Annotated in this window: 37 protein-coding genes; 10 read left to right on the forward strand and 27 right to left on the reverse strand. The window is 42.0% G+C overall.

Annotated features, from left to right (window positions below):
* Window positions 1-961 precede the first annotated feature (961 nt).
* Complete coding sequence (locus tag AC5JM2_RS32250) at window positions 962-3025, forward strand: caspase family protein (RefSeq protein ID WP_495839685.1); 2064 nt, start codon at window positions 962-964, stop codon at window positions 3023-3025.
* 76 nt (window positions 3026-3101) lie between these two features.
* On the opposite strand, the gene AC5JM2_RS32255 is transcribed toward AC5JM2_RS32250, so the two are convergent.
* Entirely contained in the window at window positions 3102-3992 is an 891-nt protein-coding gene (locus AC5JM2_RS32255) for a c-type heme family protein (RefSeq protein WP_495839687.1), read from the reverse strand.
* A 395-nt stretch (window positions 3993-4387) separates the two neighbouring features.
* Here AC5JM2_RS32255 and AC5JM2_RS32260 point away from each other — a divergent pair, with 395 nt between their 5' ends.
* The gene (locus tag AC5JM2_RS32260; protein WP_495839689.1) at window positions 4388-5245 is read left to right on the forward strand and encodes a phosphate/phosphite/phosphonate ABC transporter substrate-binding protein; all 858 of its coding nucleotides are present in this window, start codon (window positions 4388-4390) and stop codon (window positions 5243-5245) included.
* A gap of 98 nt (window positions 5246-5343) precedes the next feature.
* Here AC5JM2_RS32260 and AC5JM2_RS32265 read toward each other — a convergent pair whose 3' ends face one another.
* The 12 genes from AC5JM2_RS32265 to AC5JM2_RS32320 form a co-directional block, all read right to left on the reverse strand.
* Window positions 5344-6978 (reverse strand): MFS transporter, encoded by a 1635-nt coding sequence (locus tag AC5JM2_RS32265; protein WP_495839691.1) that lies wholly within the window; start codon window positions 6976-6978, stop codon window positions 5344-5346.
* 55 nt (window positions 6979-7033) lie between these two features.
* Entirely contained in the window at window positions 7034-7387 is a 354-nt protein-coding gene (locus AC5JM2_RS32270; RefSeq protein WP_495839693.1) for a RidA family protein, read from the reverse strand.
* A 282-nt stretch (window positions 7388-7669) separates the two neighbouring features.
* A complete protein-coding gene (locus tag AC5JM2_RS32275) occupies window positions 7670-8194 on the reverse strand; it encodes a styrene oxide isomerase (RefSeq protein WP_495839695.1) in 525 nt (174 codons plus the stop codon).
* Between the two features lie 96 nt (window positions 8195-8290).
* The gene (locus tag AC5JM2_RS32280; RefSeq protein ID WP_495839697.1) at window positions 8291-8515 is read right to left on the reverse strand and encodes a peptidoglycan-binding domain-containing protein; all 225 of its coding nucleotides are present in this window, start codon (window positions 8513-8515) and stop codon (window positions 8291-8293) included.
* 156 nt (window positions 8516-8671) lie between these two features.
* Window positions 8672-8896 carry a peptidoglycan-binding domain-containing protein gene (locus AC5JM2_RS32285; protein ID WP_495839699.1) on the reverse strand — a complete coding sequence of 75 codons (225 nt, stop codon included), beginning with the start codon at window positions 8894-8896 and terminating at the stop codon, window positions 8672-8674.
* Between the two features lie 156 nt (window positions 8897-9052).
* Complete coding sequence (locus AC5JM2_RS32290; protein WP_495839701.1) at window positions 9053-9280, reverse strand: peptidoglycan-binding domain-containing protein; 228 nt, start codon at window positions 9278-9280, stop codon at window positions 9053-9055.
* Window positions 9281-9421: 141 nt separating this feature from the next.
* Window positions 9422-10678: a cytochrome P450 gene (locus AC5JM2_RS32295; protein ID WP_495839703.1), complete on the reverse strand. Its 1257-nt coding sequence runs from the start codon at window positions 10676-10678 to the stop codon at window positions 9422-9424.
* Window positions 10679-10727: 49 nt separating this feature from the next.
* The gene (locus AC5JM2_RS32300; RefSeq protein ID WP_495839705.1) at window positions 10728-11102 is read right to left on the reverse strand and encodes a VOC family protein; all 375 of its coding nucleotides are present in this window, start codon (window positions 11100-11102) and stop codon (window positions 10728-10730) included.
* A 211-nt stretch (window positions 11103-11313) separates the two neighbouring features.
* The gene (locus AC5JM2_RS32305) at window positions 11314-12567 is read right to left on the reverse strand and encodes a cytochrome P450 (RefSeq protein ID WP_495839707.1); all 1254 of its coding nucleotides are present in this window, start codon (window positions 12565-12567) and stop codon (window positions 11314-11316) included.
* Between the two features lie 138 nt (window positions 12568-12705).
* Window positions 12706-13380: a glutathione S-transferase family protein gene (locus tag AC5JM2_RS32310; RefSeq protein WP_495839709.1), complete on the reverse strand. Its 675-nt coding sequence runs from the start codon at window positions 13378-13380 to the stop codon at window positions 12706-12708.
* 193 nt (window positions 13381-13573) lie between these two features.
* On the reverse strand, window positions 13574-16933 hold the full coding sequence (locus tag AC5JM2_RS32315) for a ferritin-like domain-containing protein (RefSeq protein WP_495839711.1): 3360 nt from the start codon (window positions 16931-16933) through the stop codon (window positions 13574-13576).
* A gap of 777 nt (window positions 16934-17710) precedes the next feature.
* Complete coding sequence (locus AC5JM2_RS32320) at window positions 17711-19264, reverse strand: flavin monoamine oxidase family protein (RefSeq protein WP_495839713.1); 1554 nt, start codon at window positions 19262-19264, stop codon at window positions 17711-17713.
* Between the two features lie 219 nt (window positions 19265-19483).
* Here AC5JM2_RS32320 and AC5JM2_RS32325 point away from each other — a divergent pair, with 219 nt between their 5' ends.
* Window positions 19484-19684 (forward strand): hypothetical protein, encoded by a 201-nt coding sequence (locus AC5JM2_RS32325; protein WP_495839715.1) that lies wholly within the window; start codon window positions 19484-19486, stop codon window positions 19682-19684.
* A 506-nt stretch (window positions 19685-20190) separates the two neighbouring features.
* Window positions 20191-21417 carry an MFS transporter gene (locus tag AC5JM2_RS32330; RefSeq protein WP_495839716.1) on the forward strand — a complete coding sequence of 409 codons (1227 nt, stop codon included), beginning with the start codon at window positions 20191-20193 and terminating at the stop codon, window positions 21415-21417.
* A 161-nt stretch (window positions 21418-21578) separates the two neighbouring features.
* Here the strand turns inward: AC5JM2_RS32330 and AC5JM2_RS32335 are convergent, their stop codons facing one another.
* Window positions 21579-23312, reverse strand: coding sequence for an iron uptake porin (locus tag AC5JM2_RS32335; protein WP_495839717.1), 1734 nt, complete (start codon window positions 23310-23312; stop codon window positions 21579-21581).
* Window positions 23313-24192: 880 nt separating this feature from the next.
* Window positions 24193-25869 (reverse strand): FAD-dependent monooxygenase, encoded by a 1677-nt coding sequence (locus AC5JM2_RS32340; RefSeq protein WP_495839719.1) that lies wholly within the window; start codon window positions 25867-25869, stop codon window positions 24193-24195.
* 671 nt (window positions 25870-26540) lie between these two features.
* On the opposite strand from AC5JM2_RS32340, the gene AC5JM2_RS32345 reads away from it, so the two are divergent.
* Entirely contained in the window at window positions 26541-26672 is a 132-nt protein-coding gene (locus AC5JM2_RS32345) for a hypothetical protein (protein ID WP_495839721.1), read from the forward strand.
* Window positions 26673-26827: 155 nt separating this feature from the next.
* Window positions 26828-27622, forward strand: coding sequence for an HpcH/HpaI aldolase family protein (locus tag AC5JM2_RS32350; RefSeq protein ID WP_495839723.1), 795 nt, complete (start codon window positions 26828-26830; stop codon window positions 27620-27622).
* A 102-nt stretch (window positions 27623-27724) separates the two neighbouring features.
* Here the strand turns inward: AC5JM2_RS32350 and trpB are convergent, their stop codons facing one another.
* The 5 genes from trpB to aroF all read right to left on the reverse strand — a co-directional run bounded on the left by trpB (window position 27725) and on the right by aroF (window position 34784).
* Window positions 27725-28951 (reverse strand): tryptophan synthase subunit beta, encoded by a 1227-nt coding sequence (gene trpB, locus AC5JM2_RS32355; RefSeq protein WP_495839725.1) that lies wholly within the window; start codon window positions 28949-28951, stop codon window positions 27725-27727.
* A gap of 195 nt (window positions 28952-29146) precedes the next feature.
* Complete coding sequence (trpA, locus tag AC5JM2_RS32360; protein WP_495839727.1) at window positions 29147-29962, reverse strand: tryptophan synthase subunit alpha; 816 nt, start codon at window positions 29960-29962, stop codon at window positions 29147-29149.
* A gap of 81 nt (window positions 29963-30043) precedes the next feature.
* Window positions 30044-30892 carry an indole-3-glycerol phosphate synthase TrpC gene (gene trpC / locus AC5JM2_RS32365; RefSeq protein ID WP_495839729.1) on the reverse strand — a complete coding sequence of 283 codons (849 nt, stop codon included), beginning with the start codon at window positions 30890-30892 and terminating at the stop codon, window positions 30044-30046.
* 78 nt (window positions 30893-30970) lie between these two features.
* Complete coding sequence (locus AC5JM2_RS32370; protein WP_495839731.1) at window positions 30971-33166, reverse strand: anthranilate synthase; 2196 nt, start codon at window positions 33164-33166, stop codon at window positions 30971-30973.
* A 523-nt stretch (window positions 33167-33689) separates the two neighbouring features.
* Window positions 33690-34784 (reverse strand): 3-deoxy-7-phosphoheptulonate synthase, encoded by a 1095-nt coding sequence (gene aroF / locus AC5JM2_RS32375; protein ID WP_495839733.1) that lies wholly within the window; start codon window positions 34782-34784, stop codon window positions 33690-33692.
* 955 nt (window positions 34785-35739) lie between these two features.
* On the opposite strand from aroF, the gene AC5JM2_RS32380 reads away from it, so the two are divergent.
* Window positions 35740-37908 carry a caspase family protein gene (locus AC5JM2_RS32380; RefSeq protein WP_495839735.1) on the forward strand — a complete coding sequence of 723 codons (2169 nt, stop codon included), beginning with the start codon at window positions 35740-35742 and terminating at the stop codon, window positions 37906-37908.
* Window positions 37909-38044: 136 nt separating this feature from the next.
* Here the strand turns inward: AC5JM2_RS32380 and msrA are convergent, their stop codons facing one another.
* Both msrA and AC5JM2_RS32390 read right to left on the reverse strand, forming a co-directional pair.
* Window positions 38045-38707 (reverse strand): peptide-methionine (S)-S-oxide reductase MsrA, encoded by a 663-nt coding sequence (gene msrA / locus AC5JM2_RS32385; protein WP_495839737.1) that lies wholly within the window; start codon window positions 38705-38707, stop codon window positions 38045-38047.
* Between the two features lie 315 nt (window positions 38708-39022).
* Entirely contained in the window at window positions 39023-41266 is a 2244-nt protein-coding gene (locus tag AC5JM2_RS32390) for a recombinase family protein (protein ID WP_495839739.1), read from the reverse strand.
* Window positions 41267-41353: 87 nt separating this feature from the next.
* Here AC5JM2_RS32390 and AC5JM2_RS32395 point away from each other — a divergent pair, with 87 nt between their 5' ends.
* From AC5JM2_RS32395 to AC5JM2_RS32405, 3 genes are all read left to right on the forward strand, one after another.
* Window positions 41354-42679 carry a proton extrusion protein PcxA gene (locus AC5JM2_RS32395; protein WP_495839741.1) on the forward strand — a complete coding sequence of 442 codons (1326 nt, stop codon included), beginning with the start codon at window positions 41354-41356 and terminating at the stop codon, window positions 42677-42679.
* Window positions 42680-42901: 222 nt separating this feature from the next.
* Window positions 42902-44302: a murein transglycosylase A gene (mltA, locus tag AC5JM2_RS32400; protein WP_495839743.1), complete on the forward strand. Its 1401-nt coding sequence runs from the start codon at window positions 42902-42904 to the stop codon at window positions 44300-44302.
* A gap of 934 nt (window positions 44303-45236) precedes the next feature.
* Window positions 45237-45689 carry a PIN domain-containing protein gene (locus AC5JM2_RS32405; protein WP_495839745.1) on the forward strand — a complete coding sequence of 151 codons (453 nt, stop codon included), beginning with the start codon at window positions 45237-45239 and terminating at the stop codon, window positions 45687-45689.
* Window positions 45690-46049: 360 nt separating this feature from the next.
* Here the strand turns inward: AC5JM2_RS32405 and AC5JM2_RS32410 are convergent, their stop codons facing one another.
* From AC5JM2_RS32410 to AC5JM2_RS32430, 5 genes are all read right to left on the reverse strand, one after another.
* A complete protein-coding gene (locus AC5JM2_RS32410; RefSeq protein WP_495839747.1) occupies window positions 46050-46793 on the reverse strand; it encodes a hypothetical protein in 744 nt (247 codons plus the stop codon).
* Between the two features lie 171 nt (window positions 46794-46964).
* Entirely contained in the window at window positions 46965-47339 is a 375-nt protein-coding gene (locus AC5JM2_RS32415) for a hypothetical protein (protein WP_495839749.1), read from the reverse strand.
* 16 nt (window positions 47340-47355) lie between these two features.
* Window positions 47356-47730 carry a hypothetical protein gene (locus AC5JM2_RS32420; protein ID WP_495839751.1) on the reverse strand — a complete coding sequence of 125 codons (375 nt, stop codon included), beginning with the start codon at window positions 47728-47730 and terminating at the stop codon, window positions 47356-47358.
* Between the two features lie 307 nt (window positions 47731-48037).
* Entirely contained in the window at window positions 48038-48373 is a 336-nt protein-coding gene (locus tag AC5JM2_RS32425) for a hypothetical protein (RefSeq protein WP_495839753.1), read from the reverse strand.
* A 113-nt stretch (window positions 48374-48486) separates the two neighbouring features.
* Window positions 48487-48873 (reverse strand): hypothetical protein, encoded by a 387-nt coding sequence (locus AC5JM2_RS32430; protein WP_495839755.1) that lies wholly within the window; start codon window positions 48871-48873, stop codon window positions 48487-48489.
* Window positions 48874-48960: the final 87 nt, after the last annotated feature.

Below are 48960 nucleotides of genomic sequence, written 5' to 3' on the forward strand. Positions count from 1 at the left end.
GGTTAGCTTATGTACGGACTGGTTACCGTTATTCAGCTAACAACGAATCGCACGACATAAATATATAGTGGTGCGACAAATACGCTTATGCAGTTTCTGGGGGTGCGACAACACTTAGAGCCTGTGTTTTGCCCTTAAGGTATCATACTTAAATAATTTTTGCATTTGAAAAGGCTAAAAGCATTGGTGTGGAATTCTGTGAGTTTTTCAAGCCTGATACCATTTCAGGAAATTCCTGATACAAATCGATTGGTTTCTAATTCTTTCCCCCTGCTCCGGTGCTCCGGTGCTCCGGTGCTCCCCATTTGTATCAACCTCAAAGTGAAACGGTATGAGTCATCGTGCTATAGCAATCCTAAATCATAAGCTTTACGGGCACGCACTCCCGTATGCCTACGGCACGCTACGCTAAGGTGAAGAACAAGACTCCCGACTTCTCCAACAAGTCAAGAATCTGAACAAATAGATTTTTACAAATCAAACCGGATTGCTATAACAGTCCGTTTTTTCCTTTTGTTATAACAGTTAATAATAACTTTTCTGTTTTCGTTATTCTCGTTATTAACTTTTGTAAACATTGGCGTAATTTATCAAAATAAAAGTGACTAAATATATAAGTAGAACTATTTGATTTTCAGAGGAAAAGCGTATTGAATATTAAAGGCGATCCAAAAAGTAAATTTTTTTAAGATTATTTATTAGTTACTGTATAAAATATTATAAGTGCTGATCTCAGCTATCTGAATCTGTACAAAGCTTGTGAATGTTATGACGCTCAAGTGCCCTAATTAGCAAAGGAGTGCAAAATAAACTTTCCTTTCAGTGCTTTAACGCAATCAATTTGCTAGATTAGACGAAAGGGAAAACAATTTCCTCAAGCTAAAAATTCAAGTTCATAAGGATTTAGCTAAATAGACTTATAGGAAATCATCGTAGTTATTTTTAGGATTAAGTAGTAATTATGTGCCCCCTCGGTATTGGTTCTAGTGACTCAACTACTATATTGAAAACAGGAGAAGCCAAGCTTTGGATTCTTTTGGTAGGCGTTAACGAATACCAAGATCAAAACTTGCCTTCTTTGCGCTACCCAGCGTTAGATTGCCAAGGGTTAGGAGAAGCGCTCAGTAAAGCCACCCAGGGATTTCCTAATAAAGAAGTGATTGTTCATCACGATTTTGCAGCACAATCTCCTACCTTGCAAATGATTCGTGGGAGCCTGCAAAAAATTGTTTCACAATCGAAATCCCAGGACACCATCCTGTTATATTTCTCAGGGCATGGAATGTTAGAGCCGAATACTCAGCAGTCTGTCTTATGCTTGGCAGATACCCACAAAGATAACTTGCTGGGTACAGGTTTAGGTATGCAGAATCTGTTGCACATGTTAGGGGCTAGTTCCGCCAATCAACAGTTACTTTGTTTAGATACCTGTCATAGTGGTGACTTGAGGTTGTTGGGGGGAAACCGTGGTGGTAGCGCCAGAGATGGAGATGTCCCTGATACTTCATTCACTCCTACAACACAAGTAATGATGGATGCCTTGAGACAACGTGCTGCTCAAAGTAAGGGGTTTTGTGCTTTACTATCTTGTGATCAAGGACAAAAGTCTTGGGAGTTTCCAGAATTAGGACATGGAGTTTTCACTTACTATTTAATGCAGGGAATTTTGGGTGAAGCAGCTGATTCATATGGACTGATTGAAGCAGATGGACTTTATAAATATGTTTACCGCCAGACGCGCCAATATATAGATAAATTAAATCAGCAACTCCGTCTGATTAATCAACAAAAGGTCAACCGTGGAGATCGTCAATTATATTCAGAATATCCCCAGCAAACACCTAAACGAATTGTAGAAGGAGTAGGAGAATTAATTGTTGGATTCAAGCCGACAAAAGTTGAATCTCACAAGCAGCGACGTGCAGTTGTCATTGATGGACTTTCAAATAGCAAAACGACTATTGAATTGAGTCGATTATTCGCTGGTGCTGGCGGTTTTGAGGTGGAGTATCTTTCGGGACAAGGCAAAAGTTTGTCAGAGATACGGGCAACAATTCAAGAATTGACTCGTTGGCAGAATCATTCAGAAATCAAATCTTTATCACCATCCAGAATCGTCAGAAATATACCAACATGCTTATTATATTTGCGCGGGCGCATCGAAGAAATCGAACACGAAGAAGCCTGGTTAGTTTTGGGTGATGGAACGCGCTTGAGTCGTTCTTCCTTACGACAAGAGTTACGCCGTGCTCAAAAAACTCAACAAATAATTATCTTAGATGTCATTTTCTCAGATTCTTCTGAGGCTATTTCGCTGGAGAATTGGATAGAAGATTTGCAATGTGACACAGAGTATGGACAATGTTTAATAGCTGCTGCAACACCAGCAGAAGAACCAGAATTATTTTCTCAAACGCTTCTAGAAACCCTTGTTGCTGCAAATTCACAAGCTGGGTTATCAATTGCTAAATGGATTACTCAATTACAAAGCTTTTTCCAAGCTAAAGGTATTAACCTGCATGTCTGGCTATCAGGTACACAAGCAGTTATTGATATTTTACCTGGTAATATTGTCACGGTTTTTCAAGATATCCAAAAGTCAAAAGTAACTGCAGATGAGAGAAACAAACAGGAAGACGATGCTTGCGTGTTGCTGAACAAGCCTGACTTCAAATGGCAACACAACGAAAATATATTCTCCAATCCACCTTCTCGAATTCCTCCGTTTTCTTCACCACAGCATTCACAAAAGCAGGAGTCTTTTTCTCGTTCTAGTCCTGATGTCCGTGTTTCCGCAACCAAACAATCCCAGTTAAATGTACTCCCCGGTATTGATGCCAATTTTATTACTAAATGCGAGCGTGAGTTGGCTTATTCAATTGGTCCGATTGCGAAATTTGTCGTTAAAGATATTCTACAATCTCAGCCGCAGATTTCCTTAGCTGAATTTATTAGTAAATTAGCGAAGAACATTCCTGAAAGCAAACAAGCTCTAGAGTTTGAGCGACGCATGCTAAGTCAATAGACTTCAGTAAAAAATAGCAGAAGCAAATCAGGTAAAGAAGATTTTTTTGTGTACTAATGAACACAGTTTTTCAGGGCTATTCACGATTTTTATTTAACATATTGATAGCCATTTCTAAACTGTACTTCATTCGATTGAAAGCTTCTGCTAAATCTCCGACTTCATCTTTAGATTGTTTATCAAAATTGGCATTCATATCACCGACGCTAACTTGTTCTGCCACGTTAGCAATTTTTTTAATACGCAGTAGCACGGTCTTTTTCAACAACTGATTTACGACAATAAGGATGACTGTAAAAATAATCCCTACAACTCCCATCATCAGAACCCATGATCTCTGAGCATTGCTCAAAATACTTGAAGCTGGAACATAAATTATTTGCGCTCCCATAATTTTATTGAGCTGCCATCCAAAACCATGCTCTTTTCCGTAAGTTGCTATTTGACTTTTTGGAGCTTCTTCGGGAGTGTTATGACAGTGCAAACAAGTCTGTTGTTCTATTTTAAAAGATCGGGCAATATAAAATTGTTTTTCTCCAGATATCGTTCGGTAATCATGTTTAGGTTCTGAATTTGGCTTTTGAATAAATTGTTCAACGATTTTAGTTTCAAAATCGTCAGCTTTATCTCGCAAATTTGTTGGATTTAGTGTAGCGTCTTTGTAGATAAATTTTTCAAATTCTTTGTTTTTACGGAAAAGTTCAAATACCTCTCTAACGGAAAAAGATGGTATGGATTCTGGGATGAACTGTTGTTTAGTGTCTAACTGCGGTAATAGTAAAGGTTGTACACGATCATTGGTATACTTCCTAACCGAGTTGGCAATTTGCATGAGAATCTCAGCTTGAGAAGTAACCTCATTTTCTGCTTTTTTTTCAAGTACATTTGATAAAACTATTCCACTACAAAAAATACCGATAATAAAAACTATTATTAAGATGAGATTAACTTTACTTTGTATTTTCATGGTTTTTCTTGCTGAATACAGTTTTTTTTGTATCAAAGACAACTAGCATTAATGCGGTCATAAAAAATGTTGCCATCTACTTATAATTGTAAGTCTGTAAATATTTCAACTATTTCATAAAAATTTACCTGATAACATGAGAGTCGGTGTCAAGAAAATCTTGAAATATTAAAGATATACCTAAAGACAGAAGTAAAAAGACGATAATATATTAAAAAATTTTAATAAATTGAACACGTATTAATTCTGCTTATAGTAGGGCTTAAGCGCTTAGGCGCTACTATAAATCAAGAGTGATTTCTTGATGCCCATCTGCTTATCTTAGGGTCAAATAATGCTTTATCTTATTAGATAATAACAAAGTATCCCGAAAAAATATTTGCTAAAAACTTCTGATGTCATCTCAACTTTCCCGACGTTTATTTCTTTTACAGACACTGCTTCTGTTTACCGCTTGTGCTGCAGAGGAAACATCAAATCAAGAACTTGAGTTAGTAATTGGCGTGATTAGCTATGGAGAAGAAGAACAAGCGCTAGAACGATTTGTTCACTTTCGTGAATATATGGGTAAAAAGTTAAGGGCAATTATTCAATTAGAACCAACTTTGAATGAAAATATAGCGATTGAGCGCATTCAGCGTGGAACTTGGTCATTAGTTTTTGCTCCTCCCGGTTTAGCAGCAATTGCAAGTGCTAACTATCAATATTCACCAATTTTCCCTCTTGAGATCCAGGACTATCCACGAGCGATATTTGTTGTACGCGAAGACAGTCCTTTACGACAATTGAAAGATTTACAGGGTAAAACAGTTGCCTTAGGTCAACCAGGTTCCGCCACTGGATATTATATTCCACTGCGCAATCTTTCTGGTTTGACATTGGCAGAAATTTTATCTGCTCCTACACCCAAAGAAGTGCTTGAATTGGTGGCACAAGGAAAGGCTGCTGCTGGTGCGGTTTCGTCGGAAGAATATAATTTTTATAAAACCAAATTAGGTGCAGCAAAATTCCACATATTATTTACTGATTCTCAAAATGTTCCATCAGGATCTGTTTTGATTGGACCGAATGTCGAAATAAATCGTCAACAGTTGATTCGTAATTATATGAAAGATGCTCCTCCTAATATAGTTCAAGACGTTGGATATGTACCAAATGCAGAACCACCTGATTATAAAAATATCATTTTTTTAATTAAGCAGCTAAAACCTATTGCTGACCGTCTTAATTCAAAACCTGTTCGTCTATTTTAATGAACTAACCCAAACTAAAGCGAATGCCTGATTTCCATCGGCAAACATGAATACTATTTGATAAATACAAATCAAAGTCTTGTGAGCACCGATAACAGCTACTCATCAAGCGCAAACATGAATGTTATCGTGTCTCGCCGCCCAATACCAATGCGAATACCTGGTTTTAACTTGTACCAAACACCTGGTATGACTGGGTAATTGTTAATGTAAGTGCCGTTTGAACTGTTCAGATCTTGGATATAGTATTCCTTTCCGTCGAAACGAATCTGAGCGTGAACACGTGAGACAAGTTCAGAATTAGGTAAATCTGAAAGGTCCACTTCGGGAATAATGCGATTGCTGGACTTGCCGATATTAATCACCTGAAAATGATCCGGCAATTCAAAGACTCTGTTAGTTTGGACATGCAATAGCTGTGCAATAGATGGTTGGAGAATTGTCGGAGATGCAGTTTGTGGTGGAATTAAAGTTGTTTCATCGGTGTTCACAGGAAGTTCTAGCTGTACGGTTTTGGCAGTGAAATTAAATATTTTAGTTGTTAGGAAATAATTGAAAATTGCAAATGAAACAACGGCAAAGACGGCGCTGGAATAAAAGACTGCTGGTAGTCCCGAAAATCTGATGGCTAAACTTCCCAGAAACGGACCAAGTGTCTGTCCCCATGACATAATTGAGGTATTTACCGCCATAAATCCTGCCCGAGAATCTTGTGCAGAAAGTCCTCCTAACAGTGCTTGGGAGGATGGAAGAGCGATACCTTGAGCAGCACCCAATAAAAACATTGGGATGAATATCAACCAAAAGTTAGGAATAATAGGAAGAATCAACAGCGCGACTGCAAAGAGAATAAAAGAGAGTTTGATAAGTTTAATTTCCGAGAGACTTTGAGTCAAGCGTCCCAATTGAGCAGCGAATAACGCCAGCGCAATTGACATACTCGTCAGGACAATCCCATTTTGCCAATCTGATGTTTTGAACTTCTCTGTCGCCAAGAATGGGATATAAGTTAAACATAAAGTTTGCAGCAAAAACAGAGACATGACTGCGAACAACAGCCCTAGTACGTGACGATTGTTTATGCTGTTCCAGGTACTTTGTAGATAGGATTTGAGTTGAAATTTCTCTGTGTTCTGTGGTTGTCTTGGTAATTTCAGTGTCACGAGAACCAAAAATGCTATTGGAATGGCAACCAACCCTGGTAAAAACGTATATTGCCAGTTAATCTCGCCTAAGATCCCACCAATAAGGGGAAAAAGTGCCCCACTCATACCAATCAAACCGGCATTAAATGCCATTGCAGTCCCTAGTTTTCTGCCTTGGTAAAGATCGCTAAGAATAGTAAGTTGTAGCGGTTCTAAGCTAGCAGCACCAACACCCTGTACAAATCGCCCTCCTAAATGGGTTCTGAAATTAGATGTCCAGCCGCTTAACCCAGCACCAAGGGCAAACACCAGCAGCGAAGGAATCAGGACTTGCTTTCTGCCTAAAACGTCAGCTAAAATCCCAAATATTGGAGTAATAACAGCTCCGGGCAACTGGAAAAGTGTCGATATCCATGAAGCATCCTGTTCTGTAACTTTAAAAAACTTTTGTATGGTTGGTAGTGCGGGGTTATAGAGGGTTCCCCCTAAAATTCCCACCACGGTCACAAAATTTATAATGTAAAAATTCTTATCTCGGAAGATATTTGTTGAACTTTTTGGTTGGCTTCTTGTAGTTGACTGATTCATGGTCTTTATTCTTTTGTGACTAAACTTTGCTTGAAAATTCTGGTAATTTAACTATCTAACGAGAGTTGACTATGGCTATACATTCTATTTCCACTCGTGCATTTAAAGCTAAACCGCTTGCTGCTAGTGCACTTCTTGCAGGTAATTGTGACGGTGAAAAATAAGTAAGATAAACCTCGTTCATAGCGCCCCACTCTTTTATATCCGCAAGCATCACTTTAGATTGAATAATTCGGTCAATTGATGAACCATGTCTCTCAATAATACGTTTAATATTCTCCATAGTTTGCTTTGTCTCAGCTTTTATTCCACCAGTTACAAGCTGTTTTTTTCCAGGAATGTTTCCGATAACTCCTGAGAGGTAAAGTATGTTACCAACACGTACTGCTTCCGAAAAGGGAAGATTCATAGATGTGGTCTCAGAAGAGGTTAGATATTCTATAGAATCTGGGGAATATGACATTATGTAGATTTTGGCTAAGTTTTGATTGTCTCGCTTCAATACTATAAGTTAAAGCAGTACCCAATCAGATTATAGTAATTAACGAAGATAAAAACTTCATTGAATTCTCCCTAAACCAGTGTCTAAAAATAATAGATATCTTTGAAAATAAGACGTTACTCCTTATTTTGCTTGAGTTCAAATCTAATTTTCGCAGAAGTCTATTATTGTGTTATGAGATCGCAATGACTAAATAGATTCTTCTGGTGAAGCAGAACCACTTTTAGTTTGCCTTAAGCCATAGAGAATAACAAAACAGGCTAAAAGGAGAAAAGTGGTCATGAGTTTGGTAGGTATTTCGACAGCCGTCTCCAACCAAGCAGGACCTTCGGGAAGTCCCTGTCCTGTCATCGGAAAAATCCTCACTAAAGCAAATGCTGCTGCCAGAATCTGACCAATCACACCAACATAAGCACTGATGAGAAACGACCAAAAACTTGCTCTAGCAATCCACAATGGTAACTTGAGGTATGGATAAGATAAACCGATGATTGCTAAGAACATTCCCTGTGTGATTGAAAGTGCGTGGGCTGCTAGCCCCGCACGTGGATTGGCATACAAAGGGATCAACAAGCCAAGGATAAATCCTATGGTACAGAACAAAATACCATGCCACAGAAGACTGCGTTTAAAAACCTCACTTTGAATACTATTCATTCCAGAAGATGGTGGTTTTAACAAATTAGATTCGGAAGTTTTCTCAAGGGTACTCATTTTTAACTCTCCATCTCTTTAAAGTAAAACACTATAGAACACGGGTTGAGTAGTCAACCCGCGTTGTTGTCATAATTTAAGTTATACGAGTTTAGGTTAGACAGGAGGACCACCTAATTTTTGACCGGTTTGCGGTCCAACAACTCCATCTGGTGTTAAGCCATTGTCCTTTTGAAATGCTTTAACTGCTTCTTCAGTGGCTTCATCAAATGTGCCACTAACTGCACTGGTGTCAAGATATCCCTTTGCAGAAAGGTCGCGTTGCAGTCCTTGTACAATTGGATCTGTGGAACCACGACTTAAATTTGGAGGTGCGCTCATTTTTGTGTTTCTCCTGAATGAATGACAAAATCAACTGCTGTTTGAAATTGAGATTTTAAAAACAAGTAAGAAGTATGAAGTCGGAAAAGAAACAAAAAGAGCGTGATTCTTCAACCTTCATCCTTCTTACTTTTCTATAGGGACTGACTCTAAGTTTTATGCAGGAGGACCACCTAATTTTTGACCAGTTTGAGATCCGACGACACCATCCACTGTTAAACCATTATCCTGTTGAAATTTTTTGACTGCTTCTTCGGTTGCTTCATCAAATGTGCCGCTAACTGCACTGGCGTCGAGATATCCCTTTGCAGAAAGGTCGCGTTGCAGTCCTTGTACAATTGGATCTGTGGAACCACGACTTAAATTTGGAGGTGCGCTCATTTTTGTGTTTCTCCTGAATGAATGACAAAATCAACTGCTGTTTGAAATTGAGATTTTAAAAACAAGTAAGAAGTATGAAGTCGGAAAAGAAACAAAAAGAGCGTGATTCTTCAACCTTCATCCTTCTTACTTTTCTATAGGGACTGACTCTAAGTTTTATGCAGGAGGACCACCACCTAATTTTTGACCAGTTTGAGGTCCGACAACTCCATCTACTGTTAGGTCGTTGTCCTGTTGAAATTTTTTGACTGCTTCTTCGGTTGCTTCATCAAATATGCCGTTAACTGCAGTCGCGTCAAGATATCCCTTTGCAGACAAATCACGTTGTAGTTGTGATACAGATGCATCTACGGAACCAAGCTTTAAAATTGGAGGCAGACTCATTGTTGTGTTTCTCCTTGAAACTACATATGGATGAACATTTTGAAGCTCAGTCTTTACTGAATGGCTTCAATTCAGTGGCACATAGGTACTGTAAGCAGGCTACGTTACCAAAGCTTTTTATAGACAGGTTGACTCAACCTGTCACACGACATCCCACTCCACCTCTAGGTGTGAGTAACCACGGAATATCATATTTGGAGAGTGGGTTAGTTCTTGGTTGGGGCGCAGTCGCAGATTTGGCAATCTCTTAGATAAGATCTCCAGGGCAATCCTTGCTTCCCGACGGGCAAAGTGGGAACCAATGCAACGATGGGTTCCATGACCAAACGCTAGATGGTTAGGGGTAACCTCTTGGAAGCGTTCTAAATCAAGACTATCGGCATTGCTGTATTTAGTTTCATCCCGATTGGCAGAGCCATATATCAAATAGATTCGAGTACCCTTGGGTAAGGTGACTCCTGCTAGCTCAACTTCTTGGGTAGTTGTGCGAGTCATTGATGTGACAGGAGCATCATACCTTAGTATTTCTTCAAGAGCAACAGGAATGAGTGAAGGATTGTCACAAATAGTTTGCCATAACTGAGGCTGCTCTAGCAAGTGTTTTAAAGCATTCCCAATCAGATGGGAACTTGTCTTATGACCAGCTTGTACTAATCCACATAAAATACTGACTAACTCTACCATGTTTAGGTCAGAGGACAGTACATTGCTAATCAGATCATCTTGAGGTGATTTCTGTCGCTCCTCAATGAGACTAACAACATAGTGCTGCATTGACACAAAACTTTGAGCACATTCTAATTGACGTTCCGGCGTCATTGGCGTTGACAGCAATTCATCCATGTCATAGCACCACTTCTTGAGATCTTTCATCCTGTCTGAAGGAATACCATACATGGTGAGGATGGCTTCAAGCGGTAGTGGATAGGAAAATTGCCGTATGATGTCGGCGTGACCATCATTAACGAAATTGTCTACCAATCTGTTAGCAATAGTGTGAATTGGTCCTTCCATTGCCTCAATCCGCTCTGGTGCAAATACTCTCATGAAAGGAGCACGCAAGCGTTTGTGTTCTTCACCGTCGCTATTAACTAAATCACGAACTTTGGGGACACCTTGCTTGAGGGCTTCAACTGTTTGAGGCGTGAATTTGATCACCGGAGCAAGAGTATCCATTGAAGAAAATCTTGCTGGGTCTTTAAGTACCTTTAAGATTTCATCATAGCTAGTCAGAACATAGCCGTTTAATAATAAGCTATGAAATAGCGGCTCTTCTTGTCTTGCAACTTTATAAAACGAATATGGATCGTCAAGTTGTGGGTTGACAAATGGTTGGTATTTTTCCCCAAGATGAGGGCAAGTTTTCTTTTCAGGTTGTGTTGAATGTTGTCCCATCATAGTTTCTATGTTTCTCTATTTTGGTTTTATTTATATTTCTGACAATCATTCATTTCTGACAATCAATACTGAACGGGTTACCTTCTGGATCAACACCTTCGGCAATTTTTAACCCAGGCGAGGGAGAACGAATTGCGCTAAGTTTAACGCCGCGTTCTGTCAATTCTTTATAAGCCACATCAATATCATCTACGTGAAATGCTAAGAGTGTGGGTTTATCTGTACCGATTTGTTTGTGCATATTGCCGTGCAAAACCAAAGTGCATTCGCCTGTGATAAACTCCACCCATTGTTTATCAATGCGTCCTTCTATACTTTGCCGACATTTGATTGTTAAACCCAATTTATTTTGATAAAAGTCGATTTGTTTGTCTATGTCTGTGACGTAGACGAGAGCTTTTGTCAAACCTTGTATAACGTTCATGATGATTGTACCTTATTTGCAATTTTTTATGCGCAGAGTTTGTATGATTTTAGATTTTAGATTTTAGATTTTTGATTTAGGCGTTGCTGATTAACGGTAAGGCGTGAAGGCACAATGAATTGGTGTTTGAGACATTTGATTTTTTTATGTCATACTCACTCGGAAGCAACGCCTAAATTTTAGATCCGATCTAAAATCTAAAATTTGTGAATTAAGCGATCGCAGGTTTTTTAAAACTAACCTGCAAATGATTAGGACCATGAAACACAATGTTGTTTGCCCACTCAATTTTTTCATCTGCCAAACGAAGCTCAGGCAAACGATTGAGCAAGACATTCATAGCAATTTGACCTTCAGCACGAGCTAGCGATGAACCAAGACAGTAATGGATACCGCCGCCATAGGCACTGTGTTTGTTTTCTACGCGCTGTATATCCAGAACATCGGGGTTTTTGAATTGAGAAGGATCTCGGTTGGCTGAGCCAAGCATCACTCCCACGCTATCCCCGCGCTTAATCAACTTACCGCCAACTTCAACGTCTGCATAAGCCCAGCGTGTAACCATCTGGATTGGGGTGTCGTAGCGGACGAACTCCTCTATTGCAGCAGGGATGAGTTCGGGGTGGGAGCGTAATTTTTGGAGTGCTTCTGGATGCTGAAGTAATGCCAGTGTCCCCTTGGCAATCAGGTTAATTGTGGTTTCGTGTCCTGCAGTCAACAGGTGGGTACAAGTGGCGACGATCTCAAAGTCGCTCAGTTTGTCGCCCTCATCAGCAGCTTTGACGAGTGCCGAAATCAGATCCTCGCGCGGATTGGCACGTCGTTCTGTGATTAAAGGAGTGAAATAATCGACGAATGCTTGAGCAGCCTCGTTTGCACGTTGGTAGACTTCTGGTGGTGGTTGCAAACGAGAGGCGCTGGCTTGTTGCATCGCTAGTGCCCATTCACGGAACAATGGCAAATCTTCTGGATCAGCACCTAGCATGGTGGCGACAACTTTTGTTGGCAGAGGGAAAGCGAACTCCTCAACCAAATCCATCTCTCCACGGTTCTGGATTTTATCCAACAGATTGTCTGCAATTTCGTAGATCGCTGGACGGATGTTTTCAACAATTCTTGGGGTAAATGCTTTGCTAGCCAACGATTTTAGCCGTGTGTGATTGGGTGGTTCCCGGAAGACTATCCAATTACTGACGAGAGCCAAGAACGCATTATATGCTGTTGGCACTGGGGTGGTTTCAACATCTTCTCGTTCGTTCAAAGTCTCGCGACCAAATCTCCGGTCTTCGAGAACTTTCATCACGTCTTCATGACGGAAAATGTACCAAGCACCAGGCAACTTGGGATTCGCTGAGACTCCCCAATGAACGGGGTCTTCCTCTCTGTAACGACGATAAACAGTATAGGGGTCTTGGATAACTTCTTTTATAAACGGGTTTAATCTTTCAATTGTTGAACTAGACATTTTTTATCTCCAATAAAAAGTTTTGAATCAGGGGTTAGAAGTAGGGAATAGGGAACGCTTAACAGGCAACAGGGAACAAGGTGAATAGTGTTTCTTTCATATGTTGCTAGCAGTTTTCTCACGAAGTGTAAGAGACTCTTAACTTTCTAACGGTACTAGTTGCAGCGGATTGCGCAGTTCAGACAGCATCTGTGTCATCTGGTTGCGTCCGGAGTTGAAAACTTGTGCTACAGATGGTCTGGACTCCAAACGTTTGACGTAATTTGTCAAGTTGGAAAAGTGATTGTAGTTGTAAACCATACGCAGGTAAGCGAGGGTGGGAGCAGCAGCACAGTCAGCTAAAGTAAACTCTTCTCCTCCCAGCCAGGTACGAGTCGCCAGTTTTTCATCAAGCATGGCGATCGCTGTTTCCAATAATCGCTTTGCTTTGATAACTTCTTTTTTGCCTCGTTCCTCAACTGGACGTTGGGTATCAGCAAATAGCGCCTCCCGTCCACTGTTGATGTACACATCAATCATCCGTTCCACCATCCGCACCTCTAGGGCTTGTTCTGAATCGCCAGGAATGAGGCGGGATGTATTTGGAAAACGTTGGTCAAGGTATTCAATGATTATATTAGCCTCAAATATGACATTTCCTTTGTCAGTTACTAAGGTGGGTATCTTGGCAAAAAGGTTAATTTGCATATACTCTTCACGGCTTTCGGGGTCAAAAAGATTTACCGGAATCGCTGTAAAATCAACTCCCTTCTCGTACAGGGCGATTAGGACTCGTTGGGAATAAGATGATGCAGGAGCGTAATATAATTTCATCACTCAGTTCTCCAGTTCTCAGTTATCGGTTGATAGTTATCCATACGGTCGGAAAAATGAGTTTATGCATTTTTTTTGTACTCGTGGACAAGAAATTTTGATAACCGATAACTGATAACTGTTCACCCTTCGGGTTCGCCAGTCGCCTACGGCGGGAAACCCGCCTGCAGCGCTGGACTCACTGTTCACTGACTCAATGAGCCAACGACTGGGGATGACGAGCCAAATCATCAAAGAATCTGGCGTAGAAATCAAAGATTTCGCAGACACTGTTGGGGATGACTCCGCACTCACGCGATCGCTGTCCTAGTCGCTCAAATCGACGGGCGATCGCATTCATTGCGATTTCTGGTGTCGGGATATAACTGGGGGATTCTATCTCAAAGGATGGTCCGGCTGTTTTACCGCTTTTGCCTGAAGGCATACTCATGAGCAACTCTCCTAAAGGACGCATCATACCTGTCATCACGTCAATGGCAGCATTCATCAGCTTTGAGCGCCGCAGACTACCAGTGGGCATTAACCCAAAGTGTTGTACCATAAGTTGCGTCATTAGGAAATAAGTTTCGTTAAATATCTCCATGACTGCTCTGGTTTGGGGGACTGTAACAACGTTGGTGTTGTAATCTCGGTAATCTAAGGAAGGATTACGCAAAGCAGGGTAAGAAGGGTTCCACGGGGCTTTGTGTCTCGTCTCGCCATTACTCACCTGCTCATGGGAAAGTGCTTCTGCTAAACGACGAAATTGCTGATAGTGAGAACGGTCAAATTTCGGTGATTGAGCATGACATCCCTCTCCTTGCTCAACAATCAGGTCGATGGCGAAAAGTGCGCTGTTGAGGTCATCTACCTGAAACTGGTAATCTGGGTGAACTTTGTTAAAGTCATCGCGTAAAAATAAACGATGCTCGCCACCGACTTGACCCTTCTTGACCATGAATAAATCTGGAATATTCTTCAGCCCATCGCGAATCTGATGGTACAGTTCGCTTAAAGAACCATAACCGTGTAGGCGGTGAACTGTCGGATCGCCTCCTACAGGTTCGTCGCTCAAGTTTTCTTCCAAAAAGTCGGGCATCTCCAAGCGCAGAAAACGCTGTAGGGAGGTAGCATTCAATGGCTCTAGGGCAAAATCTACATCAATGGGAAAACGTCCGTTGAGTTCTTTGAAGTTGGGGACTGCTGGATAAAATGGTTCCCCGATCGCCATCAATATATTATTAACCATCAAAAAGTGAATCATTTCCTCGCGGGAGATTTCCAGCAGTACACCCCGCATTCCGTAACTTCGGACTTCTTTCCCGTCGCCACAAGCTAAATGTAACTGTTCGGGAGTCCACAAACCCCGACGCACGTATTCCTCACCCGTGACGTAGTTGGGAACAGAGTATCCTGCATAGACATATTGCAACATCACAGCAACTTCCAACTCCGCCGCCTGTTTCAAGGCGCTCACCAACTCCTCTCGTGTTTGGAGTGTGCGTTGGCTACGCTTTGGTTCTGGAGCCGGACTTGGGACATAGCCGACTCGCTGCTGATTTTGTAGAAACTTCAGTAAAAGCATCGACTTGGCTTGGGACATGTCACGCGTTGGGGGCATATAGTAAGTTTTATATTTGTTGCGCGGGTCAGACATCTGCCACATCAAACGCGCATAGGTTTCTACCTTGCATTGGTCGGCGAGACTGAAGACATCCACTTTCATGAACGAGAAACTTAACTCGTAGAAAGCTAGAACATGTTCGTAGATTAAGTTAAAATCTACAGCTTCATTCGGAATTTCATCCAAGTGCCAGTCATCACTCATCACTCGCACGGCAAAGAAACCAGCACCTGACCAGAAGCCAAGTTTATCATCATTGTCGTAAGCAATTTCCGCTTCATCCAAGTTATGAGGGTCACAAAGTAACTCATCATAGTGAGCAGATAGCAGTACCCGTGTCGTTCCTGGTCTAGCACCGCGCACAGTTACCCAAGCACGCCCCTCATGATCAGTGGAAAATGCACATGTGGGGGTAAATTCGCCCTCAGAATCCCGCAACCCTGACTTGAAGTGGACAATTTCCATTTCAGAGTTACGGGGAAAGTGGAAAGTCTTATCCACGTTGGTAGGGTTGCTTTCAAACTCGTAGCGTAGTTGGGGGAATGCTCTTGGGTTGTAGAACTGACGCAGGTATACAGACTCAACAGGTGCAGGACGTCCTCGGACAAAAGACCGCACTTCCAACTCAACTGCATGGTCTTGGTTCTGCTTCCAATTGGGATGTTCGATAAATAAACAAGCGTCATCTACCTGAAGATTGATTTTTTCTTCTTGAACGAGAATTTGCTGTTGTCCGTTGGGTGCTGTCTGGATGATACACAGACCTTGCTGTTCTATTTCGTCGTACAGGTTCTCAAACTGTTCTGCTAAAGGAACATCTACAATTCCACTCGTGCGTTGATGCGCCTGGTGTTGGTATTCTTCTTTGGGTATCCGTGCTATCAGCCGTTTGCTATGAACAGTACGCACTTCCAAATCACCAAGGTCGAGTTTGGAAGCGATCGCATGAGTTGGTCCTGGTCCCGGTTTGGGGGCACGTCCGACACAAGGTACTGCTGTGACCATATTTAAACTTACACCTTGGGGAGTCACTTGCAGCGTGAGATTAGACATTTGTGCTGGTTTTGTTTCCGACTCAGCAGCGCGTCGAGGAGTGAGTAACCGTCCGTGAGGATAAGTGCTGAGTTCGTCTTTGCACCACAGACCGATGGTTCCGTGCAGTTCCCAGAATGTTGGTAAGTCGGGTTGCACTGGTGCAGACATATTACTAATGCCCAATTGCACCACCAGTCCCAACACATCGTCACGATTCATTGCTTCTCGTAACAAAGATACAGTTGGTGATTTCGCCGCTTCTTCATCCCAAAGGAAATCTTTGGCATCTTTGGGGATAGTAAACTGATAAACTGATGCTCGTTTAAATTCACTGTTGAGGCAGTGTTGAGGTAATTCACGGATATGGTCGAAATTTTGCCAACGGGCTAACTGCATTCCAGAAATTGGCGCAGAAAGCATATATGGAACTTCGTGGGAAACACCTTGGCGTCCGAAGGCTAGCTGTCCTAACATAATTGTGTTAGTCCAGTTGGAAGCTGGGTCGGATTCAAAGAAACGGGCGCGATTGAAACTTGTTTTGACGTATTCGTTGTAATGACCCCACAAATCAACACTGCGTCCTACCACTGGATCACGTTGGTCGATTTGTCCAAACTCGCGTTGTGTGCTGACAATTTGTGCTTCGATACTGAAGTGACCGTTACCGCCAAAGTCCGATCCCATCGCCATACTGAACCGACCATTTTCATCCAATTCTCCTTGGGCGTTAAACCGAGGTCCCAATTTATAAAGGTATTCATGATACTCAGATGCTCCACGGTGCTGGTCGAAGGGCTTACCATTCATGTACACTGTGTTGCTACTGACATCTACTAGACCATTTTTATGTCCTGTGGGGGCGTGGATGCGGGCAAAACCGAGTAAGTGTAGGCGAGGAAAATCTAAGATGCTCATTTTAAAAAACCACTTTTATGACTTTGGATAAAAAAGAGAAAATTAGGAAACAAAAAAAGACTTTACTAAATCATTGTGTATATCTGGTAAGTCGGGAAAGTGGGTCAGTTACTGGAATTGAAAGAAAGAAAGATTTCGTTTTCCCGATAAATGCTGATTTATCTTGTAAATGTAACAAAATGTGAAATGGTCGTAAAATTCAAGCGTATCTACAAAGCTTTTAGCCCATTTTTCTGTTAAAAAACACATCATTGACAGCAACCTTGTGAAGTATTAGTTTTATTTATAAGCATTTGGCTCTGTTAATTTTCATACATTAATTAACTGACTGTCATATTTCGTTTTATGTATGATTGTAGATACGTTTTCATTGTGCTCCCAAATATATTCTGTTTGTTTGAAATACTACTATCGTGTTTTCTTTTGTTTTTCTTCATAAATAGCGCTCCTTGAATGAGTCAGGGTTGATAGCCAGAAAGTCACCATAAGTATATAGAGTTGAGTGAATTGAACTTATGCAGTCACAGATTTGAAGAGTGTGTGCGTGAAGCACCTGGACGAAGCAGAGAGCCAAGAAGAGAAAAAAGCAGGATTTGAGAGCGCTTGGTTGTGTGATAAAGTTATGAAGTCAACTCGTGTAGAACAACAAAAGCTGTAAACTCTATAGAATTTGTGACATTTCTTAAAATTTTTTCAAAATCCACAATTGTTTATTTTTGAAAAGAAAGTTAATGTGCCCCCCCTATCCAAACCTGTTGAGGGGGCGAGTCGAGATGATTAAGCTGCAGGATATTCCAGATGTTGATTGTTTTGTAGAGTCTTGACATTTACGTTGTTGGTAACGGCGTATTTTCTTGTCGCTTTCTTTGGCTGTTGGTGAGAAACAATATCATACACAGCTAAGAGTGCAGACTCAATAGAACCTTGAAGCCAAGCAGGATATTTAGAACAATGTTCGCCAGCGAAGAAGAGAGTGTTTTGGGGTCTGGCAGCTTCTAAGTAACTGATAGTATAGTTAGACTCATCAGACATATCATCGCTCCAATGAACAGTGCATCCACCCGCACTCCACTGGTAGTTACCCCAGGCAATTGAAGCCACATCTAAAACCATACCAGGAGTTTGGAGTTCTGGATGAAGTTTGCTGACGACGTTCTTGACGTAAGCGTGACGCTGTTGCTCAGACATCATTCCCAAGCGTTGTGCATCGTCACCGATAGTATAACTCGCAAGCATCGTACTACCACGTTCGGAGTTGAATTTCACAGAAGGATAGTATGTTTGGCGAACGCCATCACCGCTGAAGGATGCACCACCCTTGATACCTTGTTTTTCCCAAAAAGCTTGTTCTGTGTGAAATGCAACCTTGGTTGCTGGACAATATATAGTATTGTGGATTGATTCCAGTTTTCTGTCGTCAAATCCGCTCAAGTCCATTTTCCGCAAGACTGAGAAGGGGATAGTGCACAACACATAGTCGCAACAACAGGCGTGCAACTGCCCATTTTCCAAGTAATCGACTTCCACGTGGTCTTGACGTACACGCAGTGCCACAACTTGTTGGTTGCACATAATCGGAGCTTTAATTGAAGATACCAGACGCTGGATAAGTTGATCCATTCCGCCTTTGAGTTGTAATAAATCGTGACTGGTTTCAACTAAGATGTCGCCCAGGAACATATCCAAAGCTTTGCTGCAACCAGCGCGAAAACTTGGGTTATCTTTAATGAATGCCTGTAAGTCGATAGTTTCGCCGTCTTCGCTAAAGTAAGGTTCTAAATCCAGTCTTTCCAATTCATCCATTAAGTGTGATTTGAGATCTTGTTCCAAACTTGCACGCAAGTTACCAGGGGAAATAGTATCGACGATGGTTTTCAACCATCCAGCAAATAGTTGGGTTTTCTCGCTGTAACGATTGTCTGTAAAAATTCCTTGATAACGTTCTTGAAACAGGCGGGGCGCGTCTTTGATCCGGAAAATTTTTCCTTGGATGTTCATCAAAGCGTTTTGTTCTTCAAATACTGTGACAAATTTGCAAAGTTTATCATCTAATCCCATTTGCGAGACGTAGTGCAGTGTATACTGATGTTCACTGGGGATACGCATTGCTCCCAGTTCAGCGTAGGGTGCGTCAGGTTCGTTACTAAAACGATGAGTCCAAACTCGACCACCGATACGTGGGCTAGCTTCCATAATATCTACTTGATGACCTAGACGTTCCAATTCGTAGGCTGCAACTAAGCCAGCAATTCCCGCGCCTAGGATCGTGATATGCTTACCTTTTTGGAAGTTTACCAATTTGCACATATCGAGCATTGTTGTGGTATCCATATTCTGGTTCCTCCAATCAATAAATTGATTCAAAATTTTATACCGGGAGAGGAACTTTTTTTATGCATTTAATTTGTGAACTTATCAGGAAGTATCTTCACTTGGGGAACAGGGAGCAGGGAGCAAGGGGAGCAGGGTTAATGCATAATTTATAAGCGATTAAGCGAACTTGATACTATACATCACCCTCCGGTCTCGCTGCGCTTTAGACCTCTGGGCGTGCGCAAAGCGCATACGCCAGTCGCCTGGCTGTCGGGAAAACGTGCTTGTGCTACAACGGGACGCCAGTTGCTACAAGTCGGCAGAGCCGACGGCAGATGCTTCAAGCCGGGAAACCCGTCCAACGCACTGCTTCCCCAACCCACTGGCGAACTTCGTTCCGCTCCGCTAACGGGAACCCCAACGCCAGAACAAGCGTGAGGGAAACCCTCACGCTTGTTCTGGCTCCCTCCGGGGAGAACCTGAGCCCTATGGCTAACGCCACGGCTGCGCCTAACGGGCACGGCCCCGTGCCGAACGGTTCCGCTAGCCCCTAAGGGGGCCGGAGCTAACGCTAACACCAGTCGCCTACGGCGGGAAACCCGCCTGCAGCGCTGGATTCACCGCAACGCACTGGCTCTCCTACCAAGAGCGCTGATCTCACCTCACTCCGCCCTCGGGGACACCTCTCCACTCGCTAGTGCGCTTTGCGCTTACGCTCAAATTCGCTGATTAAAAAAAAGAAAAAGATTTTTATTCTTCATTTGAAACGATCAAATTCAGCGAAACAGCACCAGGTGAGGTCATTGAACCGCAACGCGCCCACCACTCTAGAAAAAAAAATGTGTTTGTTGTGAGTTAGGGCTGCATAATCATCATTTTCTGCTGGTAATGAACTCATAGTTAATCAATCAAAGGTAAGCAAAAAGAAAAAAGGAGATAAAAATATGACTTCATTACTCAGTAAATTTAACAATAAAAATGCAAAGAACATACAGATTGATGGTAATCTTTTACTGATTGTTTCTATATCGTTAGTAGCAATTAGTGGAGTGGTTGGTATTAATCCTATAATGCCAAATATTGCAAAAGCTCTCAACATTCCAGCACAAGAAGTTGGACTAATAATGACAACTTTTTTGATGCCGACTACAGTTGGAACTTTGATTTTTGGAGCATTAGCAGACCGTATCGGCAGAAAGAAAATCCTGATTCCTTCTCTTTTACTGTTTGGAGTTGGTGGAATATTGTGTGCGATCGCCAATAATTTTCATAGCTTACTAGAGTGGCGCTTTTTAACAGGTGTTGGTGCTGCTAGTTTAGAATCTCTAGAACTCACTCTCATCAGCGATTTATATAGTGGTAAAATGCTCACCACTGCAATGGGTTTTAACTCCGCAATGATTGGCATTGCAGCAACAATCTATCCTCTCATTGGTGGGTTTTTAGGAGAGTTGAGTTGGCGATATCCGTTTTTACTATCAATTTTAGCCTTCCCTGTTGCACTGTTGATTTCTAAGAATCTGAAAGTACCAAGCAAGCAAAAAAGCACTGGCAATTTGAATCTCAGCAATTATCTCAAAAATACTTTTAACAATGTCAAGAATCCTCAAGTATTTGGGCTACTGTTTGCGGTGTTTTCCCTCTTTGTCATTGAGTTAGGAACTTTCTATACCTATGTCCCCATCTTTGCAGCAACTCAATTAGGCGCTTCTGGAGTAGAAATTGGTATTATCATTTGCTGTCAGTCACTCGTTTTTTCCTTTGCTGCTTCCCAGGTGGGATTTTTGGCAAATCGGCTTTCAGAAAAGAAGTTAATCATGTTAGGTTTTCTTCTGTGTGGTTTGTCACTACTGATTATGCCTGCAATGAATAACACTTGGTTGCTGATCATTCCCTCTGTTATATTTGGTGTTTCTGTAGCCTTGATTTTTCCACCTCTGCAAGCAACGTTAGCAGGAATTGCCCCAGAAGGTTACCGCGCTGGATTTATGGCACTCAATGTTACAGTTCAATCACTAGGAAGAGCATTAGGTCCGTTATTCGCAGGTCTTGCTTACAGTGCTTGGGGAATACAAGGAGTCTTTTATGCAAGTGCTGTTCTTATTATCATCACAGTTGTTGTGTTTGGTTTGCTGCATACTTCTAAAAAATTGAGAGTTGTGAATGGCTAAAGCTGTAAAACTAATTTTCAACATGAAGCGTTTTTATAATGTTAGGGTCGAGAGAAATATAACTACTCGACCCTTTGCATCGGAAAAAACTATATATAAGTCCCGCTATTTATCCCAGTGCTAGCCTGCAAAGTTGGCACTGGGATAAATGGCGCTTTAAGCTAAAATGAAAATACCGTACGAAGTGTGCCTGTTACAATTGTGCCGTTGCTTTCTTCATTTGCAGCATGGTTAATCACTTGAATTGATGGTGTTATTTGAATCTCTCGACTAAACGGGAAGTTATAAAACGCCTCAAAATTAGTCTGAGTTGAATTCCCGATTTGATTGACAATAAATGGCTGACCGACAGCAACCCCAGCTAAAGCACCGCGTGTAAACAAGTCTCGCACCCCAACTCCCGCCATCCAGTAATTGGGTTTAATGTCGCCAAAGGCAGTGTTATCAAAGTTACCGTAACCGTAGCGACCAAAAATACCAAACTTTTGTGCAAGGGTCAGTTCAACATTTACGCCATAGCTATCAAAACGGTTTTTGAATAGTTCGCCACCACTATATTGCAGACGCAAAGCAAAAGCCTTGGAGGGTGCATATTCTAGTTCTACCGTACCTTGATAGGTATCTCCAAATAAGCCGCGATCGCCTGTAATATTAGGATCAATATTGGGAGTACCAGGAGGAGCAAATTGCCTGGGATATAGTAGGCTTGTGAATGGTGAAAGACCCTGAATGACTCCTCCCTGTTGGATAGGATTTGCTGGATCTGATGCAGCATATACAGCCCGCAAGGAAAATGCTCCATTGCGTGGTTTCCAGTCAATTGCTGCACCTGCATTCTGACCGTTAACTGGGAAGAGAATAAAGTTATTTACAAAAGCTAGAGTGCTAAAGTCCCGGAAGCTGAGGTAAGCGTAACTGTTGAAGTCAACAAAATCGGTTGGGAAAATACTTGGACCAACAGTGACTTTAAAGTCATTAGCGAGTTGAAAGCTGTAATACAGTCTGCTCACACCTAGCTTACCATTTGTGGGTGGCTTGACTGAGTAGTCTATAACACTACCAAAATTTGGCTCCAGCAAACCTGCAGCATTGTCTTTCCCACCATTAGCTACCTGATCATCAATACCACTTCCAGTATCAAGGCGAATTTTTAGTAAGTCAGTTCCACGGAAGCTAGTGTCTAAATCTACACCTGCTCTATACAACACTGTGGAATTGGGTTGGTTGGTAATTCTGCCTGTGGGGTTATCAGGGGTGCGATTAGGGTTAATTATGCGATCGCCATTAAACCCACCAGAATTCACAGAAACAATAACCTGACCTTGCAGCTTGGTCGTTGTGGAAAATTGATTAGCTTCCAGTTCGGCTGTACGTGCTTCAAGCACATCTACTCTACCTCGTAAAGTTGCCAACTCAGCAGTAAACTCCTGCTGTAGCTTTTGCAAAGTTGCTAAGTCTTCTTTTCTCACCAAATCTGTTGTTGCGGTAGCTACGAGTTCATTAACGCGGTTTAAGCACGCATTCAATCCAGCCGCAAACTCATAACGCGTCATCGCCCGATTCCCGCGAAAGGTTCCATTCGGATACCCAGCAATACAACCATAGCGTTCAACCAGAGACTGCAACGCCTGAAATGCCCAATCAGTGGGTTGAACATCACTCAGTTGATTAACATTTGTCACCTGATTCATTTCAGGTGTACTTTTTTTTTCTTGGTTTTGACTGACAAAATCTGCTGTACCACCTGAAGTGGGAGGCATTTGAGCCTTTGTTGAACATGTTCCTAAAAGTAATAAACTGAGCAGGCTGACTCCAGAAGCAATTGTATGAGTCAAAAATTTTTCGTAAACTTGAGTTTTTACAGTCGTATTCTCAGACACTTTTTTCTTCTGCATTTCGTTATTTATTTTTGAGAGCAAAAATTCAACTTTTACTTGAACAAAAAATCACAAGATAAGACACTTTGGTTTCAAGTCTGGATTTGTCACCACGATTTCACAAAGACTTATCTGACCTGGATGAACGGCAAAATAAGCCATTCAACACTTTGTCAAAATTTGGTGCATCGTCAAGGGTGCTCGAAATTTTATCTGTCTCAAGCTTGTGAAAATTGCGATCGCCCCTTGGGCGATCGCATAACTTGTGACAAACGCGGGTCAAAGTTTCTTCTAGCCCTTTTCAACTCACTCAAATACACATATTGTGTAGGGGAGCCAGTGCTGCCGATATTGCAATCCTCACCCTATTCATTTTGAGGGTGTATTGCACCTGTATTTTTATATAGCAATCCTGAATCATACCTGAAAAAATACTAAACCCAAATGTAGTACTCTTTTTGCTAAGTATATCTTGCTTGTATGGCTACAATGCTTAATTTCTCGTAAAAATTAAGCGTCAAATATTTAACTTAGTTTTCTAGAAAGAAGTACAGTATCTTCTCAGAAATTATCTAGGATTGCTATATTCCATCCGATTGCAAACCACTGTAAGTTGAAAAAAGTTGTTCAACAACAAGCTTATTATCCAATAAAAGTAACTGAAAAAAAAGCAGATAAAGTGTTTAGATTACAAATTAGAATATCTTGCATGAGGCTTTAAATATCAGTACCAATTATCTATCAGCTTTGATAATTCAAACCTATGAAAATAAGTTCGTAGTAAGCGTAGCGCTTATATAAGCACTACGCTTATTACAAACCCTGGGGCGCTCTGTACAAATCTATACAGTAACGAAGGTGACACCCTTGTTTTTAAGCCATTTAAGGGTGTTTGAGTTTATGAAACACAACTCTCTACTGTTCTGGACTTTATCGAGCTGAGTGTGAGCGATTTGGAATATAACTGGGACGAATTCTGATCAAAAGCCCCTCTAACTCGGTCAATTAGTGCCTCTAAGTCCACAGGCAGAGTGTCACCTCTCCAAGCTACGTGTCCATCAGGTCGTACCAAAACATAGGCACGCTCATAAAGCTTGGCAATTTCAAGCTTATCGATGTGCTGGATAATCATTGGCACTCCTTTTTCCTGACAAATCTTTGTTAATGTTTCAACTCTGTGTGTGGAGTCGAAGCACATCAGCACAAAAGAATGACCGAACAAATCCAGAGTAGATTTTCCAGGTTCCAACCAGGCATGTGGTGCCCGATTGCCAGGGTAACTACTTTGTTGCCACTCGAAGGGGTCATCGCTCGGAGGTGTACCGTCAGCAATGATGGCAGGGGACTCATAACGGAACCCGAAGTGAACCCCAGGGGCATCAAACTCGCGTTTCACGTTACCACGTTCCATACCAACAGCCATTTCTTTGCGGATTTGTTCACCTTCTTTTGAATCACTCATAATAACTGGAGGGACGGTGCGTTTTTGAGTGCGTTGCAAATTGGCGTTTGCTGCTTCAAGGTTTCGCACTGCGATCGGACGTCGTTCCATTTCATAAGTGTCCAGTAAGTTGGAACCAGCCCAGCCCTTAAGAGTGGCGGCTAGTTTCCAGCCCAAATCAGCAACATCACCCATGCCAGTATTCATTCCAAAACCGCCAGAGGGGGAAAGTGTATGAGCGCTGTCACCGACGAAGAAGATATTTCCCACTCGGTACTTCTGTGCCACTCGGTGGGTGAGACGCCATGGAACGTTGGAAACAATCTCAAAAGGGGTATCAATTGATATGGCGGCACGGATGGCCTCTTCAGCGTCACGCACACTTCCGTCTTCATTTGGCTTTAAAATCAGGCGATACAGTGAGTCTCCATCTACTGCGCGGAGTGGTTCTTGAATAATTGGGTTGACCAAAAAATATACCATTGCATGGTTTTTTCCCATCACAGTCGCCAGTTCAGGTGCTTTAAACACAACACTCTGATACGCCTGGGTGGGGTGAAAGCTAGGAGTATCAACACCACAAGCCTTACGTACTGTACTGCGAGCACCATCGCAAGCTACCATGTATTGGGCGTGAATGACTTCTGTGCTTTGTGTTTCCAGGTTTGTTACATGGGCAACGACACCCAAATCTTTCTGCTCAAAACTATCCAAGCGAGAGAGAAGCCGAATCACTCCATCTGGATATACTCCCAAGAAATTTAGGAATACTGGAGCAAACCAGTTTTGCGGACAGACTTGCTCTGGCTCTGGTGTGTAGTCAGGTAGCGATCGCTCGGCATAGGAGGGAAACTTAGCTCGGTATATTTCGTGTCCACCAACGGATGTAACCCAGGCAACATCTAGGGTATGCTCACTAGGCCAACCAGCATTGCGTATTTGTTGAGCAATGCCCCAACGGCGGCAAAACTCCATTGAGCGGGGTCCAACTGTACTGACTTTGGGATCACTCACCACCCCATCAGTCTGGTCTATAAGAATGCAATCGATACCTTGGTAGCGTAGTTCCACCGCCATTGCTAGACCAACAGGTCCGCCACCGACTATTAGTACATCTGTTTTAATGTTGCTCATGGGATTTATCACCGTTCAAAATTTGGTTGTTATTATTTTTTAAAATTGGTATTAAACTCTTGACTTCTACAGAGTGCAGTATTTCTCAGGCTTTTGTTAGGTAAGAGTTTGAAGCAATTTTCTGATGTCGAACTCAGGTTTATTTATGTTCTTGTCTCTCAATTTATTTCCAAACACCCTTGCTCTACATCTAATAAATGTCATCTCCAAACCATTACATTTGTCATGAGGTTATATTGTTGATTGATCGTTGTAATCTATAGCAATCCGTGCAGGAGTTGTGAAATTACTCGTTGAGGTAGGGAACAGGCAACAGGGAACGCTTAACAGGGAAGAAGAATGTACAAATTTACTTTGTTTTTTCACAAATGAAATAGGACTGCTATAGCAGTCATTGTTGCAAGCGATCGCCCAGAGGGCAGACGCAAGGGGCGTGCATCGCAAAGCGCGTATCAGAAGCAGGGCGCTTTTATCAACGTACCCAACTATAGGACTCCTATTTGATTTTTGTTGGCGCAGCCTGCGCTTTGCGCTTAAAAAACTCCGTAGGCGTTCACAGTAGTGTTTAAACTCCTGTAAACGGTTACTATGAAACTGACGGAGGCAATCTCCGTCAGTTCTTTTTTATTAACGGCGATCGCCTAGAGATGGAAATTCATAACTTTTAAGCGATGGCGATGCTCACTCGGGGAGCCGCGCAAGGCGCGATCGCACTCACGAAAGAAGTTGTGTTTATAGAATCAGCAACAGCAGACACTGATATATTTGGTGAATCTTTTTATTTGCGACTACAACCCTCTTGACAAAGTGCTCATTATCTCAACTTGTCACGAATGATCTGAGTCTCTGACTAGCGGCAACGAGACCAGCAAAATATGAAAGAAACACCTTCTTCCCTTACACCCCTACACCCTTACACCCCTACACCCCTGTGTTTCTTGAAAGTCTCTAGTAGATAATGGTTTTTCTTAAGGATCAAAGCAATGTAGGTATTTTAATGGCAAATAACTTTAAGCAAAGACTGAAACAAAAAGAAACTCTGATCGGTATTGTAATCAAACTCCCTAGCTCAGAAACTGCTGAAGTGTTGTCACACATTGGGTTTGACTGGTTTTGGATAGATATGGAACATGGGGCTCTCAGTTTAGAAAAAGTCCAGTTAATTATGCAAGCAAGTGGCGGGCGCTGTGCAAATTTAGTCAGAGTACCTTGGAATGACGCCATTTGGATAAAGAGGGTACTAGATACCGGATGTGATGGGATAATTCTGCCTCAAGTCAAAACACCTCAAGAGGTTAAATATGCCCTTGAAGCTTGCTTATACCCTCCACAAGGAAGTCGGAGTATTGGAAGTGGAAGAGCACAAAACTATGGAATGAATGTTCAAGAGTACTTGAAGACGGCAAACGAAAACATAGTCATTATTCTACAAATTGAACACATTGATGCAGTGAAAAACATTGAATCCATAATTGATGTTCCTGGTTTCGATGCTATACTGATTGGCCCATTTGATCTTTCCGGCAGCATGGGACTGCCTGGTCAGATTAATCATCCTGATGTACAGAAAGCAATTAATTCGGTTAAAGAGGCATGTTTGAATAAAAATATACCTGTCGGTATTTTTACTACTGATTCTAAGGGAGCAATATCAGCAAAAGAAGCAGGATATAGCTTGATCGGAGCAGGTGTTGACGCAGTGTATCTCTGGAAATCGGCAAAACAAACTCTTGAAGAGATTAATTCAATCTAGCCTCCTGTAAACGGTTACTATGAAACTGACGGAGATCGCCCCCGTCAGTTGTTTTTTAATAGCAATGTTTACAAAAAACCTGTTTCAAACCCTTCAAGACATTTAAAAAGTATCCAAGAATTTTGCAACAGTATGCACATCCTTGTCACCACGTCCAGAAAAATTGATGACAATTTTAGGAGAACCAGTCAGTTGTGGACAAAGAGTTTCCAACAAAGCGATCGCATGAGAAGTCTCTAGTGCTGGAATAATCCCCTCCAGTAGCGACACACGTTTAAACGCTTCCAACGCCTGCTGGTCAGTCACACTGTAGTATTCAGCACGTTCTATCTCTTTCAAATAACTATGTTCTGGACCAACACCAGGATAATCTAACCCTGCACTGATAGAGTGTGCTTCTGTGATCTGACCATCCTCATCTTGCAAAACATAACTCATTGCACCGTGCAAAACACCGACTTTTCCTAGTGTCAAAGTTGCTGCGTGTTTTTCAGTATTAATTCCTTCACCCGCCGCCTCAACTCCAATCAGGCGTACAGATGGTTCATTGACAAATTCATGGAAAAGCCCCATTGCATTGGAACCTCCGCCAACACAAGCAAGCAGAATATCTGGTAGTCCACCCCATTTTTCTTGAGACTGGCTGCGAGTTTCTTTACCAATGATTGCTTGAAAGTCTCGGACGATCATCGGGTAGGGATGGGGACCTGCAACGGAACCTAAAATGTAATGGGTGGTTTCCACATTCGTTACCCAATCCCGAATCGCTTCTGATGTTGCATCCTTGAGGGTTCCAGTTCCTGCTTCCACTGGACGAACTTCTGCTCCCATCAAGCGCATCCGAAATACATTCAAGGCTTGCCGTTCCATGTCATGGACGCCCATGTAAATCATACACTCCAGACCAAAACGGGCGCAGACTGTGGCGGTTGCAACACCATGCTGACCGGCTCCGGTTTCAGCTATGATCCGCTGTTTGCCCATCCGTTTGGCGAGTAATACTTGAGCTAGGGCGTTATTAATTTTGTGTGCGCCTGTATGGTTTAAGTCTTCTCTTTTTAAGTAAATTTGCGGTCCAGTTCCATCTGGTTTGGCGTAGTGTGCTGTCAGGCGTTCGGCAAAGTATAGGGGAGTAGCACGTCCTACGTAGTCGCGTAGTAGTCCCTGTAGTTCATTCTGAAAATCTGGATCATTGCGGTATTTTTGATACGCTGCTTCTAATTCCGAAAGTGCAGGCATTAATGTTTCGGGTACATACTTGCCCCCAAATTGACCAAATCTGCCTAATGCATCGGGTTGTTGAGTTGTTCTAGGTGTATCTGCTAACATGGAATCTGCTCCGTAAAACTTATTTAAAATTGATCACTTTCTCATTAATTTCCTGCTTCACCAAAGGAGTCGGCTTTTGATGCGTGAAATTTGGAACTGAATTTTCAGGACTTATGCTAAAACTATCAAAAAGTTCAATTAATTTCACTGCAGCAGGTAGAGAGAAAAAGATGAAAATGCGTAACTCCGAAAATGTTACTTTCTAATTCCCGCAGTGGGGGTAATTGCTGCTTTCAAATCGGTACAGAAATCTTTAATAACTCGCAGTCCTTGGTTCGGTGTGTTTTCTCCCAAGCGTTTCACAAAGGCGCTTCCCACAACCACTCCATCTGCGCCCCAGTCTTGAACTTGATGAGCTTGTTCTGGGGTAGATATACCAAAACCAACGGCTATTGGCTTGTTTGTGACGCTGCGGATTTCTTTGAGCACATCTTTTACGCGTGTCTGGATTTGTGAACGTATGCCTGTGACACCTGTGACACTAACTAAGTAAATAAACCCACGAGATTGACGAGCGATCGCCTCAATTCGCTGTTTGGGAGTGTTGGGAGTGATTAATAGTGTGACTTCAATTCCTACACTGTCAGCAGATTTCAATAAATTGTCTGCTTCTTCTAAGGGTAAATCCGGTACGATTAACCCCTTGATTCCAGAATCAGCAACTCGCTTGAGGAATTGTTGGATGCCGAGATTTAAAATTGGGTTGTAATAGGCGAAGAGGATGATGGGCGATCGCACACTCTTAGTGGCTGTTTGCGCCATTTCTAAAACATGAGCTAGTCGAGTTCCCCCCTTAAGCGCACGAGTAGCAGCCGCTTGAATCACTGGTCCATCCGCCAACGGATCTGAGTAGGGTACTCCTAGTTCTATGAAATCTGCACCATTGGCGTCTAATATTTTTAGGGCTTCGGCTGTTGTTTCCAAATCTGGATCGCCTGCTGTGATGAAGGGCATTAAAGCACATTGGTTTTTTGTGCGTAAATATTCAAACTGTTCTGAGATAGAAGTCATCTTAATTAAATCCTAAAAGCGAACAAATAGAGGAAAAGCAGAATGAAAAATGCAAAATTCAGGATGAAGTCAAGATTTTTTTTACATTCTTAACTCCTTGACAGCTTGCTCTAAATCAGCTTGCTTGACTAAAGATTCTCCTACCAACACAGCTTTAGCTCCCGCCTGAGATACAAAAGCTAAATCAGAAGATGTGTACAAACCAGACTCACTCACGATTGTAATATCTAAATCACTTAACTTTTGTTGACGTTCTCTCAACAGGTGTTTCGTGATTTCTATGTCAAGGGTAAAGTCTTCCAAATTGCGGTTGTTAATTCCGACAAGTTGCACATTGGATAATGCCAGTACTCGGTCAAGTTCAGTCAAAGTATGGACTTCCACCAATGGAGTCATGCCCAAATGCTGAATAATGTTTAGAAAATGTTGCAGTGTTTCGTCGTTTAAAATAGCAGCAATGAGTAGCACTGCATCTGCACCATTGACTCGCGCTAGATAAATTTGGTAAGGATCTATAACAAACTCTTTGCAAAGTAGCGGCAACTCTACATTATTTCTAATCAGTCGCAAATTCTTAAAACCGCCCTGAAAAAATTTCTCGTCAGTTAGCACAGAAATACAAGTCGCGCCGCCTCGCTCATATGCTTGGGCAATTTTTACTGGTTCAAAATCAGCACGAATAACTCCTTTACTTGGTGAGGCTTTCTTGACCTCTGCAATAACGCTAGGAGGAGTATAATTTTGCCGTATGGCATTCAAGAAATTTCGCACAGGAGGAGCAATATTGACCTGAAGTTTTAAGTCGGCTATTGGTAGTTGCTGTTTCATGAGCGCAACTTCTTGTTGTTTATGCTCAACAATTTCTTCGAGAATATGGCGCGATTTGGTAGACGTAGTTGCTTGAGTTGATTGCTGGTGAATATTTAGCATTTGTTTATAGTGGTTATTAGTTCAACAAAGGGAGAGTCAACCCTCTCCTACAACTAGAGAGGGTTATAACAGAGGTGATTATGCAAGGGCTGAGGAGGGAATTGTAGCCATAAATTCATGGACTACATTTTTAACAATTGTTAAGCCTATTCCTCCTGCTAAAGTCATGATAGATTCTGGATGGAACTGAACGGCAGCAATTGGTAATGTGCGATGCTCAATGCCCATAATCACACCATCTGCAGACATGGCGGTTACTTTGAGTTCTGCAGGTAGGCTTTCGGGGAGTGCATACAATGAGTGGTATCTACCAACTTCAAACGATTGTGGTAAACCTTTGAAGGTCACAGAATCTGGATCAACCACAGATACCATAGATACCTTACCATGCTGGGGATAATCCAGAACTCCCAGTTTTCCACCGTGTGCCTCGACTATTCCTTGTAAGCCCAAGCACACACCAAATATGGGAATTTGCCGTTTTTTGCAGGCTGCGATTGTCTCTGCAACACGAAAGTCACTTGGTTTTCCAGGACCAGGAGATAATACAACCAAGTCAGGTTTTTCTGTATCAAAAACTGATTCTGCAAAACCATGCCGTAGTGTTGTGACTGTGGCACCAGTTTGACGGATGTAATTTGCTAGGGTATGAAGAAATGAGTCTTCATAGTCAACTAGCAAGACACGTTTGCCCGCCCCTGGATTGGCTTCTTGAATGTCAAGGGTTGACATTTTTGACAATTGGACATTTTTATGTGTCGCTTCTTGAAGGGTTTGGAATAAGGCACTAGCTTTAGTAATAGTTTCTTGTGCCTCTGCTTCTGGCTCTGAGTCATAAAGAACTGTTGCACCAACTCGTACCTGTGCAATTGAGTCTTTTAGTCGGATAGTTCTCAAAATCAGACCAGTATTCAAGTTGCCTTTAAAATTTAAACCTCCAACTGCTCCACCATACCAACGTCTGGGACTGCGCTCATTTTGTTCGAGAAACTGCATGGCTGAGCGTTTTGGTGCTCCTGTGACTGTGACTGCCCACAAATGCGTGAGGAATGCATCCAAAGCATCAGCTTCTGGTTGCAGCACGCCTTCTACATGGTCTACTGTATGGATCAGATGGCTATACAATTCAATTTGGCGACGACCTATGACTCGCACAGTCCCTGGCTCACAAATCCGCGATTTGTCGTTGCGGTCTACGTCGGTACACATCGTGAGTTCAGATTCATCTTTACGCGAGTTCAACAGCTTTTGGATTTGCGCTGCATCATCAATCGCGGTTTCTCCTCGACGGATTGTACCACTGATTGGGCAAGTTTCAACACGTCTGCCCTCAACACGCACAAACATTTCTGGAGATGCACCAATCAGATATTCTCCACCTAAATTAAAGATGAATCCATAGGGACTGGGATTAATTTCCCTGAGTGTGCGGAAAAGTTGGGTTGGGGATTTTTCACAGGTTTGAAAGAAGCTTTGACTGGGAACAACTTCAAATAAATCACCACGACGGAAATAATCGAGTGCTTTGGTGACTTGTTGTTCATATTCTCCTGGCGCATGATCAGAGGTTTGAGTCGCACTTAAACGCTTACCTCGGTAATCGATCACTTCACCCGTGCGAGGTAAATCCCGAGTGCTACCATTGTTGGTGACAAAATCATATTGCACTCTGAATGCCTGTTGCAGGTGGTAGTCAACAACTAACAACTCATCAGGTAGATATAGTACCAAGTCTCTTTGGTCTGCTGAACGTTCCAGATGCTTTGGCATTTGCTCAAATTGGAAAACTAAGTCATAGCCAAATGCACCATAAAGTCCCAAGTTTTCATCTACTGGACTGTGGAAGATAGATAATATCTCGCGAACAACACTGAAAACAGAAGGTTGTCTACTGCGTTCTTCTTCTGAGAAGAGACGTTCAGTTGGTTTGACAGAGCCGATAATACGCTTGTTTTCTTTATTAACAGCTTGAAGATATGGTTGATCCAATAGGTTCTCTGCTAGATAATCTAGCAGTATCTTGCCTCGCTCATTATGAGCCGTAATTGTAAAAGTGTTATCGCAGGTAACAAGTTCTAAAGGCGGATTAACAAAACCGATCGCCCATCGTTTGTAGCGTCCTGGATATTCATAGCTACTTGCCAACAACCCTCCGCGTTGGGAATCCAGACGTATCAAAACCTCATCAATTGCCGACTCTATAGAAGTATTGGTTACGGAGCGTGATACAAATATTCCACCTTGAGTTGTGTAGGATTGTGTGTCAGAATACATAGATATGACCCTCTTAAAGTTAACTTAAAAATCATCACCCGAATAATTTGACGACTTGCTGACAAAGTTGAGTGCAGGACACGGTTTTTCTGAGTGATTGTTGATTGACAGCAACTACCCGATATTAAATAGGTGTAGTTCAATTTCACTTATGCAGTTTTGAGAAGTAAATGCTTCTGGAGCGTTCAGTATCAAAATATCTATTGTGCCTGTAGTCATTTTGGTATCTACAAAAGATTTGGTCAGAAATTCAGGAGTTTTGTCAAGTTGTTGTCGGTATTAAATTTCTTAAGATTTAACAGCAGTGTCAATTATAGTTTTAGAATCAGAAAATGCGAGCAAATTAGTTTGTGCGTATTTTTCTACTGTATTTCTAGTCAAACTGAAAGAATAATACGCACACATGATTGCCTTAACGAAATAATTTCAGAATGATTAAAGAATCTGAGGTAGGCAAATCGATGAGTCATTGGTGTAAACATGATATTACCTACCCTAGAGAAACCACTGATGATTGCTCAACTTAGGCACCTACAGTCGAAAGAGTTTTGGTAGCAAATGGTGTAGTTGTGAAACCAGACTTTGTTCCACGTCCGAAGAATTGGGCAAGCGGAGCAAGTTCCTGCATGAGTTCCACAAAATCCGGTGGTGTCAGAGATTGAGGACCATCTGATAATGCTTTGGAGGGATTGGGGTGAACTTCAATCATCAAGGAATCTGTACCAGCTGCTATAGCTGCCTTTGCCATTGTTGGTACAAACTTAGAGTAGCCAGTGGCATGACTAGGGTCAATCATAATTGGCAAATGGGTCAGTCCACGCAATACAGGTACTACAGATAGATCTAGAACATTTCTTGTATATTGCTTGTCAAAGCTGCGAATTCCGCGTTCACACAAAATCACATTTGGATTACCAGCAGCCAGAATGTATTCAGCAGCCATCAACCATTCTTCAATTGTCGCAGACAGCCCCCGCTTAAGCAGAATTGGTTTACCAGTAGCACCTGCTTTCTTCAGTAAGGAGAAGTTCTGCATATTGCGAGCACCAATTTGCACCACATCTGCAACTTCTGCAACTTTGTCTAAGTCGGCTGTATCCATCACTTCTGTGATAATTCCTAGTCCAGTGACTTCGCGGGCTGTTGCTAACAGAGATAAAGCGCTTTCGCCATGTCCTTGGAAAGCATAAGGTGAGCTACGAGGTTTGTACGCACCTCCCCGAAGAAACTGTGCACCAGTGGCTTTTACGACTTGTGCTGTTTCCACAATCATTTCTTCGTTTTCAACTGAACAAGGTCCAGCGACTACAATTAAAGGATGATTTTGACCAAAAGTGACTGGACCATTGGGAGTTGGAACAACGACTTCGCTTGGTTCACCATAGCGATATTCTAACGAAACCCGTTTGAAAGGCTGTTTCACGCGAATCACCTGTTCGATAAATGGACTGATTTGTTGGACGTGTTCAGGAGAAAGAACACTTGTATCACCTACCAAGCCGATAACAACTTTGTCTTTACCGACAACTTTTTCGGTTGTTACGGGATAATGGCTCAGTTCTTGAATGATTCTTTCGATTTCAGATGCGGGAGTTTGGGATTTGATGACGACAATCATTTTCTTTACCTCATGAAATAGTTTTGGTTTTGGTTTGTGTCTTTGTCCGCCGTAAGTTTGTTTGGCGTCTTGGACTCGTTTTTTGCTTCTGCATTTTGATAGGGATGAGGGTTGAAGGTTTATGCATCCCTTTCTGGAAATTGAGATTAGTTTTGATCACCAACGGCGAGAAAAGGGTAAGGATTCAGGTTAAAGGCGACAGGTGTAAGCGAACGCGACTGCGAACAGACACCCCTCCGGGCGGGTGACACCATCCTCACGGTTCTCTGTTCGACATAATCAATACGTAGATGAACAGGTGCATGGAGAGGCTTATCATATAGATGAACAAGGTTAATACATAAACGAACCGTTTACTGGCTTCACTTGGTTCGATAGTTTTAAGATTAGAAATGAATCGGGAAGAACTAGGGAAAGTTTTGGATCAGCCGAAGATTTTTTCTAGTTCCCAAGATGAGTCTGGGAACTAGACTAGGCAATGTAAAACGACCCAGCACTGCTGAGTTAAGAAAAAACCTGCTGGAAGCATGAACAATCTTTGATATTAGACGGCAACAGATGGTTCTTTGTAGCCATCACTTCAGCATCTCGCTTGGCATACTTGAGTGACTGGAGGTTATCGTAATTGTTTATCCCGACAACAATTGCCCAATTCTTGCCCCATCTTAATTTAATGTGCCGATTTCCGCTTGAACTTAAAGGTCAAAGCGCCTTTACCCCCTGCTTTACCTCCAATGCCAAACAGGCTGAATAAATTATTCAATAGCTTTCGATTTAACCAGTTTTCCTAAATGCAGCAGCTCGCTCAGTGTAGTTGTTAAGTTTTTCAAGAAGGTCTAAAGAAATTCCAAAGACAATTTGCGCTTTATCATCAATAATAAAGGATAACTATTGTTCAGTAGTAACACGTAAACCTTCAATAGAGAAGAACAAATCAGTTAACACCAACCTAGAAATGGCTAAAAATTGGGCGATCGTGATCGGCATTAACCAGTACAACAATCTTCAGCACCTAAACTACGCCAAACTAGATGCTCTTGCCATGCGCGACTGGTTTGAAAAGGATGTGCAGTTTGACAGAGTGTTTCTGTTTACAGAGGATTCAATTGCAATTCCCGCTTCTCCTACACCCATTTTCACTCAGCCTACTTACGGTAACTTGCGGCGGTTTTTACGGGCACAATTTGAAAAGCCACTATTGGCATCAGGGGATAATCTCTGGTTTTTCTTTGCAGGTCACGGTTGTCGGTCAGTTGACCGTGACTATCTCATGCTGGTGGATAGTGACCCAGGCGATGTAGAACATACGGCAATCGCTGTTGATTTTGTTACCCAAAGATTGCGCCGCAGTGGTGCTGATAATATCGTGTTGTTTTTGGATGCTTGTCGCGATGAAGGGAGCAGACGAGGAGAAGGTATTGGCGAAAAACATCAAGGGGTAGTCACCTTTTACTCTTGCAGTCCCAGTCAAAAGTCTTATGAAATTGAGCAGTTGCAACACGGTTCATTTACTCAGGCGTTATTAGAGGGTTTGAGGATAGCAGGTGAAGGGAACTGTGCCACAGTAGAAAGATTGGACAGATATTTACAATCGAGAGTACCCATAATCAATCAAACGCACCGGAAAACTCTACAAAATCCTTATGCGATCGCAGAACCAGCCACCAAGTTTCACCTAATTTTGTTGCCAGATTATGCCACGCTGACTGATATTATCACGATAAAACTTGAGGCTTATCATGCCGAAGTTAAACGAGATTGGGATTTAGCCAAACAGTTATGGATTCGCGTGAATGTGGCTGCTAGGGGTTCCGATATGCAAGCAATCGAGGCATTTTCCAGAATTGCCCAGGAACTCGGACAGTCTTCTGCACCCCCAAAAAGTTCTGAACCTACTATTTTACCAACGGTAGGGAGGTCAGTAGTTGTCGAGTCAGCACCTACAGCACAGCAAGCTGAACTACAGGTTTCTCAGTTTGATGTGGTAAAGCTCAATGGAAGTCGTCAAGAGGTAAAACCAGACAGCAATAAAGCCCAATATTTTACCGAAGACTTAGAAAATGGTACCTGCTTAAAAACGGTTGAGATTCCCGATTGCACAAGAAACAATACTGTGCAACTGGAAAAATATCCACTTCTTGTCAAACGTCTGATCTCATTCGCGGCTCACCGCCTCGCCAATTCAGCAGAACACAGGGAATCTCAAATCAGAGGGGAAATTACCTACGAAAACTGGCTAACCAATCAGCTACTAATGGAAACGCCAACAATGCAGCGAGTGCAGGAACTTGGAGGATACGAAGCGTCAATGGAAAAGGTAATTAAAGATGCGATTAAAGACCCCCGATATATTGACTCTCAATTGAGAATTAGAGAGTGTCAAATCCAGTTGCAAGCTCTTAAGCGATCGCCTCCTATCCTTCCTTCTGAGGAACATTATATTAAAGCAAAGCGCCAAGTGCTGCGATACCTTAAATCTGATAAAAAACCCAAGTACTTGTCAAATCGGGAACGGTGGCATCTAGCGCAACTTAGAGTGGGAAAGACACCTGAAGAATGGGGATATCTGGATCACGGTTATGAAGCGTTAACAGAGCCAACATTAACATCGTTTCTCCTGAATGGAGAACCACTAGCACATATCACAAGGAATAGTTACGGTGTGCTTTGCCTCAACTCACCCCAAGTAATGTTTGTTGACATTGACCTTAATTATGAGGATGATGAAGTTTCTACTGAGGCTACTCCTTGGGGGAGAAGGAAAGCGGTACAAGAAAAAGAGATTAAGAGAGCGATCACCTCAGTAGCTAACAACCTTGCTCTCACTTTTCGAGTTTATCGCACTGCGAAAGGATTAAGACTTTTGGAAATGTCGCGGTTGTGGGATGCTACTAACGTAGAATCATCCACTGTGCTAGAAAAAATGGGATGTGATCGCTTGTACCAAAAGCTCTGCATTGCTCAGGACTGCTACAGGGCGCGACTAGAGATTAAACCTTGGCGATATGGTGACACTGTTTGTCATTTTGTTAAGGTTATTGGCAATGCTAACAATACTGAGCAGGCGATCGCGGTTCAGAGAATTCACGATGAGTATTGCTTGGGCGACGGACAATTAGCGTAACGTTACGGCAATTAGGGGTTTGAAGCGTTGCAACAGACAAGTGTATAGATAAAGTACAGATCCCCGACTTCTTCAAGAAGTCGGGGATCTTGTTTCTCACGAATATTTAGGATTGCTATAGAACAGTGAAAGGATATTACGTGTTGAATTGAGCAATTCCCACAGGACAAGCAACATTTGTCCCGCCTAACCCACAATAGCCATTAGGGTTTTTCGCTAGGTACTGCTGATGGTATTCCTCGGCATAGTAAAATTCAGGAGCATCGAGAATTTCAGTGGTTATTTTTCCATAATCTGAAGCACTCAGAGCTTTCTGATAAGCTTGTTGCGATGCTTCTGCTAGCTTTCTTTGATTTTCAGAATACACGTAAATTCCTGAACGGTATTGAGTACCTACGTCGTTACCCTGACGCATTCCTTGAGTGGGGTTGTGGTTTTCCCAGAAGACTTTTAGTAACTCGGAATAACTAATGACTTTTGGATCAAAGACGACTTGTACCACTTCATTGTGACCTGTGCGTCCAGAACACACTTCTTTATAAGTCGGGTTAGGAGTGACACCAGCAGCATAACCAACTGCTGTACTGTAAACTCCTTCTAGCTGCCAGAATTTGCGTTCTGCACCCCAAAAGCACCCCATGCCAAACGTTGCAATTTCCATTCCTTCTGGAAATAGCGGCTTGAGGGGATGACCGTTAACATAGTGACGATCCGGTACTGGCATTTTTTCTGCTCGTCCTGGCAAAGCTTCTTCAGGAGTGGGCAGGCTTAACTTTTTACCAAATCCAAATAACACCATTGATTTTTACTCTGGGTTTTTATGAGAGTATTCTTTACCTTACTTAATATTGTACAAATAGTCGTTGTAGTAAGCAGCCGGTGTGGTGGGCGGGTTTCCCGACTTGTAGCACCTGGCGTGCTGCTAGATTTTTTCGTGTTATATCATGTCCGGCTAATTAGTTGTGATTACCAAATATGTGCAACAACCGGAAAATCCTCTTTTTCCCTGCTCGGGTGCCCCCTGCTCCCTGCCGTCTTAATGATAAGTCTTTCACCGGACATGATATTAGACTCGGTCATCGTATGGCGGACTCTTGAATTCCGCCGAAATGCGTTAAACAACAGCAGGATCACAAACAACTGAAACGCAAGCATGTACCAAAGGTAGCAAAGGACCAAGTTGTTCTTGCCCATTAACCGCTAAATCGCTATGACATAAATAGACTCTCTCGGACACGCGAGCAAGCAAATCTGCCAGAATTATTCGCAGTCTTTGTTCTTCTGCTAATTTTTCATCTTCTACTGTCCAAGGTTCGCCCAGCCTTTCTTGGAGGAAGAATGGTGCACCGAATAAAGTTGCCGCACCGCCTTTTGCCCACAAAGGCGAACCTGTATCCAGCCAGAACTGCCAACGGTGAGATCGTCTAGAAGAGCGGTATTGGAAGATGGTAGCCAATGTGACAGCGTTTGACTTCGGTCCTATGGGATAAACGGGGTAGGGATTAGCGGTAATGGTAGCACGCCGTAGTAGTTGGATAAATTCGGCAATTCTTGAGTGAGGTGAAGTGCCCGAACCTTGGGTTTCTTCTTTCAATGAAGGAGAAACAGAGGAGGTTTGCCGCAATCTCGTATCAATTTCCCAGTAGTGCTGTGCGGTTTCCAATAGTTCCCGCAGTGCTGCCAATTGGTCGTAGGGGAGATTGTTGCCATTCCACAAGAAACGCTGAATTGCCCTATCTAAAAGAGAAATGGGACTGGGAATCAAGCGCAGTTCTTGTTGTGTTTTTTGGGTTTCTAACCACTGCAATATATTACCATAAGCCGTGGTTGCTGCGTAACCCAGTCTATCCCAGCGGTCAAACGCCGTGACAGGTAGCAACTTGGGTTGGTCTGGATGGGGTACAAAGCAGTAGTCTGCTATCAAGCCAGCGCGGACGGGATCAATGTGGGGAAATGAGGGAGGGAGGGAGGGAGGGTTTTGTTGTATTTTTTCTTCCTTTTCTCGTCCGATTCCAGAAACTTCCTTGCTTAACACAACTAACATCTCTGCAACAGCATCTCGATCCACTAAACGTCCTAAGCCGGGATAAACTAAGGCAAGGACGGTCAGCAATCCTCTGATGATCGGCGAACTTATCAAGGGGCGTTGGTCGTTGAGAGGCTGTATTTGGATGTTTTGCTTGGTAAGGATTTCTGTGAGGGTATAACGGGCGATCGCATCTAAACCTGGTGCAATGATCGCCACTTCGTTTGGCTGTACTTGCTTCTCCTTAACAGCTTTAACAATCACCTCTGCTGTTTGCCGCAATAATTGGGCGCGGGAGGTGGTTTGAATGGATTGCACTGCTGCTGGTAAGCTTAAAGGCATGACCTGTTCTGTTATCAGCGAAAGCATCGGTATGGTGCTAGCTTCTCCAAGGCATGAAAAGGGACGCTGAGTCAAAACTTCTTGCCGACAACGTGCTGATAATCCTTCTAAATAATTGGGGTCAGATCCTAGTCCCAAACGCACCACACTATCGGGATTGTAGCTAAATGCCCCCACTGCATCGTTATTTAGAAGCAACTCAAACAGGTGGCGCGATAAGGCAGGATAATCTTGGACATCATCAGCCAGCACTGCTTGATAGCGTTTGCTAAGCTGTTGCTGATAAATTGGATCGCTTAAGAGGTATTGGCCGTAAACTTCGGTCATGATTCCATAGGTGAGAAATCCTCTTTCTAGACACCAGTTACGCCAATTGAGTAGCAAAGATGTTATGAGTTCAGGTTCTAGGTTTGTACTATTCTCTTGCTGAGCGATGGCGTTGAGCAAAACGTCATTAATTTTCTCACACGCTATGCCACTATAAGCCCCTAGTTGCAATAAATCCAAGATACGACGTACTGATCGATACTCTTGATCTCCCGCGCGACGCAAAATTCCCTCGTCCAATTGGGAACGCCAAAGTTTGGTTGCTAGTTCCTGTTCAGTTTCTGGACGCAGCCGTACTGGAAATTGCCCATTTAATTCCAATAACTGAATAAGCAAAGGCCAAAACAAACTCACTTCATCCTGAATAAAGCCCAAGGGTGTCTTGCAACGAACTGGATATTTTCCGGAAGTGGCTGTAACAATTTTATCCGCTAACTCCCGACGATTTTCATCATTGGCTGCCAAAACTAAGACTCCTGGTTCTATTTGATGAAGATACAAGGGTCTTGGTATATTCTCGCTATTTTTTTGCCCTTGGTTTTTCGTATAATATGACTCTTTGAAGCTAGTTTCACTCAACACCCAATTACAAAACTGCTTTACCAAGCGAGCAGTCTTACCACTGCGGCTAGGTCCTGTTACCCAAAGGGAATCCCAAATCATAAATCATCTCCTTGGAGATTTTTTCAGACATTTCGTACGTTAACTTAAGTTTAAGAGTCATAAAACTATGCTGGATGATTACCAACAATGATTATTTCTATTTTTCGCCAAAAAATATACCCTTTTCTAGTAGCCTCTTACAGATGGTACTTACGCACCTCAGAGCGTTCTCTAGACGAGGCTTACAAAGCGGCATTGCAGATTAAGGCAATAGAAGATAAAGATTTTAATAGTAGTAAAATAGACATTACATCAACTAAGTACAGCCGTAATGTCATGGACTATTTTGAGTCATACCTAAAAAAACAATTAAAAATTGTCCGAATGCGGCTAACAGAATTTAAGGCAAGCCGTTTTTTTCTGAGCGAATCTAATCAAAAAGCTGCAAATGAATTCGGTATACAGTTTCCACAGCCTTCTGTGATTTTACAAAAACTCACATTCATTGATGAAATCACAGCAAAATACACCAATTTGGACGAATTACATTCCCAAGTTCAAATTAATAAAGATAATAGTTTAATAAAAATACAACCCTCAAGTAATCAATTAAAACAACAGAACTTATCAACTCAGAGATTAGATAATAATATATCTCAAAATAAGGCAAATGCGACAGGGGTTCTACCGCGTTCGATTCTTAGTACTTTTACTCGTTTGCAAGTTGAGTTAGACCCCCAAGCAGAACAAGATGTCGTTAAAAACTTCCGTAATACACAAAGAAGAACAATAATATCTGTCAAATTCCTGCTTCTCCTTATTATAGTTCCTATTTTGACTCATCAATTGTCAAAATCTCTGATTGTTGGGCCGATTGTGGACCGTACTTTTCAAAAAAACTCTGCGAATGAAGCTGGTCTGTTCCTGAATTTTGAAATGGAAGAAGAAGCTCTCGAAAAGCTAGAAAAATTTGAAGAGAGAATAAAATTTGATAACTTGCTGCTCAATGCCGAACCATTATCTCTTGAGCAGATGGAAAATCAGATAAAAACAAAGGCTCATGAAATTTCTGAGGAATTTAGTGAGACTAGTTCTAATGCCCTGAAAAATGTTTTTGCTGATATATTGTCTGTTATTGCGTTTTCCTGCTTGTTGCTTGTTAGTAAAAAAGAAATAGCGGAACTCAAAGATTTCTTTGACCATATTGTCTACGGTCTTAGTGACAGTGCCAAGGCATTTATTATAATTTTGTTTACTGATATTTTTGTGGGTTTCCACTCTCCTCATGGTTGGGAAGTTATTTTAGAAGGTGTTTCGCGCCATTGGGGATTACCAGCAAATCACGGTTTTATATTCCTATTTATTGCTACATTTCCAGTGATTTTAGATACGATATTCAAATACTGGATATTCCGTTATTTGAATCGTGTATCGCCCTCTGCTGTTGCTACATATCATAATATGAACGAGTGAGATAGCAGTCCTAAAGGATTTGTGAAAAAACAAGATGTCCAACTTTGTAAGAATTGTCGGGCATCTGAATCTCAATTCTCTAAAAAGAAAATCATGGTGCTGGATGCCTGACAATTGACAGTTGATAACTGATAATTGAATGATCATCAGTGGTGAGGGGTAAGATGTAAGCAATTTTCATCACAGCCCAGGCTTGCCAATCGTTGCTTAAACATATGCCCTATGTCACGCAGTTTAGAAAAAATGATCAAAAAGACATTTGTCGCAATGGGGCAAAGTGCCGTATCTTTACGAGCGATAAGCCGCAGGCTTGACTCTAAGTCCTTCGGACACCCTGCGCGAACGCGTATCGCCATCAGTCTCCCTATAGCCCCTATAATTCTGTTATTATTTATGCAACCTTTGGGGCATTTAGCATTGAGTCCACCACAGTGTCGGGTGACAAAATGGCAACTACCAGTATCCTCTCAAGCTCCATTACAGGACAAAATTGTTCAACAGCAAACAGCCCCACCTCCATTAGTACCCATTGCGAAGTCACCGTTTCCTTGTTGCGAGGGCGATACTTCTTGTTTGGATAGTCAGTTATGGGGCGAAAACAGTCAATCACCAGATAAAAAAGCTTTGTTGACAGCTGTAGATCGCAGTTTGCAGTACCTTTCTTCTAGCGATGCGGCGGGGGTGTATCAACAGTATCCGGTGGTGGGAATGACACGCGATCGCGTTATCAAAAGTTTGCAAAGATTCCGAGAACTGGTATTAAAATCTAAATCTGCTGTAGAACTTAATGCAGCAATAGCAAAGGAATTTGTTTTTTACCAGTCAGTGGGGGGAGACAAAAAAGGCTCGGTGCTGTTTACAGCATACTATGAACCAGTTTATGCTGCTAGTCGTGTTCCTACTCCAGAGTTTCGCTATCCTGTTTATCGCATACCACCTGATATTAGCTCATGGCAAAAACCTCATCCCACACGCTTGGAACTAGAAGGTGCCGATGGGTTGCAAGCTTCAATTGGTAGATTGCGGGGGTTAGAGTTGTTTTGGTTTCGCGATCGCCTAGAACCGTATTTAGTGCAGATTCAAGGTTCAGCCAAACTTCGACTTCCTGATGGCACTCAAACAACAATAGGTTATGCTGGTAACACCGCTTACAACTACAAGAGTATCGGGCGAGAACTGGCGAACGATGGTAAGTTACCGCTTGAGGGTTTGACGATGCCGAAGATCCTCAACTATTTTCAGAAGTATCCACAAGAGTTAAATGTTTATATCCCTCGCGATCCCAGCTTTGTGTTTTTTCAAGAAAACCACGGTGCACCCGCACAAGGTTCTATCAAAGAACCACTAACCGCTGAACGCTCAATTGCAACAGATAAATCGCTTATGCCTCCTGGTGCTTTGGCGTTGATTCGCGCCCCCTTCCCTTTTGTTAATTCTGTTACTAAACAAATGGAGCATCGAATTGTCAGTCGGTATGTTCTTGATCAAGATACGGGAGGTGCAATTAAAGGTGCGGGGCGAGTAGATTATTTTTTAGGTTCAGGTAAGATAGCAGGCGATCGCGCTGGTGTGACTGTTAGTCATGGGCAGTTATATTATTTGTTGCTTAAATCTCATCAATAATAGTAATTATTAGTCAGACTTTATAAAAAACTAGATCTAAAATTACCTCAAACTTAGATCTGACAAAGTTTTTACAGCGCTTTTGAGGTACGTGAGGTACACCAATTTCAGGGATGGTTTTTAAACTTTGAATTTGAATCGGTTGCTGTACCTCATAAACATCGAATCTGCTGTAGATCGATTAGATATCTATCCTCAACATAATTCGATTTGAGGCCTTTTTTCCATATCAATATACAGCTTAATAAAAGCGTCAATCGTCAAAAATCAGAAGTAAAACAGGCTTTATATCTAGCTTTTAGACCTAGGTCTTGTACCTGACACTTGTTATAAACTACTGTATTTTTTGTCCAGCAAGAGTTTGAGATATAAGACGGACTTTATTTATTTAGCTGTGACTTTAATCATGGTTTTTTGATATTACTAAGTGTTGCTTTAATATCAATCCTTCTTTAGATATAAATTTTTATTTTTATTTTTAAAGAAGAGTTTATACATTTCATTTATAAAAATCAAAACACTTCATAAATTTTTATTAGTTGATTGAATTCTTTTATGAGATATTAGTGATATCACGCTTCTCACCTTGTTATTTTTATAACTTATAGGTGAGAAGTATTTATTAACTTTGTAAAAATTCAACATATGATGTTATATTGACTGAAATTTTGGGTAGAAATAACTTTTACTCTTGTTTGGAACTACAAAAATTTATCTGGCGTCTTACGTAGGTAGAGTGTTAGCCACTCTACCAAAAGTTGCTCATCTTAGCCAGACAGTAGAGTGGTGCGAAAGCGAGTTTATATTTCTCATTGATTGTGCGTAAATCCGAAATACTATCTTTTCAGTTTGTATATAAGTATATTCATGACTCAGTGAGTCTAATATCTTATTTCTCCGCAATATATTGATAGGTTAATAATGGGGTTTGAAAGTGTTCAGGATATTAGTTGATGCTGATTTAATATTAGAGGCTTTGATGAATCGTAATAACTCTGTAGGAGATGTCAGTGAGTTATTAGATAGAGTACATCCGTGGGTTCAAATGTACATAACAGATATTGGTTGGCAAAAAATTCACACATATGCAAGTCGTTTGCAAAATACAAATATCGCTGAACTAGTGATTAATTGGCTGCAAGACAAAATCCAAGTCTGTACTATCGATCAAACTATTCTCCAACAAGCACGTTTTTCACCTCTTCAAGATTTTGAGTCTGCTGTAGAACTCGTTTGTGCCACTGATGAAAAACTGGATGCGATTGTTACCCATAACTATGATGATTTTGCCCAAGTACGAAATAAATTTTGGATTTGGTCTGTTGCAGAATTGTGGATGCGTGCAAATCTGGAAAGCCAAATAGGTACAACTAGATCTATTTTATAGTAATTTAAAATACCCTACCTACAAAAAGCCCACTACGGAGTCTACGGGAAGTCTTATGCCTATAGTAGACTCCCTTGACGCGCTTGTCGGACTCGTGTGAAGGGAGGAGATACGGGTATGTCTATCCTATGGTACACCAGCAACAGATCCAAAAAATACGAAAAAACTCGCTACTAGTCCGCAAGCCAAAGAGCGATAGTTATAAATAGCAGAACCTTTACAAGGCAGCCATTAAGCTATTGGGGCGAATAAGTGATTACGAGTTCGTGTGCTTGTTTATAGATTCAGTGAATGAATTCAAGGTTAGCTACACAATTGACGATAAGCCGGAGGCTGATAGCATGTCCGTATCGTATGATCTTAGCGTACGTTAACATCCATAGTGTAGTTTAAGGCACCATTACCACTATTTTGTTGGGCTACGTTAGTACCAGGACCGCTCAGTTCTACACTCACAGAAGATGATGGGGGATTGTATCGTGCTGATACTTCCACCTTGTGTTCACCAACTGATAAATAAGGTGACAAATTAACCTTAACGTTTTTATCGTTGTTAATTTGCTTGACAACTTTACCATTTACAGTAACTTCACCCGTCATTTGAGCATTTGATGTATTGATGCTCAAGATATGCGGTTGACTTAAATTCGCTGCACTTAGCTGAAGTGAGCTTTTTTGATATCCAAAGGAATCACCAAAGCTAGAGTGTTGGCTAGTGAATGTCGTGGATCTGTTCATATCCCTACTCCTGTGTGTTGGAACAACAACGGAAAAATCTTCGCTGCTTTCGTCGTAATCGTCATCGTCATAACTGTCTGTTGGAACAACAACGGAAGAATCATGACCATTTTCGTCACTGTTGTCTGTCTGAACAATAACAGAAGAAGTCCTCTGGCTGGTATGTCCGCTATTGCTGTCTGTCTGAACTACAACAGAGGAAGTTTTCTGGCTACTACGGACGAAATTTTGTGCAAAAGCTGTACTTACACTTAGAAGCACTAGACAGCTTGCAAGAATCACTAATTTACTCATGATGACATAACCAGATTGAAGTAACAGCAGGTACACAATTAGCCCATTCAATTGTTTAAATAATTGCGTCACCTGCTGATAGCTGGAGAATATGTTAGGCGGGAAGAAAAATTTCACTCGGTAGTGTAAACTTAACAGAAATTTCTGCGTTCACAAAAGTGATCCCTAGCAATGAAACCGAAGTTCCCGCCTGCTAGGGACTTCGGAAAATAGAGAGTTTTGAAATCAGTCGTTAGGACTATCTTACCTATTGGAAAAAGGTGCTCTTGGTGATTTTACGTGCACAGGAACGTTGACATCAACATTAATGTCTTTTACAGGGTCATAACCCCTGCGGTTACCACCTTCAAAATTTTGATTCACAGTGCGACGTTGTTCGCAACGACCATCATTGATACAAACTTGCTTTCCTGTGCTGACAGCAGTGCTACCGCTACAACCTGGAGAACTTTGACGATTAACTCTTGTAGATTGGCTTGCTTCTCTGGAAATCGCTATTTGTGTTCCAGCAGTGACACCAATACATCCTGCTGACGCAGAAGGGGTTAAGGAAGGAATAAAGAAGGGGGAAACAGCTGTTAGAGAGAACAAGCCCAGAGAAAGTAGTTTGGATTTCATGTATGTACCCTTGGTATTATTGACAAGTTGTTGTGGTTGTTGAACTGTAAGTACTATTTGCGCTGTTAGAGCCACTGCGTACAGTGTTTGTTCGGACTACTCGTCTGCCGTTACAGTAGCTTTGTGTTGTGCGAGGATATCTCAAACTCCGCAGACGCTGATCAAGACTGTATTGTCGAATGTTTCTTCTAGAATTGGGTACCCGACGAGAAGGATAGGTGGTTCTGTAAGTAGGTCTTCTGTCTCTAATTGTGATACCACCTTCTTCATCGATTGTTACCCTACTAGTACTACCTTCGACATCAATGTCATCTGCGATCGCAATTTTCGCAGGTAGTGCAATCAGCGCGGAGAGTACCACTAGTAATGAAATAGTTTGTCTGGCAGGCATGACTTAATTCCTCTGTTCCTAAAATACAACCGACTTTCATATAGTAAAACTAGGAAATCGGTAAAATATGTATCAACTCCTCACCTATAACACACCGCTGCACTGTCAACAGACACTCGCAATTTTCTGTAAACTGGTGAGTTATTTGGGGTTGCTTTGTCACATAGATCCAGCAACACCCAATGGCTAATTAGCAGGAACTGCTATATATTTCCGGAGTTGAACTCATCAGGAGTTTGGCAGATGCATGACCCAACACCAACAGCAGCTTGAGACGGCAAACTAAATACAGACTGGTACTTGAGGCTTAACGACGGTAAGGAATATAAGATCCTCTGTTTTGTCTATTTCGTTGCAGTTGCTCGCTTTTTTGAGAAGCATACTGGTCAACACTACTGTTATCGATCGCAGCACCATTTTGGTCGATGCGCTGCTTAGCATTTTGTCTTCCAGAACGGGGGTGACCAGTTTTTTGCTGAATGCTGTATTGGTCTGCTGCCTGATTCACTCGGCTATTTTCACCACCAACTGTAGAATTTTGATTAATCTCCTGCTTGGTCACAGCTTCGCCAGCGAAAGCTACAGTTGGTATTACCATCACAGCAGCGACCAAAAGACCCAGGGTCAAGGTTTTTTTCACCATTTTTAACTACGTCCTAAATTATGAATTGATTGTGAAACAGTGGCGTTGCTTAAGTAGTTAAAGAATTAACTGATACTAAAGAGTTTGCAACGCTTTTTGATGTCATCAGTATATTAGTAGCCACGGTAGACGCCACTGCGACCACGAACATTTTGACGCTGGTTGTTGTTGGTTTCGCTGTATTGGTCAGTGCTAGAACCATCGACAGCCGAACCATTTTGAATGGTGGTTTGACGAGCACCTTGGTCTTGAGGAGTTCTGCCGGAACGACCGTAGTTGCGATAGCCATAGTCAGAGCGATAGCCAGTGCGAGGGCTTCTTGCACTTTGCCCTTGATGGCTGTTGGTGATGGAGGTTTGAGTCACGCTACTACCGTTGACAGCAGCACCGTTTTGCTCTGTATACTGGTCAACGTTTTGTGATTGACCTGCGAATGCGGCGGTTGGAGCAATCATCAAACCTGCAGCCAGTAAACCGAAAGCAATAGATTTGTTCAACATAATTTTTTGACCTTGTTAGTTGTGTGTGTGTTGTGAAACTGAAAACTTATTTGTTGTGGTGAAAGCATGGCGTTGCAGTTTGAGCAA

The organism is Brasilonema angustatum (assembly GCF_059505445.1).

Coding starts and splice junctions, on each gene's coding strand:
- AC5JM2_RS32250 (WP_495839685.1), top strand. CDS start 962: ATGTGCCCCCTCGGTATTGGTTCTAGTGACTCAACTACTATATTGAAA.
- AC5JM2_RS32255 (WP_495839687.1), bottom strand. CDS start 3,992: ATGAAAATACAAAGTAAAGTTAATCTCATCTTAATAATAGTTTTTATT.
- AC5JM2_RS32260 (WP_495839689.1), top strand. CDS start 4,388: ATGTCATCTCAACTTTCCCGACGTTTATTTCTTTTACAGACACTGCTT.
- AC5JM2_RS32265 (WP_495839691.1), bottom strand. CDS start 6,978: ATGAATCAGTCAACTACAAGAAGCCAACCAAAAAGTTCAACAAATATC.
- AC5JM2_RS32270 (WP_495839693.1), bottom strand. CDS start 7,387: ATGAATCTTCCCTTTTCGGAAGCAGTACGTGTTGGTAACATACTTTAC.
- AC5JM2_RS32275 (WP_495839695.1), bottom strand. CDS start 8,194: ATGAGTACCCTTGAGAAAACTTCCGAATCTAATTTGTTAAAACCACCA.
- AC5JM2_RS32280 (WP_495839697.1), bottom strand. CDS start 8,515: ATGAGCGCACCTCCAAATTTAAGTCGTGGTTCCACAGATCCAATTGTA.
- AC5JM2_RS32285 (WP_495839699.1), bottom strand. CDS start 8,896: ATGAGCGCACCTCCAAATTTAAGTCGTGGTTCCACAGATCCAATTGTA.
- AC5JM2_RS32290 (WP_495839701.1), bottom strand. CDS start 9,280: ATGAGTCTGCCTCCAATTTTAAAGCTTGGTTCCGTAGATGCATCTGTA.
- AC5JM2_RS32295 (WP_495839703.1), bottom strand. CDS start 10,678: ATGATGGGACAACATTCAACACAACCTGAAAAGAAAACTTGCCCTCAT.
- AC5JM2_RS32300 (WP_495839705.1), bottom strand. CDS start 11,102: ATGAACGTTATACAAGGTTTGACAAAAGCTCTCGTCTACGTCACAGAC.
- AC5JM2_RS32305 (WP_495839707.1), bottom strand. CDS start 12,567: ATGTCTAGTTCAACAATTGAAAGATTAAACCCGTTTATAAAAGAAGTT.
- AC5JM2_RS32310 (WP_495839709.1), bottom strand. CDS start 13,380: ATGAAATTATATTACGCTCCTGCATCATCTTATTCCCAACGAGTCCTA.
- AC5JM2_RS32315 (WP_495839711.1), bottom strand. CDS start 16,933: ATGAGCATCTTAGATTTTCCTCGCCTACACTTACTCGGTTTTGCCCGC.
- AC5JM2_RS32320 (WP_495839713.1), bottom strand. CDS start 19,264: ATGGATACCACAACAATGCTCGATATGTGCAAATTGGTAAACTTCCAA.
- AC5JM2_RS32330 (WP_495839716.1), top strand. CDS start 20,191: ATGACTTCATTACTCAGTAAATTTAACAATAAAAATGCAAAGAACATA.
- AC5JM2_RS32335 (WP_495839717.1), bottom strand. CDS start 23,312: ATGCAGAAGAAAAAAGTGTCTGAGAATACGACTGTAAAAACTCAAGTT.
- AC5JM2_RS32340 (WP_495839719.1), bottom strand. CDS start 25,869: ATGAGCAACATTAAAACAGATGTACTAATAGTCGGTGGCGGACCTGTT.
- AC5JM2_RS32345 (WP_495839721.1), top strand. CDS start 26,541: ATGGCGATGCTCACTCGGGGAGCCGCGCAAGGCGCGATCGCACTCACG.
- AC5JM2_RS32350 (WP_495839723.1), top strand. CDS start 26,828: ATGGTTTTTCTTAAGGATCAAAGCAATGTAGGTATTTTAATGGCAAAT.
- trpB (WP_495839725.1), bottom strand. CDS start 28,951: ATGTTAGCAGATACACCTAGAACAACTCAACAACCCGATGCATTAGGC.
- trpA (WP_495839727.1), bottom strand. CDS start 29,962: ATGACTTCTATCTCAGAACAGTTTGAATATTTACGCACAAAAAACCAA.
- trpC (WP_495839729.1), bottom strand. CDS start 30,892: ATGCTAAATATTCACCAGCAATCAACTCAAGCAACTACGTCTACCAAA.
- AC5JM2_RS32370 (WP_495839731.1), bottom strand. CDS start 33,166: ATGTATTCTGACACACAATCCTACACAACTCAAGGTGGAATATTTGTA.
- aroF (WP_495839733.1), bottom strand. CDS start 34,784: ATGATTGTCGTCATCAAATCCCAAACTCCCGCATCTGAAATCGAAAGA.
- AC5JM2_RS32380 (WP_495839735.1), top strand. CDS start 35,740: ATGGCTAAAAATTGGGCGATCGTGATCGGCATTAACCAGTACAACAAT.
- msrA (WP_495839737.1), bottom strand. CDS start 38,707: ATGGTGTTATTTGGATTTGGTAAAAAGTTAAGCCTGCCCACTCCTGAA.
- AC5JM2_RS32390 (WP_495839739.1), bottom strand. CDS start 41,266: ATGATTTGGGATTCCCTTTGGGTAACAGGACCTAGCCGCAGTGGTAAG.
- AC5JM2_RS32395 (WP_495839741.1), top strand. CDS start 41,354: ATGATTATTTCTATTTTTCGCCAAAAAATATACCCTTTTCTAGTAGCC.
- mltA (WP_495839743.1), top strand. CDS start 42,902: ATGTCACGCAGTTTAGAAAAAATGATCAAAAAGACATTTGTCGCAATG.
- AC5JM2_RS32415 (WP_495839749.1), bottom strand. CDS start 47,339: ATGAAATCCAAACTACTTTCTCTGGGCTTGTTCTCTCTAACAGCTGTT.
- AC5JM2_RS32420 (WP_495839751.1), bottom strand. CDS start 47,730: ATGCCTGCCAGACAAACTATTTCATTACTAGTGGTACTCTCCGCGCTG.
- AC5JM2_RS32425 (WP_495839753.1), bottom strand. CDS start 48,373: ATGGTGAAAAAAACCTTGACCCTGGGTCTTTTGGTCGCTGCTGTGATG.
- AC5JM2_RS32430 (WP_495839755.1), bottom strand. CDS start 48,873: ATGTTGAACAAATCTATTGCTTTCGGTTTACTGGCTGCAGGTTTGATG.